The organism is Bordetella saccharivorans (assembly GCF_045862855.1).
Classification (GTDB): Bacteria; Pseudomonadota; Gammaproteobacteria; order Burkholderiales; family Burkholderiaceae_B; genus Bordetella_A; species Bordetella_A petrii_F.
On the sequence record NZ_BAAFZO010000001.1, the window covers coordinates 1,730,439 to 1,785,694 of the forward strand.

54 protein-coding genes and 1 riboswitch (2 of these 55 cut by a window edge) are annotated in these 55,256 nt (G+C 68.3%); of the genes, 26 read left to right on the forward strand and 28 right to left on the reverse strand.

Annotated elements, in window-relative coordinates:
• The 5 genes in view from ACKTT0_RS08290 to ACKTT0_RS08310 are tightly spaced (at most 37 nt apart) and all read left to right on the forward strand, a layout consistent with a single transcriptional unit that may run on beyond the window.
• Positions 1 to 773 carry the 3' portion of an ABC transporter substrate-binding protein gene (locus ACKTT0_RS08290; RefSeq protein WP_407849465.1) on the forward strand. 295 nt of this gene lie to the left of the window's left edge, so only the last 773 of its 1,068 coding nucleotides appear in the window; the start codon falls outside the window, past its left edge; the stop codon is at positions 771 to 773.
• 9 nt (positions 774 to 782) lie between these two features.
• Positions 783 to 1,553 (forward strand): ABC transporter ATP-binding protein, encoded by a 771-nt coding sequence (locus ACKTT0_RS08295; protein WP_407849466.1) that lies wholly within the window; start codon positions 783 to 785, stop codon positions 1,551 to 1,553.
• 27 nt (positions 1,554 to 1,580) lie between these two features.
• A complete protein-coding gene (locus tag ACKTT0_RS08300) occupies positions 1,581 to 2,432 on the forward strand; it encodes an ABC transporter permease (protein ID WP_407849467.1) in 852 nt (283 codons plus the stop codon).
• Positions 2,433 to 2,441: 9 nt separating this feature from the next.
• Complete coding sequence (locus ACKTT0_RS08305) at positions 2,442 to 3,227, forward strand: SDR family oxidoreductase (RefSeq protein WP_407849468.1); 786 nt, start codon at positions 2,442 to 2,444, stop codon at positions 3,225 to 3,227.
• Between the two features lie 37 nt (positions 3,228 to 3,264).
• The gene (locus ACKTT0_RS08310) at positions 3,265 to 4,701 is read left to right on the forward strand and encodes an aldehyde dehydrogenase family protein (protein WP_407849469.1); all 1,437 of its coding nucleotides are present in this window, start codon (positions 3,265 to 3,267) and stop codon (positions 4,699 to 4,701) included.
• A gap of 176 nt (positions 4,702 to 4,877) precedes the next feature.
• On the opposite strand, the gene ilvB is transcribed toward ACKTT0_RS08310, so the two are convergent.
• On the reverse strand, positions 4,878 to 6,701 hold the full coding sequence (ilvB, locus tag ACKTT0_RS08315) for a biosynthetic-type acetolactate synthase large subunit (protein WP_407852396.1): 1,824 nt from the start codon (positions 6,699 to 6,701) through the stop codon (positions 4,878 to 4,880).
• 95 nt (positions 6,702 to 6,796) lie between these two features.
• Between ilvB and ACKTT0_RS08320 the strand changes: the two genes are divergently transcribed.
• The 3 genes from ACKTT0_RS08320 to ribB all read left to right on the forward strand — a co-directional run bounded on the left by ACKTT0_RS08320 (position 6,797) and on the right by ribB (position 8,874).
• On the forward strand, positions 6,797 to 7,270 hold the full coding sequence (locus ACKTT0_RS08320; protein WP_028353841.1) for an Lrp/AsnC family transcriptional regulator: 474 nt from the start codon (positions 6,797 to 6,799) through the stop codon (positions 7,268 to 7,270).
• Positions 7,271 to 7,346: 76 nt separating this feature from the next.
• A complete protein-coding gene (locus tag ACKTT0_RS08325; protein ID WP_407849470.1) occupies positions 7,347 to 7,829 on the forward strand; it encodes an SET domain-containing protein in 483 nt (160 codons plus the stop codon).
• Between the two features lie 54 nt (positions 7,830 to 7,883).
• Positions 7,884 to 8,036: riboswitch (FMN riboswitch) on the forward strand.
• Positions 8,037 to 8,166: 130 nt separating this feature from the next.
• On the forward strand, positions 8,167 to 8,874 hold the full coding sequence (ribB, locus tag ACKTT0_RS08330) for a 3,4-dihydroxy-2-butanone-4-phosphate synthase (RefSeq protein WP_407849471.1): 708 nt from the start codon (positions 8,167 to 8,169) through the stop codon (positions 8,872 to 8,874).
• Positions 8,875 to 8,937: 63 nt separating this feature from the next.
• On the opposite strand, the gene ACKTT0_RS08335 is transcribed toward ribB, so the two are convergent.
• The 4 genes from ACKTT0_RS08335 to panE form a co-directional block, all read right to left on the reverse strand.
• Positions 8,938 to 9,672, reverse strand: coding sequence for an endonuclease (locus tag ACKTT0_RS08335; RefSeq protein ID WP_407849472.1), 735 nt, complete (start codon positions 9,670 to 9,672; stop codon positions 8,938 to 8,940).
• A gap of 24 nt (positions 9,673 to 9,696) precedes the next feature.
• Positions 9,697 to 10,206, reverse strand: coding sequence for a nucleoside 2-deoxyribosyltransferase (locus tag ACKTT0_RS08340; protein ID WP_407849473.1), 510 nt, complete (start codon positions 10,204 to 10,206; stop codon positions 9,697 to 9,699).
• Between the two features lie 17 nt (positions 10,207 to 10,223).
• Entirely contained in the window at positions 10,224 to 10,835 is a 612-nt protein-coding gene (locus tag ACKTT0_RS08345) for an NAD(P)-dependent oxidoreductase (protein ID WP_407849474.1), read from the reverse strand.
• Positions 10,836 to 10,920: 85 nt separating this feature from the next.
• On the reverse strand, positions 10,921 to 11,850 hold the full coding sequence (panE, locus tag ACKTT0_RS08350; RefSeq protein WP_407849475.1) for a 2-dehydropantoate 2-reductase: 930 nt from the start codon (positions 11,848 to 11,850) through the stop codon (positions 10,921 to 10,923).
• A gap of 181 nt (positions 11,851 to 12,031) precedes the next feature.
• Between panE and ACKTT0_RS08355 the strand changes: the two genes are divergently transcribed.
• Positions 12,032 to 13,075 (forward strand): BMP family protein, encoded by a 1,044-nt coding sequence (locus tag ACKTT0_RS08355; protein WP_407849476.1) that lies wholly within the window; start codon positions 12,032 to 12,034, stop codon positions 13,073 to 13,075.
• Here ACKTT0_RS08355 and ACKTT0_RS08360 read toward each other — a convergent pair.
• From ACKTT0_RS08360 to ACKTT0_RS08395, 8 genes are read right to left on the reverse strand one after another with little or no spacing between them, the layout of a single operon-like run.
• Complete coding sequence (locus ACKTT0_RS08360; protein ID WP_407849477.1) at positions 13,051 to 14,178, reverse strand: NAD(P)/FAD-dependent oxidoreductase; 1,128 nt, start codon at positions 14,176 to 14,178, stop codon at positions 13,051 to 13,053. The two genes, ACKTT0_RS08355 and ACKTT0_RS08360, sit on opposite strands and share 25 nt — an antisense overlap.
• Before the next feature lies 1 nt (position 14,179).
• Positions 14,180 to 15,622 (reverse strand): FAD/NAD(P)-dependent oxidoreductase, encoded by a 1,443-nt coding sequence (locus tag ACKTT0_RS08365; protein WP_407849478.1) that lies wholly within the window; start codon positions 15,620 to 15,622, stop codon positions 14,180 to 14,182.
• Positions 15,619 to 15,927, reverse strand: coding sequence for a (2Fe-2S)-binding protein (locus ACKTT0_RS08370; RefSeq protein WP_028353851.1), 309 nt, complete (start codon positions 15,925 to 15,927; stop codon positions 15,619 to 15,621). Before ACKTT0_RS08370 ends, ACKTT0_RS08365 begins: the two co-directional genes overlap by 4 nt.
• The gene (locus ACKTT0_RS08375) at positions 15,911 to 17,065 is read right to left on the reverse strand and encodes an NAD(P)/FAD-dependent oxidoreductase (RefSeq protein WP_407849479.1); all 1,155 of its coding nucleotides are present in this window, start codon (positions 17,063 to 17,065) and stop codon (positions 15,911 to 15,913) included. Before ACKTT0_RS08375 ends, ACKTT0_RS08370 begins: the two co-directional genes overlap by 17 nt.
• Positions 17,065 to 17,865 carry an ABC transporter permease gene (locus tag ACKTT0_RS08380; RefSeq protein ID WP_407849480.1) on the reverse strand — a complete coding sequence of 267 codons (801 nt, stop codon included), beginning with the start codon at positions 17,863 to 17,865 and terminating at the stop codon, positions 17,065 to 17,067. Before ACKTT0_RS08380 ends, ACKTT0_RS08375 begins: the two co-directional genes overlap by 1 nt.
• 14 nt (positions 17,866 to 17,879) lie before the next feature.
• The gene (locus ACKTT0_RS08385; RefSeq protein ID WP_407849481.1) at positions 17,880 to 18,734 is read right to left on the reverse strand and encodes an ABC transporter permease; all 855 of its coding nucleotides are present in this window, start codon (positions 18,732 to 18,734) and stop codon (positions 17,880 to 17,882) included.
• Positions 18,731 to 19,783, reverse strand: coding sequence for an ABC transporter ATP-binding protein (locus ACKTT0_RS08390; RefSeq protein WP_407849482.1), 1,053 nt, complete (start codon positions 19,781 to 19,783; stop codon positions 18,731 to 18,733). The genes ACKTT0_RS08385 and ACKTT0_RS08390 overlap by 4 nt, the downstream gene beginning before the upstream one ends.
• A gap of 28 nt (positions 19,784 to 19,811) precedes the next feature.
• Positions 19,812 to 20,843 (reverse strand): ABC transporter substrate-binding protein, encoded by a 1,032-nt coding sequence (locus tag ACKTT0_RS08395; RefSeq protein WP_407849483.1) that lies wholly within the window; start codon positions 20,841 to 20,843, stop codon positions 19,812 to 19,814.
• A gap of 160 nt (positions 20,844 to 21,003) precedes the next feature.
• On the opposite strand from ACKTT0_RS08395, the gene ACKTT0_RS08400 reads away from it, so the two are divergent.
• On the forward strand, positions 21,004 to 21,837 hold the full coding sequence (locus ACKTT0_RS08400) for a GntR family transcriptional regulator (RefSeq protein ID WP_407849484.1): 834 nt from the start codon (positions 21,004 to 21,006) through the stop codon (positions 21,835 to 21,837).
• On the opposite strand, the gene ACKTT0_RS08405 is transcribed toward ACKTT0_RS08400, so the two are convergent.
• The 3 genes from ACKTT0_RS08405 to ACKTT0_RS08415 are packed head-to-tail and all read right to left on the reverse strand — an operon-like array spanning position 21,825 to position 26,598.
• A complete protein-coding gene (locus ACKTT0_RS08405) occupies positions 21,825 to 23,525 on the reverse strand; it encodes a hydantoinase B/oxoprolinase family protein (protein WP_407849485.1) in 1,701 nt (566 codons plus the stop codon). The genes ACKTT0_RS08400 and ACKTT0_RS08405 overlap by 13 nt on opposite strands.
• Positions 23,518 to 25,575, reverse strand: coding sequence for a hydantoinase/oxoprolinase family protein (locus ACKTT0_RS08410; protein WP_407849486.1), 2,058 nt, complete (start codon positions 25,573 to 25,575; stop codon positions 23,518 to 23,520). Before ACKTT0_RS08410 ends, ACKTT0_RS08405 begins: the two co-directional genes overlap by 8 nt.
• Before the next feature lie 39 nt (positions 25,576 to 25,614).
• A complete protein-coding gene (locus ACKTT0_RS08415) occupies positions 25,615 to 26,598 on the reverse strand; it encodes a Bug family tripartite tricarboxylate transporter substrate binding protein (RefSeq protein ID WP_407849487.1) in 984 nt (327 codons plus the stop codon).
• Positions 26,599 to 26,757: 159 nt separating this feature from the next.
• On the opposite strand from ACKTT0_RS08415, the gene ACKTT0_RS08420 reads away from it, so the two are divergent.
• Positions 26,758 to 27,693 (forward strand): LysR family transcriptional regulator, encoded by a 936-nt coding sequence (locus ACKTT0_RS08420; protein ID WP_407849488.1) that lies wholly within the window; start codon positions 26,758 to 26,760, stop codon positions 27,691 to 27,693.
• Here ACKTT0_RS08420 and ACKTT0_RS08425 read toward each other — a convergent pair.
• A complete protein-coding gene (locus ACKTT0_RS08425) occupies positions 27,675 to 28,505 on the reverse strand; it encodes an AraC family transcriptional regulator (RefSeq protein ID WP_407849489.1) in 831 nt (276 codons plus the stop codon). The genes ACKTT0_RS08420 and ACKTT0_RS08425 overlap by 19 nt on opposite strands.
• Positions 28,506 to 28,684: 179 nt before the next feature.
• Positions 28,685 to 29,848: an alpha-hydroxy acid oxidase gene (locus ACKTT0_RS08430; protein ID WP_407849490.1), complete on the reverse strand. Its 1,164-nt coding sequence runs from the start codon at positions 29,846 to 29,848 to the stop codon at positions 28,685 to 28,687.
• A 76-nt stretch (positions 29,849 to 29,924) separates the two neighbouring features.
• On the opposite strand from ACKTT0_RS08430, the gene ACKTT0_RS08435 reads away from it, so the two are divergent.
• The 5 genes from ACKTT0_RS08435 to bioD all read left to right on the forward strand — a co-directional run bounded on the left by ACKTT0_RS08435 (position 29,925) and on the right by bioD (position 34,207).
• Positions 29,925 to 30,209 (forward strand): acylphosphatase, encoded by a 285-nt coding sequence (locus ACKTT0_RS08435; RefSeq protein ID WP_407849491.1) that lies wholly within the window; start codon positions 29,925 to 29,927, stop codon positions 30,207 to 30,209.
• Between the two features lie 27 nt (positions 30,210 to 30,236).
• Entirely contained in the window at positions 30,237 to 30,731 is a 495-nt protein-coding gene (locus ACKTT0_RS08440; RefSeq protein WP_407849492.1) for a thioesterase family protein, read from the forward strand.
• A 260-nt stretch (positions 30,732 to 30,991) separates the two neighbouring features.
• Positions 30,992 to 32,332, forward strand: a complete 1,341-nt coding sequence (bioA, locus tag ACKTT0_RS08445; protein ID WP_407849493.1) for an adenosylmethionine--8-amino-7-oxononanoate transaminase — start codon at positions 30,992 to 30,994, stop codon at positions 32,330 to 32,332.
• Positions 32,332 to 33,522, forward strand: a complete 1,191-nt coding sequence (gene bioF / locus ACKTT0_RS08450; RefSeq protein WP_407849494.1) for an 8-amino-7-oxononanoate synthase — start codon at positions 32,332 to 32,334, stop codon at positions 33,520 to 33,522. Before bioA ends, bioF begins: the two co-directional genes overlap by 1 nt.
• Entirely contained in the window at positions 33,515 to 34,207 is a 693-nt protein-coding gene (gene bioD / locus ACKTT0_RS08455) for a dethiobiotin synthase (RefSeq protein ID WP_407849495.1), read from the forward strand. Before bioF ends, bioD begins: the two co-directional genes overlap by 8 nt.
• Before the next feature lie 22 nt (positions 34,208 to 34,229).
• Here bioD and ACKTT0_RS08460 read toward each other — a convergent pair whose 3' ends face one another.
• Positions 34,230 to 35,135, reverse strand: a complete 906-nt coding sequence (locus ACKTT0_RS08460; RefSeq protein ID WP_407849496.1) for a LysR family transcriptional regulator — start codon at positions 35,133 to 35,135, stop codon at positions 34,230 to 34,232.
• A gap of 120 nt (positions 35,136 to 35,255) precedes the next feature.
• Between ACKTT0_RS08460 and ACKTT0_RS08465 the strand changes: the two genes are divergently transcribed.
• The 3 genes from ACKTT0_RS08465 (at position 35,256) to ACKTT0_RS08475 (ending at position 37,480) form a co-directional block, all read left to right on the forward strand.
• The gene (locus tag ACKTT0_RS08465) at positions 35,256 to 36,122 is read left to right on the forward strand and encodes a pirin family protein (protein WP_407849497.1); all 867 of its coding nucleotides are present in this window, start codon (positions 35,256 to 35,258) and stop codon (positions 36,120 to 36,122) included.
• A gap of 79 nt (positions 36,123 to 36,201) precedes the next feature.
• Entirely contained in the window at positions 36,202 to 36,828 is a 627-nt protein-coding gene (ycaC, locus tag ACKTT0_RS08470; protein WP_407849498.1) for an isochorismate family cysteine hydrolase YcaC, read from the forward strand.
• Between the two features lie 166 nt (positions 36,829 to 36,994).
• On the forward strand, positions 36,995 to 37,480 hold the full coding sequence (locus ACKTT0_RS08475) for a GNAT family N-acetyltransferase (protein ID WP_407849499.1): 486 nt from the start codon (positions 36,995 to 36,997) through the stop codon (positions 37,478 to 37,480).
• A 10-nt stretch (positions 37,481 to 37,490) separates the two neighbouring features.
• On the opposite strand, the gene ACKTT0_RS08480 is transcribed toward ACKTT0_RS08475, so the two are convergent.
• The 4 genes from ACKTT0_RS08480 to dnaA all read right to left on the reverse strand — a co-directional run bounded on the left by ACKTT0_RS08480 (position 37,491) and on the right by dnaA (position 43,091).
• The gene (locus tag ACKTT0_RS08480) at positions 37,491 to 37,865 is read right to left on the reverse strand and encodes a VOC family protein (RefSeq protein ID WP_407849500.1); all 375 of its coding nucleotides are present in this window, start codon (positions 37,863 to 37,865) and stop codon (positions 37,491 to 37,493) included.
• A gap of 116 nt (positions 37,866 to 37,981) precedes the next feature.
• Complete coding sequence (gyrB, locus tag ACKTT0_RS08485; protein ID WP_407849501.1) at positions 37,982 to 40,435, reverse strand: DNA topoisomerase (ATP-hydrolyzing) subunit B; 2,454 nt, start codon at positions 40,433 to 40,435, stop codon at positions 37,982 to 37,984.
• Between the two features lie 89 nt (positions 40,436 to 40,524).
• Positions 40,525 to 41,634, reverse strand: coding sequence for a DNA polymerase III subunit beta (dnaN, locus tag ACKTT0_RS08490; protein ID WP_028353873.1), 1,110 nt, complete (start codon positions 41,632 to 41,634; stop codon positions 40,525 to 40,527).
• Between the two features lie 2 nt (positions 41,635 to 41,636).
• Entirely contained in the window at positions 41,637 to 43,091 is a 1,455-nt protein-coding gene (dnaA, locus tag ACKTT0_RS08495; protein WP_407849502.1) for a chromosomal replication initiator protein DnaA, read from the reverse strand.
• A 268-nt stretch (positions 43,092 to 43,359) separates the two neighbouring features.
• Here dnaA and rpmH point away from each other — a divergent pair, with 268 nt between their 5' ends.
• The 7 genes from rpmH (at position 43,360) to ACKTT0_RS08530 (ending at position 50,431) form a co-directional block, all read left to right on the forward strand.
• Positions 43,360 to 43,494, forward strand: coding sequence for a 50S ribosomal protein L34 (gene rpmH, locus ACKTT0_RS08500; protein WP_003800771.1), 135 nt, complete (start codon positions 43,360 to 43,362; stop codon positions 43,492 to 43,494).
• Between the two features lie 50 nt (positions 43,495 to 43,544).
• The gene (locus tag ACKTT0_RS08505) at positions 43,545 to 43,913 is read left to right on the forward strand and encodes a ribonuclease P protein component (RefSeq protein WP_407849503.1); all 369 of its coding nucleotides are present in this window, start codon (positions 43,545 to 43,547) and stop codon (positions 43,911 to 43,913) included.
• The gene (gene yidD / locus ACKTT0_RS08510; RefSeq protein WP_407849504.1) at positions 43,907 to 44,179 is read left to right on the forward strand and encodes a membrane protein insertion efficiency factor YidD; all 273 of its coding nucleotides are present in this window, start codon (positions 43,907 to 43,909) and stop codon (positions 44,177 to 44,179) included. The genes ACKTT0_RS08505 and yidD overlap by 7 nt, the downstream gene beginning before the upstream one ends.
• Before the next feature lie 60 nt (positions 44,180 to 44,239).
• A complete protein-coding gene (gene yidC / locus ACKTT0_RS08515) occupies positions 44,240 to 45,928 on the forward strand; it encodes a membrane protein insertase YidC (protein WP_407849505.1) in 1,689 nt (562 codons plus the stop codon).
• A gap of 231 nt (positions 45,929 to 46,159) precedes the next feature.
• Entirely contained in the window at positions 46,160 to 47,599 is a 1,440-nt protein-coding gene (locus ACKTT0_RS08520; protein ID WP_407849506.1) for a catalase, read from the forward strand.
• A gap of 293 nt (positions 47,600 to 47,892) precedes the next feature.
• Positions 47,893 to 48,894, forward strand: coding sequence for a tripartite tricarboxylate transporter substrate binding protein (locus ACKTT0_RS08525; protein ID WP_407849507.1), 1,002 nt, complete (start codon positions 47,893 to 47,895; stop codon positions 48,892 to 48,894).
• 4 nt (positions 48,895 to 48,898) lie between these two features.
• Entirely contained in the window at positions 48,899 to 50,431 is a 1,533-nt protein-coding gene (locus tag ACKTT0_RS08530) for a sulfatase (protein ID WP_407849508.1), read from the forward strand.
• Here ACKTT0_RS08530 and ACKTT0_RS08535 read toward each other — a convergent pair.
• The 5 genes from ACKTT0_RS08535 to ACKTT0_RS08555 form a co-directional block, all read right to left on the reverse strand.
• Positions 50,428 to 51,303 (reverse strand): ABC transporter permease, encoded by an 876-nt coding sequence (locus ACKTT0_RS08535; RefSeq protein ID WP_407849509.1) that lies wholly within the window; start codon positions 51,301 to 51,303, stop codon positions 50,428 to 50,430. The two genes, ACKTT0_RS08530 and ACKTT0_RS08535, sit on opposite strands and share 4 nt — an antisense overlap.
• 25 nt (positions 51,304 to 51,328) lie before the next feature.
• Complete coding sequence (locus ACKTT0_RS08540; protein ID WP_407849510.1) at positions 51,329 to 52,120, reverse strand: ABC transporter ATP-binding protein; 792 nt, start codon at positions 52,118 to 52,120, stop codon at positions 51,329 to 51,331.
• 1 nt (position 52,121) lies between these two features.
• Positions 52,122 to 53,165 (reverse strand): ABC transporter substrate-binding protein, encoded by a 1,044-nt coding sequence (locus ACKTT0_RS08545; protein ID WP_407849511.1) that lies wholly within the window; start codon positions 53,163 to 53,165, stop codon positions 52,122 to 52,124.
• Between the two features lie 2 nt (positions 53,166 to 53,167).
• Positions 53,168 to 54,073 carry a TauD/TfdA dioxygenase family protein gene (locus ACKTT0_RS08550; RefSeq protein WP_407849512.1) on the reverse strand — a complete coding sequence of 302 codons (906 nt, stop codon included), beginning with the start codon at positions 54,071 to 54,073 and terminating at the stop codon, positions 53,168 to 53,170.
• 117 nt (positions 54,074 to 54,190) lie between these two features.
• On the reverse strand, positions 54,191 to 55,256 hold the 3' portion of the coding sequence (locus tag ACKTT0_RS08555; protein WP_407849513.1) for a M20 aminoacylase family protein. It continues 134 nt past the right edge of the window; the window shows 1,066 of its 1,200 coding nt (coding positions 135-1,200); its start codon lies beyond the right edge, outside the window — the gene reads right to left on this strand; it ends in the stop codon at positions 54,191 to 54,193.

The following is a 55,256-nucleotide window of genomic DNA, read 5'->3' on the forward strand; positions in this document are numbered from 1 at the left end:
CCACCGCCGCGCCGGCCCTGACCCTGGCGGGCAAGCCCGCCAGCCTGGTGTTCGGCTTCGACCGCAAGCTGACCTACGCCAACATCATCGTGCGGCGCGACGACTACGACAGCGGCAAGATCAAGACCCTGAAGGACCTGGCCGGCAAGCGCGTGGGCGCCACCCAGCCGCAATCGAGCACCTGGCTCATGGCGCTGTACCTGATGCAGAAGGCGGGCGTGGCCGACCAGGTCGACATCCGCCCGCTGGGCGACCTGGCCACCATGCTGGGAGCGCTCAAGACGGGCTCGGTGTCGGCCACCATGGCCACCATGTCGATGATGGAACAGGCCCGCGAGGAAGGCTGGGGCGTGCCGATCTTCGACGCCACCACCGAGGCCTCGTGGCAGGAGTTCATGGGCGGCGACGTGCCCGGCATCGCCGCGCTGACGCTGCAGGAAACCATCCAGAAGCGTCCCGAGACCGTGCAGGCGTTCGTCACGGCCATGGTACGCGCCCAGGACTTCATCAGCGCCAGCAGCGCGGCCGAACTGACCGACGCGATCTACGACGACTACCTCAGCGCCTTTCCGCGCGCCGCCATCGAGAAGACCCTGGGCGTCTACCAGCAGACCGTCTTCCTGAAGGACAACATCATCACCGAGGATGCCTACCAGCGCATGGCCGGCATCATGGGCGACGATCGGCAGTTCTCCAACGAAGAAATGCAGAAAGTGCCCTACGCCGCCTGCGTGGACATGTCGTTCGTGCGGCGCGCGCGGCAGGCCAAGTAGGGCGCCGCCATGATCGAACTGGACCGGGTCGGCAAGGCGTACCAGGCACGCGGCGGGCTGGTGCACGCGGTGGGCGAGGTATCGCTGTCGATCGCCGCTGGCGAGTTCGTGTCCATCGTCGGCCCGTCCGGCTGCGGCAAGAGCACGCTGCTGAACATGATCGCGGGTTTCCTGCCCCCCACCACGGGCAGCATCCGCGTGGCCGGCGCGCCGGTCGACGGCCAGGTGCCGCCGGCGCTCGGCTACATTTTCCAGAAAGACACGCTGCTGCCCTGGTTCAGCGTGCGCAAGAACGTGGCGCTGGGCCTGAAGTTCCAGGGCGTGCCGGCCGCGCGCATCGAGCGGCGCGTGGCCGAGCTGCTGGAACTGGGCCACCTGAGCCAGTTCGCCGATGCCTACCCGCACCAGTTGTCCGGCGGCATGCGCCGCCGCGTGGCGCTGTTGATGAGCCTGGCGGTCGAGCCGCGCATCCTGTTGCTGGACGAACCCTTCGGCGCGCTGGACACGCACACCAAGACGCACCTGCACCGCGAGCTCATCGAGATCTGGCGCAAGCTGGGGCAGACCATCGTCATGGTCACGCACGACCTGGACGAAGCCATCACGCTGTCCGACCGGGTGGTGGTGCTGTCGGGGCCGCCCAGCCGCGTCCTGCTCGACGAGCGCATCGCCATCGCGCATCCGCGCGACGTCTTCACCCTGCGCGAAACCCCGCAGTTCACGGCCCATGTCCAGAGCCTGTGGGCCGTGCTGGGCCAGCAATTCCGCGCCGCCGCCTGAGGCCTGTCAACGTCGAGCCACCGCCGCATGTCCGCCGCCCCGATGACCTCCCTGCAAGACCAGATCCGCCAGGACCGCCGCGCCGGCCTGCGGCGCCGGCTGCGCGTGACCGCCTGGCAGGCGCTGATCCTGGCCATCATCCTGGGCTGCTGGGAAGGGCTGACGCGCATTCCCTGGTTCGCGCAGAACGCGCTGTTCGATCCGTTCTTCATCAGCCAGCCCTCGCGCGTGGCGGCGCGGCTGTGGGAATGGCTGCAGCCCGGCCCGCGCTCGGTGTGGCCGCACTTGCTGCTGACCCTGCGGGCGACGCTGGTGGGCCTGGTGGTCGGGGTGGGCAGCGGCTTCCTGGTCGGCATGACGCTGAGCCGCAGCCGCATGCTGGCGGACGTGTTCAACCCGTTCATCGTGGCCTTCAATTCGATGCCGCGCATCGCCTTCGTGCCGCTCATCACCATGTTCTTCGGCCTGGGGCTGGCCTCCAAGGTCGTCACGTCGTGGTTCGTGGTGTTCTTCCTGGTGTTCTTCAACACCTACAAGGGCGGGCGCAGCGTCGAGCGCGAACTGGTGGACTTCTGCCGCACGCTGGGCGGCTCGCCGCGCCAGATCCTGTGGCGCGTGCGCATTCCCACCGCCGCCGCGTGGACCTTCGCCGCGCTGCCCAACGCGATCAGCTTCGCGCTGATCGGCGTGGTGCTGGCGGAATTCGTCGGCTCGACCACCGGCATGGGCTACCTGATGATCACCGCGCTGGCCACGCTCAACGCCACCGACATGTTCGCCGCCGTAACCCTGCTGTCGATCGTCGGCATTGCGCTGGTCTATTGCGTGACCTGGCTGGAGCGCCGCCTGCTGCACTGGGCGCCTGAATTCCGCGACTGAGGCCACGCCATGACTTCGCCCTCCCAATCCTATCTGCAACGCTTCTCGCTGGCCGGGCAGGTGGCGCTGGTCACCGGCTCGGCGCGCGGCCTGGGCCTGTGCATCGCGCGCGCCATGGCCGGCAGCGGCGCCCACGTGCTGATCAACGGCCGCAATGCCGGCGCGGTCGAGGCGGCCGTCGAGCACCTGCGCGCCCAGGGCCTGGCGGCCTCGGGCCTGGCGTTCGATGTCAGCGACGACGACGCCACGGCGCGCGCCTTCGCGCGGGTGGACGCCGAGCACGGCCGCCTCGACATCCTGGTCAACAATGTCGGCGCCCGCAACCGCAAGACCCTGCAAGCCATATCGGCGGCCGAGATCCGCGCGCTCATCGAGACCGACCTGGTGGCCGGCATGCTGCTGGCCAAGCAGGCCGCCGAACGCATGGCGCGCCAGCGCGCGGGGCGGCTCATCGCCATCACTTCGGTGGCCGGCGAACTGGCGCGCGCGGGCGACGCGGTCTACCCGGCCGCCAAGCAGGGGCTCACCGGCATGGTGCGCGCGCTGGCCGCCGAGCTGGGACCGCTGGGCATAACGAGTAACGCCATTGCGCCGGGCACCTTCGCCACCGAGACCAACGCGGAAATGGTGACCGACGCCGCGGTGCGCGAGCGCCTGGCGGCGCGCAACCCCATGGGCCGTTGGGGCGACCCGGAAGAAATCGCGGGCGCCGCGGTCTTCCTGGCCTCGCCAGCCGCCTCATATGTCAATGGGCAAGTCCTGGCCGTGGATGGCGGGCTGTCCATTTTGTTCTAGCACGACGTCAGCAACGACACTGCAGAGGTTCATCGGCATGAAACAGCACTTCATCGACAACCGCGCCGTACCTGGCGCCTCCGGCGAGTCCATTCCCGTCATCGATCCCTCGACGGGCCAGCAGTACGACAGCATCGCGCGCGGCAACGCCGCCGACATCGACCTGGCCGTCAAGGCAGCCCGGCGCGCCTACGGCGAAGGCCCCTGGGGCCGCTTGACGGCGGCCGAACGCGGCCGCCTGATGCTGAAACTCTCGCTGAAGATCCTGGACCACGCCGACGAACTCACCAGCATCGAATCGCGCGACTGCGGCAAGCCCACCAAGCAGGCCCGCGCCGATGTGACGGCAGTGGCGCGCTACTTCGAGTTCTACGGTGGCGCGGCCGACAAGCTGCATGGCGAGACGCTGCCCTACCAGAACGGCTACACCGTGCTGACCCTGCGCGAGCCACATGGCGTGACCGGCCATGTGGTGCCCTGGAACTACCCCTTGCAGATCTTCGGCCGCAGCGTCGGCGGCGCGCTGGCCGCCGGCAACGCCTGCGTGGTCAAGCCCGCCGAGGACGCCTGCCTGTCGCTGCTGCGCGTGGCCGAGCTGGCCGCCGAGGTCGGCTTCCCGCCCGGCGCCATCAACATCGTCACGGGCTACGGCCACGAGGCCGGCGACGCCTTGACGCGCCACCCCGGCATCGACCACATTTCATTCACCGGCTCGCCGCGCATCGGCGTGCTGGTCACGCAAGTCGCGGCCGAGCGCCATGTGCCCGTCACGCTGGAGCTGGGCGGCAAGTCGCCGCAGATCGTCTTCGCCGACGCCGATCTCGATGCGCTGACGCCGGTGGTGGTCAACGCCATCGTGCAGAACGCCGGCCAGACCTGCTCGGCCGGCAGCCGCCTGCTGATCGAACGCAGCGCCTACGACCGCGTGCTGGAGCGCCTGTCGCAGGCCTTCGCGGCGCTGCGCGCCGGCCCGGCCGAGCTCGACCTGGACTGCGGCCCGCTGATCCGCAAGACCCAGCAGGAACGGGTGCAGGGCTTCCTCAAGACAGCCGCGCAAGACGGCATCGCCACCGCCGCGCAGGGCCAGGTCGCCGACGGCGCGCCGGCCGAAGGCTACTACCAGGCCCCCACGCTGCTGCGCGACGTGCCGGTCGACCACCGGCTGGCCCAGGAAGAAGTATTCGGCCCGGTGCTGGCCGCCATGCCGTTCGACGACGAAGCCGACGCGGTGCGCATCGCCAACGCCACCGAATACGGCCTGGCCGCCAGCGTCTGGACCCGCGACGGCGCGCGCCAGCTGCGCATCGCCCGCAAAGTGCGCAGCGGGCAGGTCTTCATCAACAACTACGGGGCAGGCGGAGGCATCGAACTGCCGTTCGGGGGCGTAAAGGCCAGCGGACACGGGCGCGAGAAAGGGTTCGAGGCCTTGTACGGGTTCACGGTGTTGAAGACGATTTCCATCAAGCACGATTGACGAGCTGCTGGCGGGCCGCGTGTTGGCGTCCTCCGGACGTCGAGCCGGCCTGATTGCACCACGAGGCCAGCGCCCGTGGCGCACGGTGTCAGACACCCCTGGGCATAGTCGTGCTTGGCGAGACCGCCTGCACGGGGTGTCTGACACCTGCACGATGCGGTGGCGGCCCCCCGTCGTCAGGCCGTATCGTCCTCGTACCAGACGCCCTCGGCCAGCATCATCCGGTGGTGCCCCTCGCCCGCCGGCATCATGGGGAAGCAGTTTTCCTGCGCCGCCACCACCACGTCGAGGAAATACGGCCCGTCATGCGCCAGGCATTCCGCCAGCGCCTCGTCCAGCCGCGCCGGGTCCTCGACGCGCGCCGCGCCCCAGCCGAACGCGCGGGCCAGCGCCACGAAATCCGGCAGCGACGCGTTATAGCTATGGCTATAGCGGCCGCCGTGAATCAGTTCCTGCCACTGCCGCACCATCCCCATGTAGCCGTTGTTGCACAACACCACCTTCACCGGCGTGTCGTGCTGCATGGCGGTCGACAGCTCCTGGATATTCATCAGCACCGACGCATCGCCGCTGACGCACACCACGGTCTTGTCCGGGTGCGCCACCTGCGCGCCAATGGCGGCGGGCACCCCGTAGCCCATGGTGCCCGCGCCGCCCGACGTCAGCCAGCGGTTCGGCCGGTCGAAGCGCAAATACTGCGCGGCCCACATCTGGTGCTGGCCCACGTCGGTCGAGACGATGGCGTCGCGGCCGGTCAGCGCGGCGTCCAGGCGCTGCATCAGGTGCTGCGGCAGGATGGCATCGGCCGCCGGCGGGCAGGCCAGGCAATCCTTGGCGCGCCATGCGTCGACGCGGCGCCACCAATCGTCCAGCCGCGCCACCGGCAGGTCATGCGCATCCAGCGCGCCGCGCAGGGCCCCGATCAGCGGCAGGCAGTCGCCCACCAGCGCCACGTCCACCCGCACCACCTTGTTGATGGAGGCCGGGTCGATGTCGATGTGGATCTTGCGCGCATGCGGGCAGAACTCGGCCAGCTTGCCGGTGATGCGGTCGTCGAAGCGTGCGCCGATGCACACGACCAGGTCGGCATGGTGCATGGCCATGTTGGCTTCCAGCGTGCCGTGCATGCCCAGCATGCCGACGAATTGCTGGTCCGACGCCGGGAATGCCCCCAGGCCCATCAAGGTCAGGGTGCAGGGCGCGCCGGTATGGCGCACCAGTTCGGTGAAGGCCTGGCAGGCTTGCGGCCCGGAATTGACCAGGCCGCCGCCGCCGTAGAACACCGGCCGGCGGGCCTGGGCGATCAGCGCGGCGGCGCGGCGCAGGGCCGTCTGCGGCAGCTTCAGCGGCGCCTTGCCAGCCTGGCGGCGCGCGCGCAGCGCCGCCAGGCGCTGGCTGTCCGACGCGGCTTCCGCATCGGCGGCGGGCGCCGGCAGCGCCAGCTGCACGTCCTTGGGGAAATCGACCAGCACCGGCCCGGGACGCCCCTGGCGCGTCAGGTCGAAGGCGCGGCCCACCACGTCGGCCACGTCGCCAGCCGCGCGGATCTGCGTATTCCACTTCGTGACGGAACGCGAAATACCCATCGCGTCGCATTCCTGGAAGGCGTCGGTGCCGATGGCCGATGTCGCCACTTGCCCGCTGATGCACAACACCGGGATCGAGTCGCACATGGCGTCGAGCAGGCCCGAGGTGGTGTTGGCCATGCCGGGGCCCGAGGTTACGAACACCACGCCGGGCCGGCCGGTGGTGCGGGCATAGCCCTCGGCCGCGTGCACGGCCGCCTGCTCGTGGCGCACCAGCACGTGGCGCAGGCGCGGCTCGGCGTACAGCGCATCGTACAAGGGCAGCACCGCGCCGCCCGGATACCCGAACACGGTATCGACGCCGCGTTCGATCAGGGTATCGAGCAGGATCTGGGCGCCGTTGCGGGCGGCGGAGTCATCGTGGCGCAAGGCGGCGAGGGCGGAAGCATGGAGGCGGTCATTCATGCTGAATATCTTATGCCCATATGAAAAGAAGATTTCTCTTCTTTTCTACGAATTCCCGGGTTTTCCAGTAAATTCATCTTTATTTCCGTGTAATCGAGGAAAAAATGAAACTCGACAAGTTCGACCTCGCCATCCTCAAGGCGTTGCAGCAGAATGCCCGCGCCAGCCTCAACGAGATCGGCGCCGAAGTGGGCCTGTCGTCCACGCCGTGCTGGAACCGCATCAAGCGCATGGAGGCGGCCGGGGTCATCCGCGGCTACACGGTCGACATCGACCCGGCCAGCCTCGGCTTCATGGACACGGTCATCGTGCACGTCACGCTCGAGAGCCACAGCGAGGAAACCCTGTACGAGTTCGGCCGGGCGCTGGCGCAGATCCCCGAAGTACTGGAGGCCTTCCTGGTCTCGGGCGATTACGACTATTACATCCGCATCGCCGTGCGCGACACGCGCGACTACGAACGGCTGCTGCGCGAGCGGCTCTATCGCATTCCCGGCATCCGCCACAGCAAGTCGTGCTTCGTGCTGCGCCGCCTGAAGGAAACCCAGTTGCCGCTGACGCCGCCGGCCGCGGAATAACCGCGCGCGCGACCGTCATCGCGGCATGCGCGGCCCATCGATATAATCCCCGCTGGCCCGCTCCCCGCTGCTTTCAATGACCACTGCTGATCCCTCCAAGCCCTGGCACGTCGTACGCCGCTCCAAACTGCACGGCAATGGCGTCTTCGCCGCGCGCAAGATCCCGGCCGGCACGCGCATCATCGAGTACGGCGGCGAACGCATCAGCGCCAAGGAAGCCGACCGCCGCCACCCCACCAACCCGGACGACCCCTTCCACACGTTCTTCTTTGCGCTGAGCTCCGGCCGCGTGATCGATGGCGGCGACAACGGCAACGACGCCCGCTGGATCAACCACGCCTGCGAACCCAACTGCGAGGCCCAGGAGGGCAAGCACGGCAAGCGTGTCTACATCGTGGCCCTGCGCGACATCGCGCGTGGCGAAGAGCTGTTCTACGACTACGGCCTGGTGCTCGAAGGCCGCATCACCAAGAAGCTCAAGGCCGCGTACCGGTGCCTGTGCGGCGCACCCAGCTGCCGCGGCACCATGCTGGCCCTGAAGAAAAAAAGCAAGAAATAAAGCCCGGCCGCCGGCGGGCGTACAATGTGGCTTGCCGCTGACAGCGGCATAGCAGTACGTCTTCAGGGCGGGGTGGAATTCCCCACCGGCGGTAAGCCGCAATGCGGCAAGCCCGCGAGCGCCCGGTTCGCCACACGGCGGCCGGGGTCAGCAGATCTGGTGCGATGCCAGGGCCGACGGTCACAGTCCGGATGAAAGAAGATGTGCCGGCTCATTCCGCCTGCGCGGGGTGCGCGCTCCGGCCTGGGCCGGCGCGTCCCTCCGGCATGCGGCATGGCGCCTGGCTGTCGCCAGCCCTGGAACGTTTTTCGCCAACCTTATCCGCGAGAGCGTTTCAATGCCTACCGTAACACCCGCCGCACCGTTCCTCCCCCCCGACTTGTTCGCCCAGCCCTTCGAGGCCCGTCTGGCGCGCGCGCTGCACCATATGCGCCTGGGCCGGCCGGTGATCCTGATGGACGACTTCGACCGCGAGAACGAAGCCGACCTCATCGTGGCCGCCGACAAGCTCACCGTGCCCGTCATGGCCCAGCTGATCCGCGATTGCAGCGGCATCGTCTGCCTGTGCCTCACCGACGAAACGCTCGACCGCCTGCAGCTGCCGCCCATGGTCGCCCGCAACGAAAGCCGCTATAGCACCGCGTTCACCGTGTCGATCGAAGCGCGCGACGGCGTTGCCACCGGCGTGTCGGCCGCCGACCGGGTCACCACCATCCGTGCCGCCATCGCCCCCGGCGCGCAGGCGACCGATATCGTCAGCCCCGGCCACGTCTTTCCGCTGCGCGCCCAGCCCGGCGGCGTGCTGGCGCGGCGCGGCCACACCGAAGGTTCGGTCGACCTGGCCGTGCTGGCCGGCCTGCGTCCGGCGGCGGTGCTGTGCGAGCTGATGAACGCCGACGGCACCATGGCGCGCGGCGACGCGATCGCGCGCTATGCCGCCATGCACGGCCTGGCGGCGCTGACTATCGCCGAACTGGCCGACTACCGCCGGCGCCTGGCCGACGTCCAGCCGGCTGGCGAAGCACTGGCTGCGGCCGCCGCGTAGGCGCGGCCGCAGCGGGGCGCCAGGGCCCGCGAGCGCCTGGCGCCCATCCGGCCAGCCCGGCGCTCAGCGCACGCCTTGGCACGCAGTCGCCACCGCCTGGGGATTGGCGACGAAGGGATTGCTGTTTCCCTGCACCGCGCGGATCCGCGCATCGCGCGCGCGCTCCCAGGCGTCGACCGGATACGTGCGCGCCCAGATGCAGTACAGCCGGCGCTCTTGCCGGCTCAGGCGCAACTGGTAGGTGTGGACCATGTACAGCGTGATGCGCGCAATGCGGCCGCGCGCCTGTTGCGGCGGCTGGGCCCGGCGGCCCTTGAAGTCCACCACCATGCGGCATTGGCCGTACATGGCCGGGTGCTGGTCCCACACCGTGAAACGGAAGTTCGAGCGGTCATTGTTGAGCTCGCCCAGCTCGGGCACCAGGTTGTGCAGGTCGCCTTCGGCCTTGCGGTACGCGTCGTCACGCGCGGAGCAGTGCTTGCGGCCGCCGCGTTGCCAGCATTGCCGCTGGTGGCCGATGGCCCACGCCGGCACCACATGTTCCCATTCGATGCGCCGGGCGCGGCCCGCGTTCTTGCGCACGCGGTAACCGCAGGACTGCAGGTCGGCCTGCTTGCCGCTATAGCGGCAGCCGCAATAAAACGTGGTGTTCAGGCCCTTGTACAGGGCGGGCAGCACTTTCTTGGCGTGCCGGAAGTCGCGGTGGCCCACCTCGCGGGCGCGCGTGACGAGCCCGGAGGCCTGGGCGGGCAGGGTTGCGGCAAGGACCAGCAGTACAGCATATACAACGCGCTTCATGGAGCGCGATTGTATAGGCCGCGCTCAATCGGCCCCGTGCAGCGCCCGGGCCATGTGCGCCAGGCATTGCGCCGCGTCGCCCTCGACCAGCGTGGCGCTGCAGGCCAGCATCAGGTTCAGCGGCAGGCCGAAATCTTCCACGGTGTAGCCCTGCGCGTCGACATGGCGCGGCGGGTCGTCCGCCTGTCCGGCCGCCAGGCGCCGCACCAGCGTGCCAGCCTGCTCGACATAGCCCCATACGGGCTTGCCCAGCGCAATGGCATAGCCAACCTCGAACGCCGTGCCGGAATCCGGCTCGGCGCCGCGAAACGGGTTGAGGTTCGCCATGACGGCGTCGGCGCCGCGGATCAGCGCCGTATTGGCCTCGTAGATCCATTGCGCCAGCGCCCGCGGCGGCAGGCCGGCGGGCGCCCGGTTGTCGTGCGGATAAAGCCCCTCGAAGCCATGCAGGCGGCACTGCAGCTTTAACCATTCTCCGTGCGCCAGCGAATCGGCGCGGAACACGTCGAAGCCGGCCAGGTAGACGGTCTTCATGGGAGCCGCCCCCTGCCTCAGTACCCTACCGTGAAGCGCCGTCGCCCGTGGCGCGGCGACTCCAGCTCGTCGACCAGCGCGATCGCGTAGTCTTCCATCGAGATCCAGCTCTTGCCTTCCTGGTCGGCCAGCAGCTCGTCGTCGCCGACGCGGAACTTGCCGGTCCGCTCGCCGGGCTCGAACAGCGCGGAAGGCGACAGGAAAGTCCAGTCCAGCGCCTGTTCGCGCCGCAGCGTATCGAGGAACACCACGCCGGCGCGCGCTTCCGGCTTGTAGGCGTCGGGGAACTCGGGTGTGTCGACCAGCATCAGGCCCGGCGCCACCCGCAGGCTGCCCGCGCCGCCCACCACCAGCAGGCGCGGCACGCCGGCGCTCTTGACAGCGGCCAGCAGCGGCTTGGCATCGGCCGAGACGAACCGCGCCGCGCTGATCACGGCATCATGGCCGGCCAGCAAGGGCGCGAGCGCCTCGGGGTCGGTGGCATCCCCCTGCCGGGCGCTCAGGCCGGGCCGTTCGACCACCTCGGCGGGGTTGCGGGCAATGCCAGTGACCTGGTGGCCGCGGCGCAGCAGTTCATCGGCAATGCGCGAACCCACGCGGCCGGTGATGCCTATGAGTGCGATTTTCATGGTGTGCTCCAGTAATGGGATGACTCCATGCTAGTCGCCTCCCCGGGCGGCGCATACCACCGCGCGCGGAATAGTCAGTTGCAGATCATGCACCAATGGCCCGGCGGGCCTGGTACACCTGCAGGTGCGCATAGGCCATGCGCAGGCACGGCGCATCCAGGCCCAGCGTGCGGGCACGATGCACCATGTCGCCGACGATATGGTCGGCCTCCACCGGACCGCCCTGGCTCAGGTCGCGGAACATCGACGCGGTCATGGGCGACTCGCGATCGGTCAGCACCTTGAGGGCGGCGGCATCGGCCTCGGCCCGCACAGTATGGCCGGAGGCCGCCGCCACCTGCTGGCACTCGCGCAGCATGTCGCGCACGATGGCCTCGCCGTCGTCGGTGGAGACGATCTGCCCCACCGCGCCCCGCATCAGGCAAGTGGCCGCGGCCAGGGTGGTCAGGAACACGTATTTTTCCCAGATGTCCTGCAGGATGGCCAGGCTCAGGCGGCTATTGAAGGCCGCATCGGCCAGCGCCGCCTCCAGCGCCGCGCAGCGCGCGCTGCGCGGCTCGCCGGCCCGTTCGCCATACACGAAGGCGGCGTGCTGTCCCAGATGGCGCACCTGGCCGTCCGGGCCCAGCGTGGCGTTGATCTGGCAGAGCCCGCCCAGCACCCGCGCGGCGCCGAACTCGGCATCCAGGGTGTCGTACTGCAGCACGCCGTTCATGATGGGCAGGATGGCCGTGTCCGGCCCCACCGCCGGACGGATCGCCTCGATCGCGCTGGGCAGGTCGTAGGCCTTGCAACTGAGCACCACGATGTCATAGGGGCCGCTCAGGTCGGCGGCGGTCGCCACCTGCGGCTGCAACACGGCATCGCCGCGCGGGCTTTCGATGCGCAGGCCTTGCGCGCGCAGCTTCTGGGCGCGCGCCTCGCGCACCAGGAAAGTGACATCCGCGCCGGCCTGCGCCGCGCGTCCGCCGAAGTAGCCGCCGGTGCCGCCGGCGCCGAGAAACAACAATCGCATCTGGGTCTCCGCTCAATGATCCTGCGCGCGCCCGCGGGGCGCACTATTCAAAGCTATGCAAATTATGCACCCACGCGTACTCCCGTGCGGAACAAGCTGCCTATAATTTCACTCGCGGCGCAGGCTGTACCAGCGCCCGCCGCGCCCGACTCACCTCGCGTTGCATGCAGGAGCCTTGTCCATGACATCCCGTTCTTCCCTGCCAGCCACCGGATGCATGCGGCGCTCCTTGCTCTTGCTCGGGCTGGGCGCGGGCCTGGCGGCCCTGACGGCGCCCGCCGCCGTGTCCGCCCAGGCCATCACGGGCGCCGCCAAGATCAGGGTCGCCGGCGTCTATACAGTGCCGATCGGGCAGCAATGGGTATCGCGCGTGCACAAGGCGCTGGTCGTGGCGCAGACGCGCGGCGACATCGAATATACCTATTCCGAGAACGTCGCCCACGACGACTACGAAGAGGTGCTGCGCAAGTATGCCGAGCAGGACGTCCAGCTGATCGTCGGCGAAGCCTTCCGGGCCGAGGAGGCCGCCCGCAGCGTGGCCCGCGCCTATCCGGACATCGCCTTCCTGATGGGCTCGTCCGGGCGGCCGCAGCAGCCGAATTTCTCGGTGTTCGACAACTACATCCAGGAGCCCGCCTACCTGGCCGGCATGATCGCCGGCGGGCTCAGCCGCACCGGCAAGATCGGCCTGGTGGGAGGCTACCCAATCCCCGAGGTCAACCGCCTGATGCACGCCTTCATGGAAGGCGCGCGCGAGATCAATCCGGCCGCGCGTTTCAGCGTGGTCTTCATCGGCTCCTGGTTCGACCCGCCCAAGGCCCGCCAGGCCGCCTTCGCCATGATTGACCAGGGCGTCGACATGCTCTACGCCGAGCGCTTCGGCGTGGCCGAAGCGGCCCAGGAGCGCGGCAAGCTGGCCATCGGCAACGTCATCGACACGCAGCCGCAGTATGCCGACACGGTGGTGACCTCGATCCTGTGGAACATGGAACCCACCATCGACCGTGCCCTGACCATGGTGGAACGCGGCACATTCAAGGCCGACGACTACGGCAAGTATTCGCAGATGCGCTACCAGGGGTCGATGCTGGCCCCGCTGGGCACGTTCGAACACAAGATCCCGGCCGCGCTGTGGGCCAAGGTACAGGCCAGGCAGAAAAGCATCCTGGACGGCACTTTCAGCGTCAAGGTCAACGACAGTCAGCCACGCTCCAGCGCGCCCTGAAAACGGTCGATGCGCAGCGGCCCGATCGGCAGGGCGGTGCGGCCGTCCAGGGCCAGGTCGGCCAGGATGGCCCCCACGATGGGCCCCAGCTCGAAGCCGTGCGCCGAGAAACCAAAGGCATGGAAAGCTCCCGCGTGGCGGCTTGGGCCGATGACCGGCAGTTCGTCCGGCATGGCGGCTTCGATGCCGGCCCAGCCGCGGTTCACCACGGCGTCGCGCATATGCGGGAACAGCTCGCACACCATGCGGGCGCCTTGGGCCAGCGCGCCGAAATCGAGCTCGGTCCATTCCGCATCGCGATCCACCCACGCGCGCCGGCCGCCGCCGATCAGCACCGTGCCGTTGGCGCGCTGCTTGAAGGATAGCGGCCGGCCGGTGCCCAGTACGACCGGGTCGAGGAAATGCGCCATCGGCAAAGTGACCAGCATCATCGGGCTGATGGGCTGCAATGGCACGGCCTCGCCAAGCTGCGCGGCGATGCGGTCGGCCCAGGCGCCCGCGCAATTGATGAGCTGCGGCGCGGTGTAGTCGCCGCTGTCGGTATACACGCGCCACTGGGCGCCGTCCCGCTCGACGCGGTCCACGCGCACGCCTTCGATGAACCGAGCGCCGAGCGCCGCCGCCTTGCGGCGGAACGCGGAGGTGGTGCGATACGGGTCGGCCGCGCCGTCGCCGCGCACGATGATCCCGCCCTGGACGGACGGCACCAGGCGAGGGACCAGCGCGCGCAGCTCGTCGGCGCAGATCCACTCTTCGTGGACGTAGCCGTGCGCCGCCATCGTCTCCAGGCGCCTGCGCAACACGGCCACGTCGGCTTCGTGCTCGGCCACGCGGACCTGCCCGTGCTGCTCGTAGCCGCAGTCATCGTCCACCAGCTCGCCGATGCGGTACCAGAGCTCGCGCGCGGCCAGCGCCAGCGGCACCTCGGCCAGGTCGCGGCCCAACGTGCGCACGCCGCCGGCGTTCACCCCCGAGGCGTGGCGCCCGGCGTAGTTCTTCTCGAGCACCAGCGCCGCCACGCCGCGGCGCGCCAGGTGCAGGGCCGCGGAACAGCCGTGCAGCCCCGCCCCGATGATGACCACCGCCGCGCTGCCGTTCGCCATGTCACTTCTTCAGCCGCACCACGGCCTCGCGCGATGCCTCGGTCTGCGGCAGGGCGGCGAGCTCACCCAGCGTCAGCGGCTTGGTCGGAAAGCGCAGGCGGTAATAGCCCACATCCCTGGGATGCGCGCCCAGTTCGTCGGCGATCACTTCCGCGACCGTCAGGCCGCAGAACCGGCCCTGGCACGGCCCCATGCCGCAACGCAGGAACGACTTCATCTGGTTCGGCCCGGTGCAGCCCAGCTTGACCGTCTGGCGCACCTGCTCGGCCGTCACCTCCTCGCAGCGGCACACGATGGTGTCGCCCACCGGCCGCAGCTGGGCGCGCGGCACGCGGTACAGGGCGTCGAAAAATGCCCGGCCGCGCACCGCGCGGGCCAGCTCGGCGCGCGGCGCCGCCGCCGCGCGATCGCGCTGGGCGGCATCCAGGCGGCCCAGCAAATGAGCGGCCTGCAGCGCGGCAAGCCGGCCGCGATGCTCGGCCGCCAGGACGCCCGCAATGCCCGCGCCGTCGCCGGCGATGGCGACGCCGGGCACCGATGTGCCGCCCCAGGTATCGATGGCCGGCTCCCAGCAATCCAGCGCCTCGTTCCAGGCATGCTCGACGCCGATGGCGCGCGCCAGGTTCACATTCGGCACGACGCCCTGGTGCAGCAGCAGTTGGTCCGCCGGCAGCTCATGCTCGCGGCCGCCGGCGGTATAGCGGACGGCTTCCAGCTTGTCGCGTCCCACCGCCCGCAGGTCGGCCGCGGCCCGCGTCACCGGGACCGCCGCCCGCACCGCGCGCAGCAGTTTCCAGCCTTTGGCCAGGTAGCCCGAACGCAGGAAGCCAGCCGCATGCGGCAGCGCACGCAGCCACTGCCGTGACGGCACGGTCTCGAGCAAGGCATCGAGTTTCGCGCCGGCATTCAAGTATTGCCAGGCCACCAGGTACAGCAGCGGCCCGCAGCCGGCCAGCACGGTGCGGCCCGACGGCACCAGCCCGCCCGACTTGAGCAGGATCTGCGCCGCCCCCGCCGTGAGCACGCCCGGCAGCGTCCAGCCGGGAATGGGGAACGGGCGTTCCTGGGCGCCGGTGGCCAGTAGCAGATGCCGCGCCACCAGCATGCGCGCATCGCCCGCCACCGAGTAGGCCACTTCGAAGCCGGCCTCGGGCTCGGCGGCCGTCATGCGCGAGACAGCCCAGACGGTCGCCTGGGGCTGGTAGCGCGCCCCGGAGCGCTGGAACGGCTCCACCAGCGTGGCGCCATGCCAGTAATCGGGGCCGAGGATGTCCCGCTCGGTGACGGGCGTGGTGGTGACGGCACGATAGATCTGGCCACCGGGCGCCGCCTGCTCGTCCAGCAGCAGCACATCCAGGCCGCGCGCGGCCGCTTCGGTGGCGGCGGCGAGGCCGGCCGGCCCGGCCCCGATCACCAGCACATCGCATTGGGTCGTCTGCATCATGCCTGCACCTTGCGCGCGCCCGCCTGGCGCTCGACCGCCATGCCCTCGCGCACCTGGGTCATGCAGGCCTGCCGATTGGGCTGCCCGTCGATGGTGACCAGGCAGTCGTAGCAAATGCCCATCATGCAGAACGGCCCGCGCGGCACTTCGTTGACGACAGTATCGCGACAGGCGTCGACGCCGTGCGCGAACAGCGCGGCGGCCACGCTGTCGCCGGCCCGGCACGCCAGCTCGGCGCCGTTGAAACGGATGCGCACCGGCGCATCGCGCAATTGGCGGTCGGCCGAATCAAGCCTCTTGAACATGAAACCTCCGGGTAGAGAAGGGCGCCATATCGTCGGCCAGCGCGCCGGCGGCGATCATGGGAGCGAGCTTCAGGGCATGCGCGGCCGCCAGGGTCACGCCGCTGTGGCAGGTCGCCACGAACGCGCCCGGGCAGGTCGCGGATTGCTCGTAGATGGGAAACCCGTCTTGCGACATGACGCGCAGCGCCGCCCAGGTGCGGACCACCCGCACATCCCGCAGCGCCGGCAGGGTTCGCACGGCCCGGTCGGCCAGCGTGCCCAGGATGGGCAGCCCGACGGTGCCGTCGGCATAGCCGGCCTCCTCTTGCGAATCGCCGATCAGCCACGAGCCTTCGTCCATCTGGCGCAGCGTGCTCAACGGCGTCTGCAAGATGCGGCGGGTGCGCTCCAGCGCGATGATCTGGCCTTTCTGCGGCCGCACCGGCACCGCCAGGCCGACCCGCTCGGCCAGGGCGCGGTTGCCCAGGCCGGCCGCCAGCACCAGCTTCCTGCCGCGCACGGGCCCGCGCGGCGTGGCGATCTCGAAAATGCCGCCGGCATGGCGGATTTCTTGCGCGGGCCGGCGCGGCAGGTAGTCCACGCCGTCGCGCGCGAAAGCCGCATGCAGCGCGCGCAGCAGCTTGAGCGGATTGGCGATGCCGTCCACGGCCGTCCAGGTTGCGCCCCGCACCTCGGGCCCGACGCCGGGCACCAGGTCGGCCACCTCATGCCGGTCGAGCAGCTTCCATTCGTACGACGACATGCCGGGCTGCGCCAGCAGCCCCGTCATGAAGCGAACCCGCGCGTCGCGCTCCTCGTCGGACAGCAGCACATGCAGCCCGCCGCGCTGCTCCAGGCGCACGTCGATGCCGGTCTTGTCCAGCAGCTCGGCGGCCAGGGTCGGCCACAACGACGCGGACGTCAGCGTCCACACGCCGTAGCGGGGCAGGCCCATGCCCTTGCTCTGCACCCATACCAACCCGAAATTGCCGCGCGATGCGCGATACGCCACGTCGCCCTCGTCCAGCACCGCAACGCGCGCCTGCTCGCGCCGCAAGCCGTAGGCCAGCGCCGATCCGACCAGTCCGCCGCCCACCACCACGACGTCATAGACGCCTTGGCGCGGCTCGCTCGCCGGCACTTCTGCTCCGTTTGCCATCACCGTCCTTTTCCTACGAACAACTTCTCCAGCCCGACCGCCCGGTCCAGGATGAATATGACCAGCACCGTCGCATAGATCAGCACCGCCGACACCGCCGTCACCAGCGGGTCGATGGTGTCCTCGATCTGCAGGAAGATGCGTACCGGCAGGGTAGTGGTCGACGGCGAGGCAATGAAAATCGACATGGTCAGCTCATCGAAACTGGTGATGAATGCGATCACCCAGCCGCTGATCACGCCCGGCAGGATCAGCGGCAGGACGATGCGGCGGAACGCGGTCCAGCTCGACGCCCCCAGCGACAGGGCGGCACGCTCCAGCATGGGGTCCAGGCCGGTCGCCGAGGCCAGCACCAGGCGCAGCGCGTACGGCATGATGATGATGATGTGCGCCATCACCAGGCCGAAGTACGTGCCCACCAGGTCCACGCTGGTGAAGAATTTCAGGAAGGCCAGGCCCAGCACCACGTGCGGGATCATCAGCGGCGACATGAAGAACGCCAGCAGCGCCTCGCGCCCCCGGAAGCGGCTGCGTGCCAGCGCCAGCGCGCCGGGCACGGCCAGCAACACGGCGATGGTGGCCGACAGGGCGCCCAGGCCGAGGCTGAACCAGAACGCGTCGATAAAGCGCGGATTATCCAGAATGGCCCGGAACCAGCGCAGCGACAGCCCGTTGGCGGGCAGCGAGATGAAGCCTTCCGACGTGAACGCGACGGCGCACACCATGACGATGGGCGCCAGGATGAAGGCAATGAACAAGGCGTGGAACAGCAATCCCAAGGGGCCATTGCGGAAATTCATGCGCCGCCTCCCGGTCAGCCGAAAATGGCGCCGTAGCGCCGCTCTATCATGCGATTGGCCGCCACCAGCACCACCACGGTCGCCACCAGCAGCAGCATGGCCAGGGCCGCGCCGAGCGGCCAGTTCAAGGTGTTGAGGAACTCGTCATACGCGGCGGTGGCCACGTTCTTCAGGCGCCGCCCGCCGACGATGGCCGGCGTGGCGAAGGCGCTGGCCGCCATGGCGAACACCATGATCGAGCCGGACAGGATACCCGGCATGATCTGCGGCACGATCACGCGCCTGAGCACCGTGAACTGGCTGGCGCCGAGCGACAGGGCGGCCGCCTCGGTGGCCGGGTTGATGCGCTGCAGCGAGGCCCATACCGAGATCACCATGAAGGGCACCAGCACATGGGTCAGCGCGATGATCACGCCGGTGTTGGTGTACATCAGGTTGACCGGCCCAGAAGCCAGGCCCAGCGCCATCAGCGTCTTGCTGAGCAGTCCGGTGGAGCCGAACAGCAGCGCCCAGCCCAGGGTGCGCACCACCACGGAAATCAGCAGCGGCCCCAGCACCACCATCAGGAAGATGCCCTTCCACGGGTTGGCCATGCGCGACAGCACATAGGCTTCCGCCGTGCCCAGCAGCAGCGAGGCCAGCGTGACCGCGACGGCGACGCCGAAGGTGCGGGCGTAGACCTCGTAGTAGTAGCTGTCCGTGACAATGTCGCGATAATTGGCCAGTGAAAATGCCTGCTCGATACCGCCGTAGAACTCGAAATTGAAGAAACTGATCAGGAACACCAGGAACAGCGGCACCACCAGGAAAGTGGCGTACACCGCCATCGCCGGCGCGCTGAGCAGCCACGGATTGACACGCGCGTTCATGGCCGCGCCTCGCCGTCCACCGGGCACATGTCGCGGGCCCGCCAGCGCAAGTGCACCTGCTGGCCCTCGTCCGGCACGGGCACGCCGTCGTTCTGGCGTATCACCAGCACCTCGCCCACCGAGGTCTCGACCTGGCACAGCCAATGGTTGCCCTGGAAGACGCGGGCCTTCATGCGCCCAGGCAGGGCGCAGGCGGCAGGTTCCGAGAACAGGATTTTCTCGGGCCGCACGATGACCGGACCGCGCGGCATCGGCGACTCCTCCAGCGCGATGGCGGCTTCGCCGATGCACGCCCGGCCGGCGTGCTCGCCAGTGCCGGGCCGCGGCGTGAACACATTGGCCTTGCCCAGGAAGCCGCCGACGAAGCCGCTGGCCGGCCCCTCGTAGGCGGAAAACGGGTCGGCCACCTGCTCGACGCGCCCCTGGTTCATGACCACGATGCGGTCGGACAGCGCCAGCGCCTCGGACTGGTCGTGCGTCACCAGGATGGTGGTGGTGCCCACCGTACGCTGGATGCTGCGCAGTTCCAGCTGCATCTCTTCGCGCAGCTTGGCGTCCAGATTGGACAGCGGCTCGTCCAGCAGCAGCAGGCTCGGCCGTATCACCAGTGCGCGGGCCAGCGCCACGCGCTGCTGCTGGCCACCGGACATGCGGGCCGGATGGCGGTCGGCCAGGTGCGCCAGCCCGACCAGCTGCAGCGCCTCGGCCACCCGCGCGGCGCGCTCCTTGCCGCCGACGCGCTGCATTTCCAGGCCGAACGCCACGTTCTCGGCCGCCGTCATGTGCGGGAACAGCGCGTAGTTCTGGAACACGATGCCCAGCCCGCGCTTGTTGGCGGGCACCCTGCCCAGGTCCGCGCCGTCGAGCAGGATCGTGCCTCCCGACGGCTCGACAAAGCCCGCGATCATGTGCAGCGTGGTGGTCTTGCCGCAGCCGGACGGCCCCAGCAGCGAGATGAACTCGCCGCGCTCGACCGACAGGTCGAGGCGGTCGACCGCGGTCAGGTCCCCGTAGCGCTTGGTCAGGCCTTTCAGGACGAGATATGCCATGCGTGCTCCTGCCGGCGACGAGCCTGGTTCAGCGTTCCACTTCGCGCGTCCAGCGCTTGTTCCATTCCTCGCGATGCTGGTTCACCGTGTCCCAGTCGATCACGATCAAGTCCGCCGCCCGCTGGCCGATCGGCAGCGGCACGCGCGGATCATCCTTGATCTCGGCCTTGGTATTGACCGGGCCGTAGCCATACTCGCTGGCCAGGCGCGACTGCACTTCAGGGGAGACCAGGTATTGCACGAACTGCTGGGCCAGCGGATTGGCGTCGGGCTTGGCGACCGGGCATACGGAAGACAGCAGCGCATAGGCGCCTTCCTCCGGATACACGAAGCCCACGGGGAAGCCGGTATCCGCGAATGCCTTGACGCGCCCGCTGCCCCACACGGCGATCGACGCCTGGCCACTGGAGAACAGCTCGGTCATCTTGCCGGGCGAGGGCTCGTAGACCAGCACGTTGGGGTTGATCTCATCGATCACCGTCTTGAAGCCCGGGTCGATGTTCTTCTCGCCGCCGCCCGCCGCGCGGGCGAACTGCACCAGCGTATGCAGGCCATAGGTGTTGTTCAGCGGCGGCACCACCAGCTGCTGCTTGTATTTCGGGTCCTTGAGGTCATTCCAGGACTTGGGCGGCGCCCATTTCCGCTCGTCGAATATCTTCTTGTTGTACATGATGCCGGTGGCCACGATGCCGATCGCCACGGCCTTGTCGTCCTTGTAGCGCGCCGTCTTGTACAGGTCGTCGGCCGGCAGGCCCTGGATCGGCGCGCAGAACCCCAGCGCGATCGCCTGGTACATGGGGCCGTCGTCGATGATGGCCACGTCGATCTGCTGGTTGCTTTTCTGCGCCTGCAGGCGCGCCACGGTGTTGGTCGAATTGCCCGCCACATAGACCAGCTCGACGCCATGCTGCTTGGCGAAGGGCGGGAAGATGTGCTTGCGCATGATCTCCTCGAACGACCCGCCGTATCCGGCCACCACCAGCTTCTGCTGCGCCACGGCGGCGCCGCCGCATGCGACGGCCAGCGCCGCCGCCACAAACATTGCAAGACCCTTGCCCATGAGAACCCCCTTGTCAGTTAGGCGGGCAATGTCCTGCCCGCCTGTTCTCGCTGCTTCACCTGCATATGTCCGGACATGAATGTCCGGACATATAATGGAAGCCTGGTGCTACATTTGTCAATCCCGTATTGCCCCTAAGCTTTTTCTGCCTGGAGCCGCCTTGGCCCGATCCCTGCCGCCCGACACTGTCGAATCGCCTCCCGCCGCGCCCGGCCTGTTCAGCGCGGACATCGGCGCGCCCGCCGACGACAAGCCCGCGCCCCGCTACAAGGCCATCTACCAGGACCTGGCGCGCGCCATCCGCTCGGGCGCCTACCCCGTCATGACCCTGCTGCCCACCGAGCATGAACTGTGCGCGCACTACGACGCCAGTCGCCATACCGTGCGCGAGGCGATCCGCATGCTCACCGAGGCCGGCATGGTGTCGCGCCGCCCCGGCGTCGGCACGCGCGTGGAGGCGGCCAGGTCGGCCACGCGCCACACCCAGCGCGTTTCCGAACTGGCCGACCTGTTCCAGTACATCAAGAACGCCACGCTGCGCGTGCTCGCCACCCGCGATATCCGCGCCTCGGCGCGGCTGGCCGAAACCCTCGGCTGCCCGCCGCGCCAGGCCTGGCTGCATATCCGCGCCATCAAGCTGCTGGGCGGCCAGCGCGCGCCCGTGGCCTACCTGGATGCCTACGTCCATCCCGACTACTCCGCCATCAAGGCCGATATCGGCAAGACCCGCGTGCCGCTGCTGCAACTGGTCGAACAGCGCTACAGCCAGTGCATCAGCGAAGTCGGCCAGGAATTCTCGGCCACCCCGATCAGCGGGGAAATGGCCGAACTGCTCAAGGTCGCTCCGCATACGCCCGGACTGGTGATCACGCGCCGCTATTACGGCGAGAACGGAGCCCTCATGCTGGCCACGGTCACCACGTTCCCGTACACCAAGATGAAGTACTCCATGTCTCTCAAGCTGGACTGGCCGCGCCCGGCTCAAGGCCGATAGCCGTATGCGGAGGCGGCCTGCGCGCCGCTGACCTTGCCGTCGCGCAGGTCCTGCTCGATGCGCGCGCGCGGCCGCTCGGACGGCGGCCCATAGCCGCCTCCGCCAGGCGTCTCGATGCGCACGCTTTCGCCGCCGGCCAGGGCAATGTTGGCGGTCTTGGAAAACAGCTCCTGCTCCTGCGAGGTGCCCGGGTTGCGCAACAGGCGCGCGCGGCGCCCGTCGCCGCCGCCCGCCACGCCGGCGGCCACGCCCACCGTATGGCTGTCCGAACGCGCCGAGAACACAATGCCGTCGGCGCGCGCGCGGATCTGCTTAGCGATCGCCAGCCCGCCGCGCGTGCGGCCGGCGCCGCCCGAGTCGGCGATCAGCGCGTATTCATCCATCAGCAACGGGTACTCGTTCTCCAGCGCCTCGACCGGCAGGTTGGACGTATTGGTCATATGGACATGCACGCCGTCGGTGCCGTCCGCGTCCAGGCGCGCGCCGGCGCCGCCGCCCAGGGTCTCCAGGTAGACGAAATGGCCGGCACGGTCGGGCCAGCGGCCCGAGAACACAATGGCCGGGCAGCAATCGTTGCTGGAGGCCATGATCCGCTCCGGCGGCAGCAGGCCGCGGAACGCGCCGAAAATGGCGCCCGCCACCTTCTGCGCCGTGATCGAGCGCGCGCCCACGGCGGCGGGATGTTCCGGGTTGGTGATGGTGCCGACCGGCGCGGAGATGGAAATCGGGTCGAACAGGCCGGCATTGGGCGCCAGGTCGGGGTCGAGCAGCGCCTTGACCGCGTAATAGACGCAAGCGCGCAGGGTATTGAGCGGCAGGTTCATGGCGCCGCGCGCCTGGGGGCCCGAGCCGTCGAAGTCGAAGTGCAGGCGCCCGCCGCCCACGGTCAAGGCCACGCGGATGGGCACCGGGTCGCCCCCCATGCCGTCGTCGTCCAGGAAGTTCTCGAATACGTAGCTGCCTTCGCGCAATTCGGCGATGCGGTTGCTCAAGCGCCGGCGCGTGTACAGGATGATGTCGTCGACCGAGCGCAGGACGGCGTCCAGCCCCATTTGCCGGATCAGCGCGCCCATGGCGGCCGCGCCCCGCTCATTGGTGGCCATCTGCACGCGCAGGTCCAGCACGCGCTCCTCGGGGTCGCGCGTGTTGGCGCAGACCAGCCGCAGCAGGTCCTCGTCCACCTGGCCGGCGCGCGCGATGCGGCAGACCGGGATGCGGATGCCTTCCTCGAACACCGAGCGCAGGCCGCCGGCGATCGACCCCGGCACCGCGCCGCCCACGTCGGAATGATGGGCGATGTTGGCGGCGAAGAAGCACAGCGCGCCGTCCCAGAATACCGGCGAGACGATGTTGATGTCCGGCAGGTGGCTGCCGTTGGCCAGGTAGGGGTCGTTGCAGATGAAGACATCCCCCGGCCGGATGGCCTCGACCGGGAACTCCTGCAATATCGCGCGCATCGCGCCGTCCAGCGATCCCAGATGCAGCGGAATCTGCGTACCCTGCGCCACCAGCCGGCCGGCCGCGTCGAACAGCGCCACCGAGCAGTCCTTGCGCTCCTTGATGTTGGTCGAGAAGGACGCCCGCACCAGCGTGTTGTTCATGTCCTCGGTGATCGACAGCAGCCGGTTGCTGAATACCTCCATGCCGATCGGATCGGCAATGGCGGCGCTGGCGGAATGCTCAGTCATGCAGGTCTCCTTGCAGGCGGATCAGCAGGTTGCCGTAGGCGTCGACCGCGACGCTGTGACCCGGTCCCACGACCGTGGTCGAACTCATTTCCTCGATCAAGGCCGGCCCGCGCAGGCAGGCGCCGGCCGGCAGCAGGTCGCGGTCGTACACCGGCGTGTCGCACCAGCCATGGCGGGCGCCGAAATAGGCGCGCCGCGCGCCGAGCCGGGCATCGGCCGGCAGCTCGCCGGCCGGGCGCGGCGCCAGCGGCGCCTTGGCCACGCGCCCCACCGCCTGCAGCCGGCAATTGATGATCTGCACGCGGCGGTCGTCCACGACGTATCCGTACTCGCGTTCATGCGCCTGGCGGAATCGCTCGATGAACAGCGCGAAGCCCTGGGCGCGGAAGTCCTCCAGCGGCACCTGCACCTCGAAATTCTGGCCCTCGTAGCGCGCGTCGATGGCATAGCGGCAACTGCGCAGCGCCGGCGCCACGCCTTCGCCGTCCAGCCAGGCCTGGGCCTGCTGTTCCAGCTGCGCAAAAATCGCCGCCACATGCGGCCAGCCCGCCTCGCTGGCGGGCGCGATCTCGCTGCGCACGAAGTCGAAGGAGATATCGCCCAGCAGGATGCCACGCGCGCACATGGTGCCCGGCTCCTGCGGCACGATGACTAGCGGGATGCCGCATTCCTCGGCCACCTCGACCGCGTGCAGCGGGCCGGCGCCGCCATAGGCGTACAGCGCGAAGTCGGTCAGGTCGTGGCCGCGCTCGGTGGACACGGCGCGGATAGCCCGGCTCATGTTGGCCGCCGCGATCCGCAGGATGCCCTGCGCCGCCTCTTCCAGCGACAGGTTCAGCGGCCGTGCCACGCGCGCCTCGATCACCTCGCGCGCGGCCTGGGCATGCACTTCCATGCGGCCTTTCAACAAAGCCACCGGATTCAGGCGCTGCAGGACGATCTGCGCGTCCGTGATGGTCGGCTCGACGCCGCCGCGGCCGTAGCCCACCGGCCCCGGCACGGCGCCCGCGCTATGGGGCCCCACCTTCAAGGCGCCGGCGTCGTCCAGCCAGGCGATGCTGCCGCCGCCGGCGCCGATGACATGGATATCCACCATCGGCGTCTTGACCGGATAGCCCGCCACCTGGCGATGCGAAGTGAACAGCGGCCGGCCGTCGCAAACCAGGGAGACGTCGGTGCTGGTGCCGCCCACGTCGAAGGTCACCAGGTTCAGGCTGCCGATCGCCCGCCCCACCGCCGCCGCGCCGATCACGCCCGCGGCGGGCCCCGACAGGCAGGTGCGCACGGGATACTGCCGCACGCTGGCGATCGACATCAGGCCGCCGTTGGAATGCACGGTGTGCGGTTCGTGGTCGATGCCCAGCTCGCGGGTGCGCTGCAGGAAGCGCTGCAGGTAGCGTTCCATGCGCGGGCCCACCGCGGCGTTGAGCACCGTCGTGGACAACCGCTCGTATTCGCGGAACTCCGGCAGCACCTCGGACGACAGGCTGACGAACACCTCCGGCAACACCTGCCGCACGATTTCGGCGGCGCGCCGCTCGTGCGCGGCATTGCGGTACGAATGCAGGAAGCAGATGGTCACGGCTTCGATGCCGGCCGCGCCGAACGCCTGCGCCGCGGCGTGCACCTGCGCTTCGTCCAGCTCGCGCAGCACCGCGCCGGTATTGTCGATGCGCTCGTCGATCTCGATGCGCCACTGCCGCGGCACGGCCACCGGCGGCTTGCCCACGCTGTAGTCATACAGGTGCGGGCGCGTCTGCCGGCCAATCTCCAGCACGTCGCGGAAGCCCCGGGTGGTCAGCAGGCCGACGCGAGCGCCCTTGCGTTCGATAATCAGGTTGGTCGCCACCGTGGTGCCATGGCCGATGTGCGAGACATCGCGCACGGCGACGCCGTGCGTGCGCAGCAGGTCCGCGATTCCCTGCTGGATGGCCTCCGACGGATCGTGCGGAGTGGATGGCACCTTGTGGAAGTGCACCGCGCCCGACTGTTCGTCCACCATCGTGAAATCGGTGAACGTGCCGCCCACGTCTATGCCTATGCGATACATGTTGTCCCTGTCCCCTCATGAAGGAAGGCGGTTGCCCGCTCAGTCCAGATGAATGCCCGCCTTGTCGGCCACCTTGCACCACTTGGCGACCTCATCCTTGATCATGGCGCTGAACGCCGCGCCGGCCACGTCCGAAACCTGCGCACCCTGTTGCTCCAGGTATGGCTTGAGCACGGGCCCATGCAAGACTTCGACCAGGCTTTGCGTCAGCGGCTCGCGGATGGCTTCCGGCAACCCGGCCGGCGCCAGCATGCCGAACCACACCATGGCCTCGTAGCCGGGATAGCCGGACTCCGCCACGGTGGGCACGTCGGGCAGCATGGGAGAGCGCGCCGGCGAAGTCACCGCCAGGGCGCGGATCTTGCCGTCCTGGATATACGGATAGGAAGTCATCACGACGTCCATCATCATGCTGACCTGGCCGCCCACCAGGTCGATCAGCGCCGGGCCCGAGCCCCGGTAGGGCACGTGCACCATCGACACCCCGGCGGTCGACTTGAACAGCTCGGCCGCCAGGTGGTTCGAAGTGCCCTGGCCATTCGAGGCGAACGAATAGGCCGACGGATCCTGCTTGAGCAGCGCCACGAATTCCGGCAGCGAGCGCGCCGGCACCGACTGGTTGACCACCAGCACGTTGGGAATGGTCGCCACCACCGCGAGCGGCGTGAAATCCTTGATCGGGTCGTACGGAAGTTTCGAGTAGATACAGGCCGCGCTGCCCTGCGTGCTGACCGAACCCATCAGGATGGTGTAGCCATCCGCCGGCTGGCGCGCCACGTATTCGGTGCCCACCGTGCCGCCGGCCCCGGGCCGGTTTTCCACGATCACGTTGGCGCCCAGCTTGCCGCCCAAGCCCTCGGCCACCTTGCGCGCGATCAGGTCGGTGGAGCCGCCCGCCGCGAAAGGCACCACGATGCGGATCACCTTGTCGGACGGCCAGGCGGCGTGCGCCCCGTGCGCGGCCATGGCGAGCATGCCGGCCACGGCCCATCCGCAGCGGCGCAGGAATCTCCGTGCAATCATCTTGCTTCCCCTTGTGTTGGTAGAACTTCCTGTTCGCCGGGCGCCGGGCCCGGCCGTGCGTTCACTGCAACAACGGGACCATGCTAGAGGCCGTCCGGCGGCCGCAGCAGATGTTGCCGCTTATAGTCACATCATTCGCATTTATGTCGTGGGGCAGCCATGAAGCATCCAGACCTGAATCTGCTGCTGCATTTCGATGCGCTGATGACCTGTCGCAGCATGACGCGCGCGGCCGAACAACTGGGCATCACGCAGCCGGCCCTGAGCGCCGCCATGAGCCGGCTGCGGCGCCTGTTCAACGACCCGCTGCTGGTGCGCGAAGCCGGAATCTGGCAGCCCACCGGGCGCGCCACCGAGCTGCACCAGGCGTTCCGCCCCATGCTGCAGGCCTGGCGGCGCGCCACGCGCGGCCACGAGTCCTTCGACCCTGCGCATTCCGAACGCACGCTGTCGCTCTACGCCACCGACTATGTGCAATACCGCCTGCTGCCGCTGGTCATTCCCAGCCTGGCGAAGGATGCGCCGCACCTGCATCTGCAGATCCAGCCGGCGCGACCGCTGCACGGCCTGAGCATGCTGGAGACCAACCATGTCGAGCTGATCGCCGGCTATTTCCCCGAACCGTCGCCCGACCTGCGCACGCGCTTCCTGTACGAAGAGCCGGCAGTCTGCATCGTGCGCGAAGGCCATCCCTGCCTGCGCAAGCGCTGGAACCTGGACGCTTACCTGCGATACGGCCATGTCGACCTGGCGGCCCATACGCGCTACTTCAGCCGCGGCATCGACCGGATCCTGCAGGGACACAACCGCAGCCGCCACATCGCAGCCACGCTGTCCAGCTACCTGGTCTGCCCGTTCGTGATTTCAGCGTCCGATTTGATCGCCACCATGCCGGCCAGCGTGGCCCGCGCCATGGCCAGCAGCTCGCGCACCGTCATCCTGAAAGTACCCATGGAACTGCCGACCATCGCCGTATCGCTGTACTGGCACGAACGGCACCACGACGATCCCGGCCACGCCTGGCTGCGGCAGTACATCGCCGAGCGGGCCACGCCCGCCCGGCGCGGCGCGCCGCCTCACGCCAGCGGCAAGTAGATGCGCGTCTTCAGCTCGGCGGCGGGCGTGGTCTTGGGGTCGTTCACGTACTCTTCCCACATGGGGAAATCGAGCGTCTCCTGGCCGCTGGCCGGCAGCCATTGCGCGAACAGCCAGTGGTAGGCTGCCTCGATTTCGCTGTAGGGGCCGGTGTATTCCAGCACCGCGCAGCGCGCCGCCGGCAAGGTGAACGGCTCGAACACCGCGTCCACGGACGCCCCGTCGGGCAGTGTCAGGCCGGCGCGCGAACGCAGCCGGTCGGCCGGCACCTGGGCCGGATCGTCGTAATACACGCCGAACGAACGGGTGGCCGGGCCGACCAGGTCGCGGCTGGACGCCAGCATGAACAGGCGGTCGAAGGTGGTGCCGATGTTCTGGTAGTCGCCCGCGTGGGCCAGGGTGGCCAGCGACGCGCCGGCGAATTGCTCGATGGTAGTGGGATACATGCCAAGCTCCTCAGGGTTGAAAGGCCTGGAGCGCGCATCCCGGTAGCGGCCGGGCGGCATTCCGAACACGGCGCCGAAAGCCCGGCTGAACGCGGCTTGCGACGTGTATCCGGCGCGTTGCGCCACCTGCTGCATTGGCGCTTCCCCGGCCAGCTCCACTGATGCCCGGTGCATGCGCACGCGCAGCATCGTGGCGTTGACCGTCTCGCCCATCAGCGCGCGATATACGCGATGGAAGTGATAGGGCGACAGGCACGCCAGGTCGGCCAGGTGGTACAGGTCCGGCGCCGCGTCGGGATGCGAGGCCAGCCATTGCAGCACCGATTCCAGCCGGTTGGCGTAGTGGATGCGGGTCTTGAGTTTCATACGTGCTCCAGGGCTCCCACTGTAGCCACGGCCGCTTTGCAGATTTTGCGCTTTTGCGGTCTTGCACCTTCACTGCCCAGGTGCCTGGCGCCTGCATTCACGTCGGCCCAGGTGTCTGACTCCCCCGGCAATACCATCCGCACGCCGATGGCATCCCGCGGGGTGTCAGACACCTGCATTCAAGTCGGGTATGTCCCAGGCAGCAGCACGCTGCGGTCCCCCGGCGTCAGCGACTTGCGGCCGCACAGCGCCATGGTGACGTCCATTTCCTTGTACAGGATCTCCAGCACGCGGGTCACGCCGGCCTTGCCGTACGCGCCCAGGCCGTACAGGAACGCGCGGCCGATCATGGTGCCGCGCGCGCCCAGCGCCACGGCCTTCAGTACGTCCTGCCCGGAACGGATGCCGCCGTCCATCCATACTTCGATGCGCGAGCCGACCGCGTCGGCGATGGCGGGCAAGGCGGCGATCGACGACATGGCGCCGTCGAGCTGGCGGCCGCCGTGGTTGCTGACGATCAGCGCGTCGGCGCCGCTGTCGGCCGCCAGGCGCGCATCCTCGACATCCAGGACGCCCTTCAGGATGAGCTTGCCGCCCCAGCGCTGCTTGATCCATTCGACGTCGGCCCAGCTCAGGCGCGGGTCGAACTGCTCGGCCGTCCACGACGACAGCGACGACAGGTCGCTCACGCCCTTGGCGTGCCCGACGATGTTGCCGAACGTGCGCCGCGGGGTGCGCAGCATGCCCAGGCACCAGCGCGGCTTGGTGGCCAGGTTGACCAGGTTGGCCAGCGTGGGCTTGGGCGGCGCCGACAGCCCGTTGCGGATGTCCTTGTGGCGCTGGCCCAGGATCTGCAAGTCCAGCGTGAGCACCAGCGCCGAGCAGCCGGCCGCCTTGGCGCGGTCGATCAGGTTGGCCACGAATTCCCGGTCGCGCATCACGTAGAGCTGGAACCAGAACGGCTTGCCGGTGGCGCGCGCCACGTCCTCGATCGAGCAGATGCTCATGGTCGACAGCGTGAACGGCACGCCGAATTCGGCCGCCGCCTGCGCCGCCACCATTTCGCCGTCGGCATGCTGCATGCCGGTCAGGCCGGTGGGCGCGATGGCCACCGGCATCACGGCCTCGGTGCCGGCCATGGTGGTGCGCAGCGAGCGGCCTTCCATGTCCACCGCCACCCGCTGGCGCAGCTTGATCGTCTGGAAATCGGCCTCGTTGGCGCGGTAAGTGCCCTCGGTCCAGGCGCCTGAATCGGCGTAGTCGTAGAACATGCGGGGCACGCGCTTCTGCGCCAGGATGCGCAGGTCTTCGATGCAGGTGATCTTGGCAAGGTTCTGGTTCATGGCAGACTATTGGAAAATAGAGGGCCGCAAGGGCGTAGCAAGTATACGCGCGCGCCCCCGTATCGAGAGGAATCGCATGCAAGACCCCCACCAGGAAACCGTCCACGTCATCATCAAAGGTGTGGTGCAGGGCGTGGGCTACCGGCATGCCACCGTACGGCGCGCCCACATGCTGGGCGTGACCGGGTGGGTGCAGAACATGGAAGACGGCACCGTCCAGGCGCTGGTGCAGGGCACGCCCGACCAGGTCGACCACATGCTGGAGTGGCTGCGGCGCGGCCCGCCGGCCGCCACGGTGCGCGAGCTCATCACCGAACGCCAGTTCACCGACAAGCGCTACGCACGCTTCGAACAGTTGTAGTTCCACCCTTCGCCATCACGGATCCCCATGCCCGACCACGCCTCGCAACTTCCCCGCACGCAACTCGTCGTCAAGCCGGACTGGACCGACTTGTACGGCCACATGAACGCCGCCCGCTATGTGCGGGTGTTCGACCATATCGGCTTCCAATTGCTGGAGCCGCTGGGGGTGGGCGAAAGCTATACCCAGGCCACGCGCTGCGGCATCTATACCGTCGACATCGCGGTCAACTATCGGCGCGAACTGCTGGCCGACGACCCGCTGGAGTTGCGCGTGCGCGTGCTGGACGCCGACGCGAAGCGCCTGCTGTGCCTGATGGAGCTGTTCCAGACGCGCGACCAGTACCTGGCTGCCACCATGGAACAACTATCCGTCAACGTGAACCTCGACACCCGGCGCAGCCAGCCGTTCCCCGCGGAACTGGCGCAGTCGCTGCAGGCCGCGGCGCGCGCGCACGCGGCGGTGCCGCTACCCGAGCGCCACGTGCGCCGGCTGGCGTTGACGCGCCAGGCAACGACCTGAGCTCGGCCGGCGCCATCGCTCACAATTTGTTTCACCTCCGGCGCCCGCGCAGATCGCCGCGGGATGCCGACGCGATACAGCGAACGGGCAGCCAATTCCCGTCTTCTGCACGCTTCCGGCCGCCAATAGCTTCAAAATCGCGGGGATTGCCAGCCCCTCCGGCCATTCCTACTATCCGCCGCTCAACTGTCTGGCCGGTGCCCTGATACTCGCGATGGCTGTCACCGCGAGGCCGGCCCGGCCTGGTTCTGGAGCCGGCAATGCACGATCGCGCACCTGATTCCCGCACGGCCGACTGGCGCGCCCGCAGCTTGCGCCACGTCTGGCATCCCTGCACCCAGATGAAGCGCCAGGCCGCCATGCCCTTGCTGGCGCTGGCGCGCGGCGAAGGGCCGTGGCTGGTCGACATGGATGGCCGCCGCTACCTCGACGCCATCAGCTCGTGGTGGGTGAATTTGTTCGGCCATGCCAACCCGCGCATCAACGCTGCGCTGCACGACCAGCTGGCCCGGCTGCCGCACGCGATGCTGGCCGGCTGCACGCACGCGCCGGCCGTCGAGCTGGCCGAGCGGCTGTCGGCGCTCGCGGGCGGCGCGCTGGGCCATTGCTTCTATGCCTCGGACGGCGCATCGGCGGTGGAAATCGCCCTGAAGATGAGCTTCCACGCATGGCGCAACGAGGGCCACGCCGACAAGCGCGAATTCGTCTGCGTGCGCCATGGCTACCATGGCGAGACGCTGGGCGCGCTGGGCGTCACCGACGTGGCCGTGTTCCGCGACGCCTATGATCCCCTGCTGCGCCAGGCCCACGTGGTGGCTTCGCCCGATGCCCGCCAGGCAGGCCCCGGCGAAGACGCCGCCGCCGTCGCGCAACGCGCCGCCGCCGACCTGCAGGCCTTGCTCGAAGCCCGCCATCGGCAGATCGCCGCGGTCATTATCGAGCCGCTGGTGCAGTGCGCGGCGGGCATGGCGATGCACGATCCCGCCTACCTGCGCCAGGTGCGCGCCCTGTGCGACCGCTACCAGGTGCACCTGATCGCCGACGAGATCGCGGTCGGCTGCGGGCGCACCGGCTCGTTTTTCGCGTGCGAGCAGGCCGGCGTCTGGCCCGACCTGATGACGTTGTCCAAGGGCATCACCGGTGGCTACCTGCCGTTGTCACTGGTGCTGAGCACCGATGCCATCCACGACGCCTTCTACGACGACGACGTGGCGCGCGGTTTTCTGCACTCGCACTCGTACACCGGCAACCCGCTGGCCTGCCGCGCGGCGCTGGCCACGCTGGCCATTTTCGACGAAGACGACATCCTGGCGCGCAACCGCGCCTGGGCGGCGCGATTCGATGCGGCCCTGGCGCCGCTGCGGCGCCACCGCGCGGTCCGCCACTGGCGGCGCGCCGGCATGATCTGGGCATTCGACGTGGCGGCCGATGCCGATTTCGCGCAGCGCTATGCGGCGGCGGCGCTGGCGCGCGGACTGCTGTTGCGCCCCATCGGCGCCACGGTCTACCTGATGCCGCCCTACGTGCTGGACGAGGCAACCACCGCCTGGCTGGCGCGTGAGACGCTGGCCACGCTCGACGACGCCCTGGAGGCCCACTGATGCAATTGCTCGACTCCCTGGAAGCCGGCCTGCGCGATCTCGAGGCGCGCCACCTGCGCCGCCGCCGGCGCACCACCGACACTCCCTGCGCGCCCGCTGTGCGCGTCGATGGCCGCGACATGCTGGCCTTCTGCAGCAACGACTACCTGGGCCTGGCGGCCCACCCGGCGGTAATCGCCGCCCTGGCCGACGGCGCCGTGCGCTACGGCGCGGGCAGCGGCGCCTCGCACCTGATCAGCGGCCACAGCCGCGCCCATGCGCAACTGGAAGAGCGGCTGGCGGCCATGCTGGCGCCGCATATCGAGCAGGCCCGGGCGCTGTACTTCTGCACCGGCTACATGGCCAACCTGGCGGCGCTGGGCGCGCTCGCCGACAAGGACGCCGAGATCTATTCCGAAGCGCTCAACCACGCGTCGCTGATCGACGGCGCGCGGCTGTCGCGCGCGCGCGTCCACGTCTACCCGCACGGCGACACCGGCACGCTGGGCAAGCTGCTGGCGGGCAGCCGGGCGCGTACCCGGCTGATCGTGACCGACGGGGTATTTTCGATGGACGGCGACATTGCTCCGCTGCGCGACCTGCTGGCGCTGGCCGAGCGCCATGGCGCCTGGCTGGTGGTGGACGATGCGCATGGCTTCGGCGTGCTGGGCCGGCACGGACATGGTGTACTGGAGCACCTGGGCTTGAACTCGCCGCACCTGGTGATGATCGGCACGCTCGGCAAGGCCGCCGGCGTGGGCGGGGCCTTCGTGGCCGCGCACGCGACCGTGATCGACTGGCTGGTCAACCGCGCCCGGCCGTATATCTTCAGCACCGCCGCGGCGCCGGCGCAGGCCCATGCGCTGCTGGCCAGCCTGGACCTGATCGAAGGCGCCGAGGGTGCGCAGCGGCGCGCGCACCTGCGCGCCCTGACCGGCCGCTTGCAGGCCGGGCTGCGCCTGCGACGCTGGCGCCACGTCCCCACCCCCACCGCCATCCAGCCTATTGTGCTGGGCGAGAACGTCGCGGCCCTGCGCGCGGCGGCGGCGCTGGAGCGCGCGGCATTGTGGGTGCCCGCCATCCGGCCGCCCACCGTGCCGCCCGGCACCGCGCGCCTGCGCGTGACCCTTTCGGCGGCGCACCAGCCCGCCGACGTGGACCGGCTGGTCCACACCCTGAACCGCCTGGAAGAGGAGCCCGGCCATGCCTGACACGCCACGCCCGCACGACTATTTCGTCACCGGCACCGACACCGAGATCGGCAAGACGCTGGTGTCCTGCGCGCTGCTGATCGCGGCGGCGCGGCACGGCCGGCCGGCGGCCGGCCTGAAGGCCGTGGCGGCCGGCGCCCGGCCGGCCGACGGCCGCTGGCTCAACGAGGACGTCGAGCAACTGCGCCAGGCCAGCACCGTGGCGCTGCCCGGCGCGGGACACTGCCCCTATGTGCTGCGCGCCGCGGTCGCGCCGCACATCGCCGCCGCCGCCGAGGGCGTGGCGCTGGAGCCGGAGGCCATCGTGCAGGCATACCGGCAGGCCACCGCGCACGCGGACACCGTCATCGTCGAAGGGGTGGGGGGCTTCCGCGTGCCGCTGAACGACCATCAAGACACGGCCGACCTGGCGCAGCGGCTCGGCCTGCCGGTCATCCTGGTGGTGGGCATGCGGCTGGGCTGCATCAGCCATGCCCTGCTCACCGCCGAAGCGATTGCCGCGCGCGGGCTGCGCCTGGCAGGCTGGGTGGCCAACCAGATCGACCCGGCCATGCAGCAGGCGCCAGCCAACATACAGGCGCTCGAACAGCGCCTGCCGGCCCCCTTGCTGGGCACGCTGCCGTACCTGGACCGGCCCGACCCACGCGAAGCCGCGCGGCAGCTGCGCGCCAGCCGGCTGTTTTAGAGGGAACAGCCCCTGGGGCGGTTCACTCGGCCTGCAGCGCCGCGAACCGCTCGGCCAGGAAGTCGATCAGCGCCCGCACCGCCGGCAACTGGCCGCGGCGCGATGCAAAGACCGCATGCACGATCTCGCGGCGCGGCGCCCAGTCGGGCAATACCGTCACCAGCTCGCCGCGCTCGAACTGCTCGCGCAGCAGCATGGTGGGCAATTGCACGATGCCCACGCCCGCCACGGCGGCCGCGCGCAGCGCCAGCATGCCGCGCGTGACCAGGCGCGGCTGGTGGCGAATGGCCGCCTGCGCGCCATCCGGGCCCAGCAGCCGCCACACGTGTTCGCTCTGCGGCAGCCCCAGGCCCAGGCTGGGCAGGTCGCCCAGGTCGGCCGGCGCGCGCGGCGTGCCGGTCTGCCGCAATAAAGCCGGACTGGCCACCAGGCATTGGCGGCGCTCGGCCAGCACCCGCATCACCAGGTCGCTGTCGTCCAGCGGCGGCGGCCGCACCCGGATCGCCACGTCGATGCCCTCGGCCACCACGTCCACGCGCCGGTTGGTTTCCTCCAGGTGTATGTGCACCAGGGGGTACTCCACCATGAAGGCGGCCAGCATCTCGGCCACCTGCGCGTCCAGCAGCGCGACCGGGCAGGTCACCCGCACCGTGCCGCGCGGCTCGGCGCGGGTCAGCGCCACCGCCTCCTCGGCGGCGTCGGCCTCCACCAGCATGGCCTTGCAATGCGCGTAGTAGGTCTGGCCGATCTCGGTCACCGCGAACTGGCGCGTCGAGCGCAGGATCAGGCGGGTATCCAGGCGCGCCTCCAGCAGGGCGATGCGCCGGCTGAGCTTGGATTTGGGAATGCCCAGCGCGCGGCCGGCCGGCGCGAAGCCGCCGTGGTCGACCACCTGCACGAAGTAGTAAAGATCGTTCAAGTCCGGCATATCGTTCACTAAATAGAACGCTGAAGGCAAATTTTACGGTCTAGGCGGCCAATTGTCGCGAATCTATAGTCTCTCCATGGGCTGCACGCCGCGATGTGCAGCCGGCAAGCGGAGAACGACATGAAGCAAGTCCTCGGTATCTACAGCGCGCCCCGGCCCCACTGGGTAGGCGACGGCTTCCCGGTGCGCTCGATGTTCAGCTATGACAGCCATGGCCGCCATCTCAGCCCGTTCCTGCTGCTGGACCATGCCGGTCCGGCCCAGTTCGAGCCGGCGGCCCGGCCGCGCGGCGTGGGCCAGCATCCGCACCGCGGCTTCGAGACCGTGACCATCGTCTACCAGGGCGAAGTCGACCATCGTGACTCCACCGGCGCGGGCGGCCACATCGGCCCCGGCGACGTGCAATGGATGACGGCCGCCGGCGGGATCCTGCACGAAGAGTTCCATTCCGAAGCCTTCACCCGCCAGGGCGGCGCGCTGGAGATGGTGCAGCTATGGGTCAACCTGCCGGCGCGCGACAAGATGTCCGAGCCTGGCTACCAGACGCTGCTGGACCGCGACATCCCATCCGTGGACCTGCCCGGCGACGCCGGACGCGTGCGCGTGATCGCCGGCGAGTTCGCCGGCCGGCGCGGCCCGGCCCGCACCCGCACGCCGATGGACGTGTGGGATGTGCGGCTGCGCCAGCAGGGCGCGACGACGTTCCGCGTGGCCGAAGGCCGCACCCTGGCGCTGGCCGTGCTGCACGGCACGGTGCTGGTCAACGGCAGCGACATCGCGCGCGGCGGCCAACTGGTGCACCTGGCCCGCGACGGCAGCGACGTGCAGGTCGAGGCCAACAACGACGCCACGCTGCTGCTGCTGAGCGGCGAGCCCATCGACGAACCCATCGTCGGCTACGGCCCGTTCGTCATGAACAGCCAGGCAGAAATCCGCCAGGCCATCGACGACTTCAACCACGGCCGCTTCGGCCAGATGGCGCATTGACCCCGGGCCCCGCCGCCAGGCGGGGCCATTTCCTCCGCCCCCTGGGGCTTCCCGCTGTACTTTTTCCCGGAGACTTACCATGACCAAGCCCTACGTTCGCCTCGACAAGGACAACGCCGCCGTACTGATGGTGGACCATCAAGCCGGACTGCTGTCCCTGGTCCGCGACATCGATCCCGATCGTTTCAAGAACAATGTGCTGGCCCTGGCCGACCTGGCCCAGTACTTCAAGCTGCCCACCATCCTGACCACCAGTTTCGAGGACGGCCCGAACGGCCCGCTGGTGCCGGAGCTCAAGGCGCAATTCCCCGACGCCCCCTACATCGCCCGGCCCGGCCAGATCAACGCCTGGGACAACGAAGACTTCGTCAAGGCCGTCAAGGCCACCGGCAAGAAACAGCTGATCATCGCCGGCGTCGTCACTGAAGTCTGCGTCGCCTTCCCCGCGCTGGCCGCGCTGGAAGAAGGCTTCGACGTGTTCGTCGTCACGGACGCCTCCGGCACCTTCAACGCGCTGACCCGCGATGCCGCCTGGGATCGCATGAGCGCCGCCGGCGCCCAGCTGATGACCTGGTTCGGCGTGGCCTGCGAACTGCATCGCGACTGGCGCAACGACGTCGAGGGCCTGGCCGCGCTGTTCTCGAACCACATCCCCGACTACCGCAACCTGATCACGAGCTATTCCACGCTGACACAAGGCAAGTAATCCCGGCCCGCGGCGCGCCTGGCCGCCCGCTGCGGCCACCGGTGCCGACGCCCACCCCGTGGTGGGCGTTTTTCGTTGGCGCCGCGGCCAGTGTTACAACGCTGGGAGCCGCGCCGCGCATGTGCGCTGCGCGGCACAGTGGACCGGCTTCACCCAGGAGTACTACGTGGAATTCGCCTTGCAGAAATTCGGCCCCCGTGACTTTGACGACTATTTCCGGCTCGTGGGCGATGCCAGGGTCATGGCCATGATCACGGAACGCGCCATCCCCCTGGATGAAGCCCGGCGCGACTACGACAAGCTGCTGGCAGGCAACGCCATCCACCCCGAGCTGGGACAATTCAAGATACTCGACGCGCAAGACGGCGGCTTCGTCGGCCTGGCCAAGCTGGAAGTGCCGGCCGCCGACGCGGAAACCGCCGAACTGGGGTACATGATCCTGCCTGAATACTGGGGCCGCGGGATCGCCGGCCGGGTGGCGCGCCGGCTGGTCGCCAGGGCGCAGGCGCAGCCCGCGCTGCGCGGATTGTTCGCCATCATCGACCCGGCCAATCTGCCGTCCAGGAAAATCCTGCTCAACAACCAGTTCGTGTCGCGCGAGTTCAAGGACTTCGACGGCCTGCCCGGCGAAGTGCTCGAGCGGTCCTGGTAAGCCGCCGTGGTCAGGCCGGAGCGTGGCAGACCGCTTCGATATTGTGCCCGTCCGGGCCGATGACGAACGCCGCATAGTAGGTCGCCTGGTACTGCGGGCGCAGGCCCGGCGCGCCATTGTCCTGGCCGCCCGCCGCCAGCGCCGCGTTGTAGAACGCATCGACTTGCGCGCGGGTCTCGGCCACGAAGGCCAGGTGCAGGGGCGCCGGTTTATGGTCGGTCTGGAACAGGCACAGCGAAGCCTTGCTGCCAGGGCCGACCAGCTCGATCCCATACGCCGGCGTTCCTTCCCCGGCCACGACCACGCCGAGCGGTTCGAGCGCCTTGAGGAAGAACGCCTTGCTGGCGGCATAGTCGGTGACGCCGAATTTGACATGGTCGAACATACGCGCTCCTGGGGTATCCGGGCCGATGCGGGGCTTGCGTGCCGCTGGCAGAGTATTCCACAACGGCCCAAGAAAAAAGGGGCTGCGTCTGCAGCCCCTTGTCGCGGACGTGCGTGCTACGCGTCGATGTTGGACGCCGACAGCGCGTGCGTCTCGATGAACGCGCGGCGCGGCTCCACGTCGTCGCCCATCAGGGTGGTGAAGATCTCGTCGGCCGCGATGGCGTCCTCGATCTTCACGCGCAGCAGGCGCCGCACGGCCGGGTCCATGGTGGTTTCCCAGAGCTGGTCGGGGTTCATCTCGCCCAGGCCCTTGTAGCGCTGCTTGGAAATGCCGCGCTCGGCCTCGCCGCGCAGCCACTGCATGGCTTCGCGGAAGTCGGACACGAACTGTTCCTTGCGCTTGTCGCCCTCGCCGCGCGCCACCACGGCGCCAGGCCCCATCAGGCCCAGGAAGGTCTTGGCCGAGCGAGCCAGGGCCGCGTAATCGGCGCCCTGCACGAAGTCGGCGTCGATGACGCTGACGCGCACGTTGCCATGGTGCATGCGGCGCACCAGCAGGCGATGCTGCTCGTGGGCCTCGTCGAACTCGGCCACCACCTCGACGCCATTGCCCACCACCGCCTCATGCAGGGCGTCGGACAGGCGCTTGGCCGACGCGGCGGCCGTCTCGGCCGTCGCCAGGTCGATTTCCACGCCCTCGGCCATGGCCGACAGGGCATCCACATCGTACAGGCGCGACAGGCGGGCGATGACGGCATCGGCCAGCACGTACTGGCGGGCCAGTTCGGCCAGCGCCTCGCCGGTGATCGGCGCGGCGTCCTGGGCCGGCACCAGCGAGGCCTCTTTCAGGGCCAGCTGCATCATGAACTGCGCTTCTTCCTGGTCGTCCTTCAGGTAGCGCTCTTCGCGGCCCACCTTGACCTTGTACAGCGGCGGCTGGGCAATATAGACGTAGCCGCGCTCGATCAGCTCGGGCATCTGGCGGTACAGCAGGGTCAGCAGCAGCGTGCGGATGTGCGCGCCGTCCACGTCCGCGTCGGTCATGATGATCAGGCGGTGGTAGCGCAGCTTGTCGATGTTGAAGTCCGGGCCGATGCTGGTGCCCAGCGCGGTGATCAGCGTGGCGATCTGCTCGCTGGCGATCAGGCGGTCGAAGCGGGCCTTCTCGACGTTCAGCACCTTGCCGCGCAGCGGCAGGATGGCCTGGAACTTGCGGTCGCGGCCCTGCTTGGCCGAGCCGCCGGCCGAATCGCCCTCGACGATATACAGCTCGCACAGCGCCGGGTCCTTTTCCTGGCAGTCGGCCAGCTTGCCGGGCAGGCCGGCGCCTTCCAGCACACTCTTGCGGCGCGTCATCTCGCGCGCCTTGCGGGCGGCCTCGCGGGCGCGCGCGGCCTCGACGATCTTGGCGCACAGCGCCTTGGCGTCGTTGGGATGCTCCAGCAGCCAGGTTTCCAGCGTGCGCGCCACGGCGTCCTCGACGGCCGGGCGCACCTCGCTGGACACCAGCTTGTCCTTGGTCTGGCTGCTGAACTTGGGCTCGGGCACCTTGACCGACAGCACGCAGGCCAGGCCTTCGCGCATGTCGTCGCCGGAGGTCTCGACCTTGGCCTTCTTGGCCAGCTCGTTGTCGGCGATGTACTTGTTGATGACCCGCGTCATGGCCGCGCGCAGGCCGGTCATGTGCGTACCGCCGTCGCGCTGCGGGATGTTGTTGGTGAAGCACAGCACGGTTTCGCTGTACGTGTCGTTCCATTGCATCGCCACTTCCACGCCCACCGGCACGCCGCCGGCGCTGGACTCGGCCGTGACCGCGAAGACGTTGGGATGCAGCACGGTCTTGGCGCGGTTGATGTATTCCACGAAGCCGCGCACGCCGCCCGAGAACGCGAAGTTCTCTTCCTTGCCCTGGCGCTGGTCGACCAGGCGGATCTTCACGCCGTTGTTCAGGAAGGACAGCTCGCGCAGGCGCTTGGACAGGATGTCGTAGTGATACTCGACGTTGGTGAAGATCAGCGGGTCGGCCAGGAAGCGCACTTCCGTGCCGCGCTTGTCGGTCGTGCCCGTGACCGCCAGCGGGGCCACGCGCTCGCCCTGGCGGAACTCCATCTGGTGCACCTGGCCGTTGCGGCGGATGGTCAGCCGCAGCCATTCGGACAGCGCGTTCACGCAGGACACGCCCACGCCGTGCAGGCCGCCGGACACCTTGTACGAGTTCTGGTCGAACTTGCCACCGGCGTGCAGTTCCGTCATGACGATTTCCGCCGCGCTGCGGCCGAACTCGTCGTCCTTGTGGATCTCGGTGGGAATGCCGCGGCCGTTGTCGGTGACGGAAATCGAATTGTCGGTGTGGATGGTCACCACGATGTCGTCGCAGTGGCCGGCCAGCGCCTCGTCGATCGCGTTGTCGACCACCTCGAACACCATGTGGTGCAAGCCCGTGCCGTCGGAAGTGTCGCCGATGTACATGCCTGGGCGCTTGCGCACGGCCTCCAGCCCTTTGAGCATCTTGATCGAATCGGCGCCATAGCCGGTGTTCTCGGGATTGCTGTTCTGCTGATCTGACATGTCTTTATCGCTAACACTTCAAAAAACGGCCTCGCGGCCGGTCCGCGGCATGCGCCAGGCGCGCGCCGCGGCATAAACCCAGGCGCGGATCAGATCCGCATGGGCATGACGACGTACTTGAACTGGTCGTCGTCGGGCAGGGTGAGCAGCGCCGACGCATTGGCGTCGGGCATGACCGACCACTGGATGTTCTCGGCCTTGACGTTGGCCAGCACGTCGAGCAGGTAGCTGACGTTGAAGCCCACGTCGAGCGCTTCGTGGCCGTAGTCGATATCGAGCTCTTCCTGCGCCTCTTCCTGCTCGGCGTTGGAAGAAGAGATCTTCATCTGGTTCTGCGCCAGCTGCAGGCGCACGCCCTTGAACTTGTCGGTCGTCAGGATGGCGGCGCGCAGCAGGCTGCCCTGCAGGGCCTCGCGGTTGACGATGAACTGGCGCGTGTAGTTGGTGGGGATCACGCGCGTGAAATCGGGGAACTTGCCTTCCACCAGCTTGGACACCAGCTCGACATCGCCGAAGCGGAAACGGATCTGGCCCGGCGCCACGTCGATGGAGACGGGCTCGTCGGAATCTTCCAGCAGGCGCTGCATTTCCAGCACGGTCTTGCGCGGCACGATGACTTCGTGCCGTTCGGCGATGCCGTCGGCCTCGGTGGCGCAATGGGCCAGGCGGTGGCCGTCGGTGGCCACGGCGCGCACGCGGCCGGCTTCGAACACCAGCAGCATGCCGTTCAGGTAATAGCGGATGTCCTGCTGCGCCATGGCGAAATGCACCATGTTCAGCAGGTGGCGCAAGGTACGCTGCGGCAGCGTCAGGGAGACATCCCATTTCTCGGGCTGCGCCACGGTGGGGAATTCGCTGGCGGCCAGCGTCTGCAGGGCAAAGCGGCTCTTCGCGGACTGCACGGACAGCTTGTTGTTGGCCAGCGCCAGCTTGACCTCGCCCGTATCCGGCAGCGCCTTGAGGATATCGAGCAGCTTGCGCGCCGCCACGGTGGTGGATTCGTTGTCCTGGCCCACGCCGAAATCGGCATGCGTGGTGATCTGGACTTCGAGGTCGGTGGCAATGAAGGCGACCTTGTTGCCTTCCTTGCGCATGAGGATGTTCGCCAGGATGGGCAGGGTATGGCGTCTTTCGACGATTCCCGCCACGGTCGACAGCGGTTTCAGCAATGCATCGCGTGTGGTTTGTACGAGTTGCATGTTCATCCTTTTAGAGTTTGTTCCAACACGTGCAGGGTATGGTTGAGCTCTGCCTGCTTGGCGCGGGCATCGGATATCTTGCGCACCGCGTGCAGCACGGTGGTGTGGTCGCGGCCACCGAACAGATCGCCGATTTCCGGCAGGCTTTTCTGGGTAAGCTCCTTGGCCAGGTACATGGCAACCTGGCGTGGCAGGGCGATATTGGCCGGCCGCCGTTTCGAATACATGTCGGCGACCTTGATCTTGTAGAAATCGGCCACCGTCTTCTGGATGTTCTCGACCGTGATCTGGCCGTTGGACACCGACAGCAGGTCCTTCAGGGCTTCCTTGCAGACGTCCACCGAGAGCACGTCGCGGCCATGGAAGCGGGCATAGGCCAGGACCTTGCGCAGCGCGCCTTCCAGTTCGCGCACGTTGCTGCGCAGGTGCTTGGCGATGAAGAAGGCCACTTCCTCGGGCATGGGCACGCCCTCGGACTCGGCCTTGCGCAGCAGGATGGCCACGCGCATCTCGAGTTCGGGCGGCTCGATGGCCACCGTGAGGCCGGAATCGAAGCGCGAGATCAGGCGGCTGTCGATGCCGGCCAGTTCCTTGGGATAGGTGTCGCTGGTGATGATGATCTGCTTGCGCTGCGCGACCATGGCCTCGAACGCGTAGAAGAATTCTTCCTGCGTGCGGCTCTTGCCGGAGAAAAACTGGATATCGTCGATCAGCAGCAGGTCGAGCGAATGGTAGTAGCGCTTGAAATCGTCGAAGGCCTTGCGCTGGTAGGCCTTGACCACGTCGGACACGTATTGGTCGGCATGCACGTAGCGCACCCGCACGCCCGTGCCGGCCGCCACCATGGCATTGCCGATGGCATGGATGAGGTGGGTCTTGCCGAGGCCCACGCCGCCATACAGGAACAGCGGGTTGTACGAAATGCCGGGGTTCTCGGCCACCTGCAGCGCCGCCGCGCGGGCCAGCTGGTTGGCCTTGCCGGTGACGAAGTTGTCGAAGGTCAGGTCGGTGTTCAGGCGCGAGCGCTCGTACACCACGCCGGCGGCGTCGGCCTGGACCGCCGCCGCCACGGCCGCCGGGCTGGGCGCCGCGGGCGCCGGCGCGGGGGCGGCAGCGGGCACGGCCGCCTGGGCCGGCGCGGGCGCCGGGGCCGATGGCGCGGCGGCCGGGGTGCCGGCCGGCGACGCCGCCGGCATGCGCGGGGCCGCCCCGCCGGCCGGCAGCTCGAACGCCACCTGCACCGGCCGCTGGAACCATTCGGCCGCCAGGGCCTCTATTTGGTGGGAAAAGTTCTTGCGCACCCAATCGAGCTTGAAACGGTTGGGCGCGGCTACGCGCAAAACTGCCTGCGTCTCGTCGAACGCAAGTGGCACCAGCGGCCGTATCCAGGCGCTGATCTGTTGAGGGGGAAGTTCCTGCTCAAGACGACTGACGCAGGTCTGCCAGAATTCTTTCATGTCGCTCTTATTCAAACCTCGATTCTACCTTGCCTGGGGGTGGGTTATCCACAGGCCGGGACTGTTACGTCCCTGCGTTCAGGGCGTAACTGTTTGACAAGGCAGAGAAAACTTGCTGAAATGATGGGCTTTTCCGAATTCTGTCTGTCAGAAGGTTCCTTTTACGTGCGGCGGGGCCACCGCCAGCCGCGAAGAGCGCCGGGGCATGCCCCGGCCGGGAACCCGTCGGGCAGGTCCCTTCTGACGTTGTTCTTTTTGTGGATCGTCCATGAAACGCACCTACCAACCTTCCGTTACCCGCCGCAAGCGTACCCACGGCTTTCGCGTGCGCATGAAAACCCGCGGCGGCCGTGCCGTGCTGAACGCCCGCCGCGCCAAGGGCCGCAAGCGCCTGGCCGTCTAAGGCCGCAACCGGTAGCTGCCGCCCTCCGCGCATCGCCCCACCGGTCGTCCATGCCGCGCGCCACGCTTCCTCCCGAGGCGCGGCTGCATCGCCCCTCCGAGTTCGCCGCCGCCCTGAAAGGGCGCCGACTGGCCCGAGGGGCTTTCTTCATTCTCAGCGCCGCGCCGCCGGCCAGTCCGCCCGCGGGCCAGGCGCGGCTGGGCATGGTCATCGCCAAGCGCTACGCTGCGCATGCCACGACGCGCAACGCCCTCAAACGGGTCATCCGCGAATCATTCCGGCATCGCCGGCTGGGCCTGCCGCCGCAAGATTACGTCGTGCGCCTGCACAGCAAGGTGGCGACGGTCTCGCTGACCGCGCTGAAACGCCTGGCGCGCGCTGAAGTGGACGCTCACTTTGCACGAGTGGGGCCATGCTGAAGGCCTTGTTCATTGCGCCGATCCGGTTCTACCGGTTTTTCCTGAGCCCCTGGCTCGGCCGGCAGTGCCGTTTCACCCCGACCTGCTCGGCCTATGCCATCGAGGCCATCGAGCAACACGGCGCGTGGCGCGGGGCGTGGCTGGCGGCCCGCCGCATCGGCCGCTGCCACCCGTGGTCGCCGGGCGGACACGACCCGGTTCCGGCGCCGCACCCCTCCGCCGGGGCCACATGCTGCGGGCATGACCGCCGCACCGGTCCCGATTGACGCTAAACTCGCGGGTTTGCCGTCCCGATTTCGGCCGGCCCGTATACAACCGTAGGCACCATGGATATCCGACGAACCATCCTCTGGATGATCTTCTCCTTCTCGCTGTTGCTCCTGTGGAACAACTGGCAAATCCATACCGGCAAGCCGTCGCTGTTTGGTACGCCCCCCGCGAGCGACACCGCGAAACCGTCGGGCCAGGAAACGGCCGCCAACGGCCAGGCGCCGGCCGCCACCCCGTCGGTGCCCACGACGCCCGCCGCCGCGCCCAGCACGGTGCCGGGCGCGGCCACGCCCGCGCCGACGCGCGCCGAGCAGGTCGTGATCACGACCGACGTGCTGCGCCTGACCTTCGACACCACCGGCGCCCAACTGGTGCGGGCCCAACTGCTCAAGTACCCGACCGCCGGCCAGCCCAACAAGCCCACCGTATTGCTCGACCGCTCGCCTGAATTGACCTACGTGGTGCAGTCGGGCCTGGTCGGGGCGCCCAACGGCCAGAGCTTCCCCACTCACCAGACGCCGTTCCGCCTGGTGTCCAGCGAGCGCGAGCTCACGGGCGACGCCCTGAAGGTGGCCTTCGAGGCCGAATCGGGCGGCCTGAAAGTCACCAAGACCTACACCCTGCATCGCGGCCGCTACGACATCGACGTCCAGCACGCGCTCACCAACACGGCCGGCGAACCCCTGTCGCCCTCGCTGTACCTGCAGCTCGAGCGCGACGGCAACGATCCGGCCGACACGTCCAGCTTCTACCACACCTTCACGGGCGTGGCGGTTTACTCTGAACAAGAGAAATTCCAGAAGATCACCTTCTCGGACATCGCCAAGAGCAAGGGCGACTACATCCGCCAGGCCGACAACGGCTGGCTCGCCATCGTGCAGCATTACTTCGCGACCGCGTGGATCCCGCCGCAAGGCAAGCCGCGCACCAACGAACTGCTGCAAGTCCAGCCCAACCTGTACGCCGCGCGCAGCATCGAGGCCGTCGGCGCGGTGCAGCCGGGCGCCACCGCCCAAGTCGATTCGCACCTGTGGGTCGGCCCGCAGGACCAGAAAGCCATGGGCGCGCTGGCGCCCGGCCTGGAACTGGTGGTCGACTACGGCTGGCTGACCATCATCGCCAAGCCGCTGTTCTCGCTGCTGACCTGGCTGCACGGCCTGCTGGGCAACTGGGGCTGGGCCATCGTCGCCCTGACGGTGATCATCAAGGCGGTGTTCTTCCCGCTGGCCGCCGCCAGCTACCGCTCGATGGCGCGCATGAAGCAGGTCGCCCCGCGCCTGCAGGCCCTGAAAGAGAAGTACGGCGACGACCGCCAGAAACTCAACCAGGCCATGATGGAGATGTACCGCACCGAGAAGATCAACCCGCTGGGCGGCTGCCTGCCCATGGTGGTGCAGATCCCGGTGTTCATCGCGCTGTACTGGGTGCTGCTGGCCAGCGTCGAGATGCGCGGCGCGCCCTGGATCCTCTGGGTGCACGACCTGTCGGTGCGCGACCCGTACTTCATCCTGCCGGCGGTGATGATGGCCACCATGTTCCTGCAGATCAAGCTCAACCCCACGCCGCCCGATCCCATCCAGGCCAAGGTCATGATGATCATGCCGCTGGTGTTCGGCGGGATGATGTTCTTCTTCCCGGCCGGCCTGGTGCTGTACTGGTGCGTGAACAACACGCTGTCCATCGCCCAGCAATGGACCATCACGCGCAACCTCGAGCGCAAGGCGGCCCAGGCGGCCAGCCGCTAGCCCCGTACGCGCATCCGGCGCCCGCGCGCGCCGGATGCGTCGGCCGACATCTCAGGCCTGCTATGGAAAATTTATTGCCATGGCAGGTCTATTAGTTTTTGTTTATTGTCAAGGGTCAATAAATCAATTTCCCCTCGGTCATACCTCGCTCCTATCATTGATGCGTGCCTGCTTCCGGGCCGGCACCCGATCACCGCGGCTTGCCGCCATTACGACAAGATGGGAATCGCCATGACCGACAAGACTCTGACCACCGCCGCCGGCGCCCCGGTCGCCAACAACAACCACTCCATCACCGCCGGGCCGCGCGGCCCCGTGCTGCTGCAGGATGTCTGGCTGATCGACAAGCTGGCGCATTTTGCCCGCGAACGCATCCCGGAACGCGTGGTCCACGCCAAGGGCTCGGGCGCGTACGGCACGCTTACCGTCACCCACGACATCACGCGCTACACGCGCGCCAAGTTGTTCTCGCAGGTGGGCAAGCAGACCCCGCTGTTCATCCGCTTCTCCACCGTGGCGGGCGAGCGCGGCGCCGCCGACGCCGAGCGCGATGTGCGCGGCTTTGCCATCAAGTTCTACACGGAAGAAGGCAACTGGGACTTGGTCGGCAACAACACGCCGGTGTTCTTCCTGCGCGACCCGCTGAAATTCCCCGATTTCATCCACACCCAGAAGCGCGACCCGCAGACCAACCTGCGCAGCGCCACTGCCGCCTGGGACTTCTGGTCGCTGAACCCCGAATCGCTGCACCAGGTCACCATCGTCATGAGCGACCGCGGCCTGCCGCAGAATTATCGCCAGCAGCACGGCTTCGGCTCGCACACCTTCAGCTTCATCAACGCGCAAGGCGAACGCTTCTACGTGAAGTTCCACTTCAAGTCGCAGCAGGGCATCGCCAATTACACAGATGCGCAGGCCGCCGAACTGGTGGGCCGGGACCGCGAAAGCGCGCAACGCGACCTGTACGACAACATCGGGCAGGGCAATTTCCCGCGCTGGGCCATGAAGATCCAGGTCATGCCCGAGGCCGACGCCGCCACCTACCGCATCAACCCGTTCGACCTGACCAAGGTCTGGCCGCACGCCGACTATCCGCTGATCGACGTCGGCACCATCGAGCTGAACCGCAACCCCGAGAACTATTTCGCGGAAGTCGAGCAGGCCGCCTTCACCCCGGCCAATGTGGTCCCCGGGATCGGCTTCTCGCCCGACAAGATGCTGCAGGGCCGCCTGTTCTCGTACGGCGACGCGCACCGCTATCGCCTGGGCGTGAACCACCACCAGGTGCCAGTCAACGCGCCGCGCTGTCCGTTCCATAGCTTCCATCGCGACGGCGCCGGACGGGTCGACGGCAACCATGGCGGCACGGTCAACTACGAACCCAACAGCGCCGGCGAATGGCTCGAGGCGCCCTCGGCCGCCGAGCCGCCGCTGGCGCTGGACGGCCAGGCGGCCGACCGCTGGAACCATCGCGTCGACGAGGACTATTATTCGCAACCGGGCGCGCTGTTCCGCTTGATGACCGACGACCAGAAGCAGCAATTGTTCGGCAACATCGCCCGCCACATGGCCGGCGTGCCGGAATACATCCAGCGCCGCCAGCTGGAACACTTCCGGCTGGCCGACCCGGACTACGCCGCCGGCGTCGCGGCCGCGCTGGGCCTGAAGTAAGCGGGCAGCGCCCTGGCCCCGGCGGGGCGCCCCAGGGCCGCCCAACGTCCTTTGTCCCCGAACGCCCCCGGCTACCGCCGGGGGCGTTCGGCGTTTTGGACATGCCCGGATCGCCTCGGCTACGCGCCAACCCGGATTGACATTATCTAAATACCGGTCGTATGGTTTATAGAACCTTTAGATGACCTGGCCGGCCTTGCCCCACGACGACAACTATCGGGCAGCCCGGCACGCACCCGTCCCTTGCTTCAGCCTTGCACTACCACCGGCCACCCATGCCAAAGGAGCCACACATGAAGCATCACCCCTACAGGCCGAATTGCTGGCGCCGCAGGATGGTTGCAGGAGCGCTGGGCATACTGCTGGCCGGTGGCGCCGCCGGTGCCCTGGGCGCCGGCTATCCCGAGAAGCCGATACACATCATCGTGCCGTGGCCCGCGGGCGGGCTGGTCGACCTGCCGGCCCGCCTGCTGGCCGAGAAGCTGCAGGCGGAGCTGGGCGCCACCGTCATTGTGGAAAACAAGACCGGCGCCGGCGGCACGATAGGCGCCGACAGCGTTGCCAAGGCCCCGGCCGACGGCTATACGCTGATGGTGACGACCAGCGCCATTGCCATCAACCAGGCGGTAGGACTGCCACAGCCGTTCAACCTGCTGCAAAGCTTCCAGCCCGTCGCGCCGCTGGCCTACGCGCCCTTGATCCTGGTGACGCATCCCAGCCAGGGGCCCAAATCCCTGGCCGAACTGATTGCGCGCGCCCGCGCGGCGCCCGGACAGCTCAGCTACGCCTCGGCCGGCAACGGCACCCCTGGCCACCTGGCGGGCGAGTGGCTGAAGTCGCGCGAGAAGCTCGACGTCCTGCACGTGGCCTACAAGGGCGGGCCGCCCGCCATGACGGACCAGATCGGCGGACGAGTCGATTTCCACTTCGCCAATGCCGCGGTGGCGCTACCGCAAATCAACGGCGGCAAAGTCGCCGCGCTGGCCGTGGCCAGCGACAAGCGCATGCCCCAGCTTCCCCAGGTGCCGACCATGGCCGAAGCCGGCGAACCCGGCTTCAACACGGACCAATGGATTGGCTTGCTGGCGCCGGCGGGCACGCCGGACGCCGTCGTCGGGCGCCTGAACCAGGCCGTGTCCAAGGCGTTGGCCGACGCCGGGATCCGCGACGCGATGACCCGCAGCGGCATCACCGCGGCCGAGCCGGCCACCGTCGCGGAGTTCGATGCCGAAGTCCGCGCGGACCTCGAAAAATGGACCGGCATCGTCCAGACCGCGCAAATCAAAGTGGAGTAATGCCATGCGCACCATCTTCGTCCTGTTCGACTCATTGATGCGATCGGCGCTGCAATGCTACGGAGGCACGGCGATCGAGACGCCCAACTTCAACCGCTTTGCCGAACGGGCCATCACATTCGAGCGGCATTTCGTCGGCAGCCTGCCGTGCATGCCGGCGCGCCGCGAGATGCACACCGGACGGCTGAACTTCCTGCACCGCAGCTGGGGCCCGCTGGAACCCTTCGACCAATCGTTCGCCCAACTGCTCGGCGCGCGGGACGTCTACACGCACCTGGTGTCTGATCACTACCATTACTGGGAAGACGGCGGCGCCACCTATCACAACCGCTACAACACCTGGGAATTCGTGCGCGGCCAGGAATGGGACAAATGGAAAGCCATGGTGCAGCCGCCCCTGGAGCGCTTTCGCGCCATGTACCATCGAATGCAGCAGCCCGCCGCCAAGGGCGACGGCCGCATACAGGCCATGGTGAACCGCGAGTTCATGCGCGACGAAGCCGACTACTGCTGCCCGCGCACATTCGCCGCCGGGTTCGAGTTCCTCGAACGGAACCGCGCGGCCGACGACTGGCTGCTGCACCTGGAATGCTTCGACCCGCACGAACCGTTCCACGCCCCTGCGCACTACCGGCAGCGCTATCCCAGCGACTACCACGGACCGATCCTGGACTGGCCCCGCTACAAGCGCAGCGAAGAGTCCGCCAGCGAAATCGCCGAGTTGCGCGCCAATTACGCGGCGCTGGTGACCATGTGCGACCATCACTTCGGCCGCCTGCTCGACTTCCTCGACCAGCACGACATGTGGAAAGACACGGCCGTCGTCTTGACGACCGACCATGGCTTTCTGCTGGGCGAGCATGACTGGTGGGGCAAGAACCGCATGCCGTTCTACAACGAGATCGCCCATATCCCGTTGATCATCCATCACCCGGCGCATGCCCACCACGCCGGCGCCCGGCGCCAGGCGCTGACGCAGACGATCGACATCATGCCCACGTTGCTGGCGCTGCACGGCATCGAGGCGCCCCCGGCCTGCAACGGACGGTCGCTGCTACCGCTGCTGGAACAGGATGGGCCCGGCCGCGAAGCGGCCCTGTATGGCATGTTCGGCGCGGGCACCAATATCACCGACGGCCGCTACACATATTTTTTGTATCCCGAGGACATGACGCGCCAGCAGCTGTATGAATACACGCTGATGCCCATGCACTTGAAGACCCTGTTCCACGTCGACGACCTGCGCGGCGCCGAGCTGTCGCCGCCATTCGCCTTCACGCAGGGCGTGCCGGTATTGAAAGTCCCCGCGCGGCGCAACGACCGCGGACAGCCCACCGGCCACCAGGGCCAGGGCGGCGGCTACGAGGACACTACAACCGTGGTCTACGATCTCGAGACCGACTATGCGCAGCAACGGCCTTTCCGCGACGCGGCGATCGAACGGCGGCTGCAGGAGTCGATGATCAAGATCATGCGCGACAACGACGCGCCGCCCGAAGCCTACCAGCGCCTCGGCCTGCAAGCGCCGCCGCGCTAGCGCTGCATGCCCCAGCGGCGCACCGTGACGCGCTCCAGCGTGTTGAACACCAGGTTCTCCACTGCCAGGCCGATGATCACCACCGCCGCCAGGCCGGCGAAGACGCGGTCGGTATAGAGTTCGTTGCGGTTCTGGAAAATGAACCAGCCCAGGCCGCCCTTGCCGCTGGACGCGCCGAACACCAGTTCGGCCGCGATCAGGGTGCGCCAGGCGAAGGCCCAGCCGATGCGCAGGCCCGCCAGGATGGCCGGCAGGGCCGCCGGCACCAGGATGCCCAGGACGTAGCGCGGGCCTTTCAGGCCGTAATTGCGGCCGGCCATGCGCAGGGTTTCCGGCACGGCCAGGAAGCCCGAATAAATATTCAGCGCCAGCGCCCACAGCACGGAGTGGATCAGCACGAACACCAGGCTGCCTTCGCCCAGGCCGAACCACAGCAGGGCCAGGGGCAGCAGCGCGATGGCGGGCAGGGGGTTGAACATGGCCGTCAATGTAGACAGCACGTCGCGGCCCAGGCGGGTGGAGACGGCCAGCGTGGTCAGCAGGAAGGCCAGGGCGATGCCGGCCGCGTAGCCCTTGAGCAATACAGCCAGCGACTGCGCCGCGCGCGCCGGCAGTTCGCCGTCGGCCAGGCCCTGCGCGAACGCCTGGGCAGTCTGCCAGGCTCCGGGCAGCAGCAGGTCGTTGCCCGTATAGCGGGCGGCGGCCTCCCACAGCAGGGCCAGCGCCAGCAGGATGCCCGCCTTGCGCAGCGCCACGTGTTGCCGCAGCCGTTCATGCCAAGGCAGCGGCGCCTCGGCCGCCAGCCCGGGCAGGGGCGGCAAGACGTGCTCGATCTCCGGGCGCAACACGATGCCCTGTGCGGTGGTGCTCATGGACGGTCCTCGTCGATTCAGCGATTCAGGCGGCGGCCCGCTGGGGTTCCGCGGGCACATCGAACAACAGGTCGTGGATACGGCGGGTGGCCGCCTGGAACGCCGCCGAGCCTTGGCCACGCAGGTCGAACTGGTGCGCATTAAGCTCGGCCCGCACCCGGCCCGGATGTGGCGACAGCAACAGGATACGGTTGCCCAGTGCCAGAGCCTCTTCGATGGAATGCGTCACGAACAATAGCGTGAAGCGCGCTTCCTCCCAGAGGGCCTGCAGCTCTTCCTGCATCTTGCGGCGGGTCAGCGCGTCGAGCGCCGCGAACGGCTCGTCCATCAGCAGGATGCGCGGCTGCATGGCCAGCGCCCGCGCGATCGCCACGCGCTGCTTCATGCCGCCGGACAACGTATGCGGATACGCGTCGGCAAACGCGGCCAGGCCTACCTTGTCCAGATAATGCAGGGCGCGCTCGCGCGCCTCGGCGCGCGCCAGCCGGCGCGCCGCGGTCAACGGAAACGCCACGTTCTGCAGCACCGTCTTCCACGGCGGCAATTGGTCGAACTCCTGGAACACCACGATGCGGTCGGGGCCCGGCTCCGTCACCGCGCGGCCATCCAGCAGCACCTGGCCGGCCGTCGGCGCCACGAAGCCGGCCACCGCCTTCAGCAGCGTGGACTTGCCGCAGCCCGAAGCACCCAGCAAGATGTACCGGTCGCCGTCGTAGACATCGAAACTGACCTCGTGGGTGGCGCGCACGCGGCGCTGCGGAGTCTTGTATTCCAGCGTCAGCCCGCGCACCTGCAGCAGCGGATCGGCTGCCGGCATATCAGCTGCCCTGCCCGATCGCCGGGCTGTCGAAGAAATAGTCGCGCCAGCTCGCGGCCTGGTTCTTGATCGCGCCGATCTGGTGCATGAACTTGGCCAGCACCAATGTGTTATTGGGCTGCAGCGTGAAGGAAACGTCCGGGTTGGTAATCACCTTGACGAGGAAATCGCGCTCCAGCCTGGCGCCGGTGACGCGCAGATACGTATCGGCGGCCTGCTGCGGGTTTGCGGTCACGAACTCGGCGGCTTCCTGCAGGGCCGCCAGGAAGGCCCCGTAGGTCCTGGGATTCTGGTCGCGGAATTTCTCCGTGGCGAACAGCACGGTGGACGAGCTCGGGCCGCCCAGCACGTCGTAGGAGTTCAGCACGATGCGGGCCTGCGGATTCTGCGCCAGCTCCTGGTCCTGGAAAGGCGGGTTGCCGAAGTGGGCGGAGATCTCGGTGCCGCCCGAGATGATGGCGGCGGTGGCGTCCGGGTGCGGCATGGCCACCGAAATCGCGTCCAGCCGGGCGAACTGCGCATCGCCCCATTGCCGGGCGGCGGCCAGTTGCAGCACCCGCGCCTGCACCGACACGCCGACCGCCGGCAGGGCGATGCGGTCTTTGTCGGTGAAGTCCGCGATGCTTTTCACGGCAGGGTTGTTGGTCACCAGGTAATAGGGGAAATTGCCCAGCGAAGCGACGCCCTTCACGTTCTGGCGGCCGCGCGTGCGGTCCCAGATGGTCAGCAGCGGGCCCACGCCCGCCGCGGCGATGTCCACGCCGCCGGACAGCAGCGCATCGTTGACGGCAGCGCCGCCCGACAGCTTGACCCACTCGACCTGGATATCCACGCCGGCCGCCTTGCCGTGCTTCTCGATCAATTGCTGGTCGCGCGCCACGTTCAACAGCAGGTAGACGATGCCGTATTGCTCGGCGATGCGCAGCCGGCCTTCGGCCAGGGCCGGCGTCGGCGACAGCAGCGCCAGCACGGCGATCAACACGGCCAGCACGGCGGCGCTGAGGTAGCGGGCCAGGCGTTGCCTGGTTGCAGGAGTTTGGCTCATGGTCAGAACGGCGTATCGCCTTCGATGGTGGTGCGGTAAAGCTTGCGGCGCAGGTGCGGCGGGCAGCCCGCCGCCAGGTGGATGAGCGAGCGGTTGTCCCAGAACACCAGGTCGTGCGCGCGCCACGCATGGCGGTAGATGTGTTCCGGGCGGATGCTGTGCGCGAACAGCTCGTCCAGGATGGCGCGGCTTTCGTCGGCGGGCATGCCCTCGATGCGGGTGGTGAAGCCTTCGCTGACGAACAGCGCCTTGCGGCGCGTTTCCGGATGAGTGCGCACCACCGGGTGGACGACTTCGCGCACTTGCGCCAGTTGCTCGGCGCTCAGGTTGGGGCGCCAATTGCCTTCCTGCTGCAGTTGGCCGTACTTGGCCAGGTAGGAATGCACCGCCCGCCGGCCCTCGATGGCCTGGCGCAGATGCGCGGGCAGGGTGTCGTAGGCCAGGTGCATATCGGCGAACAGGGTGTCGCCGCCTTCGGCGGGCAGTTCCTGCGCATGCAACAGCGAACCCAGGCTGGGCAGCGGCTTGTACGAGATGTCCGAATGCCAGTACTTGCCCGCGTCGCCCAGGCCGACCGGCTTGCCGTCCTCGATGATATTGGAGACGATCAGGATCTCGGGGTGTCCCGGCAGGTGGAATTGGTGCAGCACATGGATCATCAGCCGGCCGAAGCGGCGGCTGAAATCGATATGCTGCTGTGGCGTGATGTGCTGGTCGCGGAACACCACCACGTGGTGGTCCAGGTGGGCGCTGCGCACGCGGGCGAAATCGCTCGCGTTCAGCGGCAGGCCCAGGTCGATGCCGGTGAGCTCCGCGCCGATGCCGCCGGGCAACGGCCGGATGTCGAAATCCTGCGGGGGCGCGTCGGCCGCTTCATCGCGACGTAGCGCATTGCTGGCAACTGGCATGGATCGCTCCGGAATTCAGAGCGATCCATTATGCAAAGGCCGCCAGGCGGCTCAAACGAAGTTATCGACGTTTGCACAAAGCCTGGCGTCATATAGCCGGACGCCGCCGGCCGCGCCTCACTTGGCCGGCAGGAATGCCTCGACCAGCTTGACCCAGTAAGTGGCGCCCACCGGCAGCAGCGCGTCGTTGAAATCGTAGTTGGGATTGTGCAGCTGGCACGGCCCCATGCCGTGATAGGTGGCGATGCGGTGGTCGCCATCGCCGTTGCCCAGGAACAGGTAGCAGCCGGGCACCTTTTCCAGGTAGAAGGAAAAATCCTCGGCGCCCATGAAGGCCGGGATATCGCAATTGACCTGCTCGTCGCCGAAGGCCTCGCGCGCCACCTGCGCGGCGAAGGCGGTTTCTTTTTCCCAGTTCACCAGCGGCGGATAGGCGCGCACGAAATCCAGCTCGCCCGTGCCGCCATACACTTGCGGCAGCGTGGTGGCGATGCGCCGCATGCCGTCCTCGATCTTGTCCAGCACGTCCACGGTATAGGTGCGCACGGTGCCGCGCAGCACGGCCTCGCCGGGAATGACGTTGTAGGCATCGCCCGCGTGGATCTGGGTGATCGACAGCACGGCGGACTCGAGCGGATCCTTGCTGCGCGAAATCAGCGTCTGCAACGCATGCACCATGTCGGCCGCGACGATGATCGGGTCGACCGCGCCATGCGGCTGCGCGGCATGGCCGCCGACGCCGCGAATGGTGATGTCCCAGCGGTTGCTGGACGCCATGGCGGGACCGCTGCGGAAACCGAACTGGTTGACGGGCATGCCGGGCATGTTGTGCAGGCCGAATACGGCATCGCACGGGAACTTGTCGAACAGCCCGTCTTCCATCATGGCGCGCGCGCCGGCATTGCCGCCTTCTTCGGCGGGCTGGAAGATGAAATGCACGGTGCCATCGAAATTGCGGTGCTTGGCCAGGTATTCGGCCGCACCCAGCAGAATGGTGGTGTGGCCATCATGCCCACAGCCGTGCATGCGCCCCGCAATGGTCGACTTGTGCGCGAAGCGATTGTGTTCTGGCATGGGCAGGGCGTCCATATCGGCCCGCAGCCCGACTTTCTTGCTGCCGCTGCCGGCCTTGAGCACCCCGACCAAGCCGGTCTTGCCGAATCCCGTGTGCACTTCGATGCCG

Excerpts from the sequence above, each read along its gene's own strand:
- dnaN (WP_028353873.1), bottom strand. The coding sequence starts at position 41,634 with ATGCAACTCGTACAAACCACACGCGATGCATTGCTGAAACCGCTGTCG.
- gyrB (WP_407849501.1), bottom strand. The coding sequence starts at position 40,435 with ATGTCAGATCAGCAGAACAGCAATCCCGAGAACACCGGCTATGGCGCC.
- ACKTT0_RS08550 (WP_407849512.1), bottom strand. The coding sequence starts at position 54,073 with ATGCCAGTTGCCAGCAATGCGCTACGTCGCGATGAAGCGGCCGACGCG.
- bioF (WP_407849494.1), top strand. The coding sequence starts at position 32,332 with ATGCAATTGCTCGACTCCCTGGAAGCCGGCCTGCGCGATCTCGAGGCG.
- ACKTT0_RS08320 (WP_028353841.1), top strand. The coding sequence starts at position 6,797 with ATGAAACTCGACAAGTTCGACCTCGCCATCCTCAAGGCGTTGCAGCAG.
- ACKTT0_RS08360 (WP_407849477.1), bottom strand. The coding sequence starts at position 14,178 with ATGGCGAACGGCAGCGCGGCGGTGGTCATCATCGGGGCGGGGCTGCAC.
- ACKTT0_RS08335 (WP_407849472.1), bottom strand. The coding sequence starts at position 9,672 with ATGAAGCGCGTTGTATATGCTGTACTGCTGGTCCTTGCCGCAACCCTG.
- ACKTT0_RS08480 (WP_407849500.1), bottom strand. The coding sequence starts at position 37,865 with ATGTTCGACCATGTCAAATTCGGCGTCACCGACTATGCCGCCAGCAAG.
- panE (WP_407849475.1), bottom strand. The coding sequence starts at position 11,850 with ATGCGATTGTTGTTTCTCGGCGCCGGCGGCACCGGCGGCTACTTCGGC.
- ACKTT0_RS08305 (WP_407849468.1), top strand. The coding sequence starts at position 2,442 with ATGACTTCGCCCTCCCAATCCTATCTGCAACGCTTCTCGCTGGCCGGG.
- ACKTT0_RS08415 (WP_407849487.1), bottom strand. The coding sequence starts at position 26,598 with ATGATTGCACGGAGATTCCTGCGCCGCTGCGGATGGGCCGTGGCCGGC.
- ACKTT0_RS08520 (WP_407849506.1), top strand. The coding sequence starts at position 46,160 with ATGACCGACAAGACTCTGACCACCGCCGCCGGCGCCCCGGTCGCCAAC.
- ACKTT0_RS08535 (WP_407849509.1), bottom strand. The coding sequence starts at position 51,303 with ATGAGCACCACCGCACAGGGCATCGTGTTGCGCCCGGAGATCGAGCAC.
- ACKTT0_RS08365 (WP_407849478.1), bottom strand. The coding sequence starts at position 15,622 with ATGATGCAGACGACCCAATGCGATGTGCTGGTGATCGGGGCCGGGCCG.
- ACKTT0_RS08395 (WP_407849483.1), bottom strand. The coding sequence starts at position 20,843 with ATGGGCAAGGGTCTTGCAATGTTTGTGGCGGCGGCGCTGGCCGTCGCA.
- dnaA (WP_407849502.1), bottom strand. The coding sequence starts at position 43,091 with ATGAAAGAATTCTGGCAGACCTGCGTCAGTCGTCTTGAGCAGGAACTT.
- ACKTT0_RS08390 (WP_407849482.1), bottom strand. The coding sequence starts at position 19,783 with ATGGCATATCTCGTCCTGAAAGGCCTGACCAAGCGCTACGGGGACCTG.
- ACKTT0_RS08380 (WP_407849480.1), bottom strand. The coding sequence starts at position 17,865 with ATGAATTTCCGCAATGGCCCCTTGGGATTGCTGTTCCACGCCTTGTTC.
- ACKTT0_RS08345 (WP_407849474.1), bottom strand. The coding sequence starts at position 10,835 with ATGAAAATCGCACTCATAGGCATCACCGGCCGCGTGGGTTCGCGCATT.
- ACKTT0_RS08530 (WP_407849508.1), top strand. The coding sequence starts at position 48,899 with ATGCGCACCATCTTCGTCCTGTTCGACTCATTGATGCGATCGGCGCTG.
- bioD (WP_407849495.1), top strand. The coding sequence starts at position 33,515 with ATGCCTGACACGCCACGCCCGCACGACTATTTCGTCACCGGCACCGAC.
- yidC (WP_407849505.1), top strand. The coding sequence starts at position 44,240 with ATGGATATCCGACGAACCATCCTCTGGATGATCTTCTCCTTCTCGCTG.
- ACKTT0_RS08460 (WP_407849496.1), bottom strand. The coding sequence starts at position 35,135 with ATGCCGGACTTGAACGATCTTTACTACTTCGTGCAGGTGGTCGACCAC.
- ACKTT0_RS08375 (WP_407849479.1), bottom strand. The coding sequence starts at position 17,065 with ATGGCAAACGGAGCAGAAGTGCCGGCGAGCGAGCCGCGCCAAGGCGTC.
- ACKTT0_RS08440 (WP_407849492.1), top strand. The coding sequence starts at position 30,237 with ATGCCCGACCACGCCTCGCAACTTCCCCGCACGCAACTCGTCGTCAAG.
- ACKTT0_RS08540 (WP_407849510.1), bottom strand. The coding sequence starts at position 52,120 with ATGCCGGCAGCCGATCCGCTGCTGCAGGTGCGCGGGCTGACGCTGGAA.
- bioA (WP_407849493.1), top strand. The coding sequence starts at position 30,992 with ATGCACGATCGCGCACCTGATTCCCGCACGGCCGACTGGCGCGCCCGC.
- ACKTT0_RS08310 (WP_407849469.1), top strand. The coding sequence starts at position 3,265 with ATGAAACAGCACTTCATCGACAACCGCGCCGTACCTGGCGCCTCCGGC.
- ACKTT0_RS08410 (WP_407849486.1), bottom strand. The coding sequence starts at position 25,575 with ATGTATCGCATAGGCATAGACGTGGGCGGCACGTTCACCGATTTCACG.
- ACKTT0_RS08425 (WP_407849489.1), bottom strand. The coding sequence starts at position 28,505 with ATGAAACTCAAGACCCGCATCCACTACGCCAACCGGCTGGAATCGGTG.
- ACKTT0_RS08355 (WP_407849476.1), top strand. The coding sequence starts at position 12,032 with ATGACATCCCGTTCTTCCCTGCCAGCCACCGGATGCATGCGGCGCTCC.
- ACKTT0_RS08505 (WP_407849503.1), top strand. The coding sequence starts at position 43,545 with ATGCCGCGCGCCACGCTTCCTCCCGAGGCGCGGCTGCATCGCCCCTCC.
- ACKTT0_RS08430 (WP_407849490.1), bottom strand. The coding sequence starts at position 29,848 with ATGAACCAGAACCTTGCCAAGATCACCTGCATCGAAGACCTGCGCATC.
- ACKTT0_RS08465 (WP_407849497.1), top strand. The coding sequence starts at position 35,256 with ATGAAGCAAGTCCTCGGTATCTACAGCGCGCCCCGGCCCCACTGGGTA.
- ACKTT0_RS08340 (WP_407849473.1), bottom strand. The coding sequence starts at position 10,206 with ATGAAGACCGTCTACCTGGCCGGCTTCGACGTGTTCCGCGCCGATTCG.
- ACKTT0_RS08385 (WP_407849481.1), bottom strand. The coding sequence starts at position 18,734 with ATGAACGCGCGTGTCAATCCGTGGCTGCTCAGCGCGCCGGCGATGGCG.
- ACKTT0_RS08405 (WP_407849485.1), bottom strand. The coding sequence starts at position 23,525 with ATGACTGAGCATTCCGCCAGCGCCGCCATTGCCGATCCGATCGGCATG.
- ACKTT0_RS08370 (WP_028353851.1), bottom strand. The coding sequence starts at position 15,927 with ATGTTCAAGAGGCTTGATTCGGCCGACCGCCAATTGCGCGATGCGCCG.
- ACKTT0_RS08300 (WP_407849467.1), top strand. The coding sequence starts at position 1,581 with ATGTCCGCCGCCCCGATGACCTCCCTGCAAGACCAGATCCGCCAGGAC.
- yidD (WP_407849504.1), top strand. The coding sequence starts at position 43,907 with ATGCTGAAGGCCTTGTTCATTGCGCCGATCCGGTTCTACCGGTTTTTC.
- ACKTT0_RS08545 (WP_407849511.1), bottom strand. The coding sequence starts at position 53,165 with ATGAGCCAAACTCCTGCAACCAGGCAACGCCTGGCCCGCTACCTCAGC.
- ycaC (WP_407849498.1), top strand. The coding sequence starts at position 36,202 with ATGACCAAGCCCTACGTTCGCCTCGACAAGGACAACGCCGCCGTACTG.
- ACKTT0_RS08420 (WP_407849488.1), top strand. The coding sequence starts at position 26,758 with ATGAAGCATCCAGACCTGAATCTGCTGCTGCATTTCGATGCGCTGATG.
- ACKTT0_RS08325 (WP_407849470.1), top strand. The coding sequence starts at position 7,347 with ATGACCACTGCTGATCCCTCCAAGCCCTGGCACGTCGTACGCCGCTCC.
- ACKTT0_RS08435 (WP_407849491.1), top strand. The coding sequence starts at position 29,925 with ATGCAAGACCCCCACCAGGAAACCGTCCACGTCATCATCAAAGGTGTG.
- ACKTT0_RS08295 (WP_407849466.1), top strand. The coding sequence starts at position 783 with ATGATCGAACTGGACCGGGTCGGCAAGGCGTACCAGGCACGCGGCGGG.
- ribB (WP_407849471.1), top strand. The coding sequence starts at position 8,167 with ATGCCTACCGTAACACCCGCCGCACCGTTCCTCCCCCCCGACTTGTTC.
- rpmH (WP_003800771.1), top strand. The coding sequence starts at position 43,360 with ATGAAACGCACCTACCAACCTTCCGTTACCCGCCGCAAGCGTACCCAC.
- ACKTT0_RS08525 (WP_407849507.1), top strand. The coding sequence starts at position 47,893 with ATGAAGCATCACCCCTACAGGCCGAATTGCTGGCGCCGCAGGATGGTT.